Origin of the sequence: Clostridium aquiflavi, from assembly GCF_031344075.1 — a bacterium.
GTDB classification, from domain to species: domain Bacteria; phylum Bacillota; class Clostridia; order Clostridiales; family Clostridiaceae; genus Clostridium; species Clostridium aquiflavi.
On the sequence record NZ_JAVJAN010000027.1, the window covers coordinates 1 to 55,632 of the forward strand.

At 26.8% G+C, this 55,632-nt stretch carries 41 protein-coding genes, 1 riboswitch and 1 other annotated feature; of the genes, 32 read left to right on the forward strand and 9 right to left on the reverse strand.

Annotated elements, in window-relative coordinates:
* Positions 1–225 precede the first annotated feature (225 nt).
* The gene (locus RGC78_RS10670; protein ID WP_252211795.1) at positions 226–1,233 is read right to left on the reverse strand and encodes a glycosyltransferase family 2 protein; all 1,008 of its coding nucleotides are present in this window, start codon (positions 1,231–1,233) and stop codon (positions 226–228) included.
* Between the two features lie 271 nt (positions 1,234–1,504).
* Here RGC78_RS10670 and RGC78_RS10675 point away from each other — a divergent pair, with 271 nt between their 5' ends.
* From RGC78_RS10675 to RGC78_RS10690, 4 genes are all read left to right on the forward strand, one after another.
* Positions 1,505–2,383, forward strand: a complete 879-nt coding sequence (locus RGC78_RS10675) for a LicD family protein (protein WP_309556621.1) — start codon at positions 1,505–1,507, stop codon at positions 2,381–2,383.
* Positions 2,384–2,604: 221 nt separating this feature from the next.
* On the forward strand, positions 2,605–3,588 hold the full coding sequence (locus RGC78_RS10680; RefSeq protein ID WP_309556622.1) for a glycosyltransferase family 2 protein: 984 nt from the start codon (positions 2,605–2,607) through the stop codon (positions 3,586–3,588).
* Between the two features lie 64 nt (positions 3,589–3,652).
* On the forward strand, positions 3,653–5,515 hold the full coding sequence (locus tag RGC78_RS10685; protein WP_252211798.1) for a nucleoside-diphosphate sugar epimerase/dehydratase: 1,863 nt from the start codon (positions 3,653–3,655) through the stop codon (positions 5,513–5,515).
* A 2-nt stretch (positions 5,516–5,517) separates the two neighbouring features.
* Entirely contained in the window at positions 5,518–7,008 is a 1,491-nt protein-coding gene (locus RGC78_RS10690; RefSeq protein WP_309556623.1) for an O-antigen ligase family protein, read from the forward strand.
* Between the two features lie 264 nt (positions 7,009–7,272).
* Here RGC78_RS10690 and wecB read toward each other — a convergent pair whose 3' ends face one another.
* The gene (wecB, locus tag RGC78_RS10695; RefSeq protein ID WP_309556624.1) at positions 7,273–8,337 is read right to left on the reverse strand and encodes a non-hydrolyzing UDP-N-acetylglucosamine 2-epimerase; all 1,065 of its coding nucleotides are present in this window, start codon (positions 8,335–8,337) and stop codon (positions 7,273–7,275) included.
* 212 nt (positions 8,338–8,549) lie between these two features.
* Between wecB and RGC78_RS10700 the strand changes: the two genes are divergently transcribed.
* The 8 genes from RGC78_RS10700 (at position 8,550) to RGC78_RS10735 (ending at position 17,796) form a co-directional block, all read left to right on the forward strand.
* Positions 8,550–9,803 carry a glycosyltransferase gene (locus RGC78_RS10700; RefSeq protein ID WP_309556625.1) on the forward strand — a complete coding sequence of 418 codons (1,254 nt, stop codon included), beginning with the start codon at positions 8,550–8,552 and terminating at the stop codon, positions 9,801–9,803.
* 173 nt (positions 9,804–9,976) lie between these two features.
* Positions 9,977–10,408, forward strand: a complete 432-nt coding sequence (locus tag RGC78_RS10705) for an Rrf2 family transcriptional regulator (RefSeq protein WP_252211802.1) — start codon at positions 9,977–9,979, stop codon at positions 10,406–10,408.
* Between the two features lie 151 nt (positions 10,409–10,559).
* Positions 10,560–11,165 (forward strand): DsbA family oxidoreductase, encoded by a 606-nt coding sequence (locus RGC78_RS10710; RefSeq protein ID WP_309556626.1) that lies wholly within the window; start codon positions 10,560–10,562, stop codon positions 11,163–11,165.
* Positions 11,166–11,191: 26 nt separating this feature from the next.
* Entirely contained in the window at positions 11,192–11,830 is a 639-nt protein-coding gene (locus RGC78_RS10715; protein ID WP_309556627.1) for an NAD(P)-dependent oxidoreductase, read from the forward strand.
* A gap of 344 nt (positions 11,831–12,174) precedes the next feature.
* Positions 12,175–14,181, forward strand: coding sequence for a methyl-accepting chemotaxis protein (locus RGC78_RS10720; protein ID WP_309556640.1), 2,007 nt, complete (start codon positions 12,175–12,177; stop codon positions 14,179–14,181).
* A gap of 383 nt (positions 14,182–14,564) precedes the next feature.
* Complete coding sequence (locus tag RGC78_RS10725; protein ID WP_309556628.1) at positions 14,565–15,785, forward strand: glycosyltransferase family 4 protein; 1,221 nt, start codon at positions 14,565–14,567, stop codon at positions 15,783–15,785.
* 150 nt (positions 15,786–15,935) lie between these two features.
* Positions 15,936–16,541 (forward strand): sugar transferase, encoded by a 606-nt coding sequence (locus RGC78_RS10730; protein ID WP_309556629.1) that lies wholly within the window; start codon positions 15,936–15,938, stop codon positions 16,539–16,541.
* 151 nt (positions 16,542–16,692) lie between these two features.
* A complete protein-coding gene (locus RGC78_RS10735) occupies positions 16,693–17,796 on the forward strand; it encodes a Gfo/Idh/MocA family protein (protein WP_309556630.1) in 1,104 nt (367 codons plus the stop codon).
* Positions 17,797–17,855: 59 nt separating this feature from the next.
* Here RGC78_RS10735 and brnQ read toward each other — a convergent pair whose 3' ends face one another.
* Positions 17,856–19,127 (reverse strand): branched-chain amino acid transport system II carrier protein, encoded by a 1,272-nt coding sequence (gene brnQ, locus RGC78_RS10740; protein ID WP_252211808.1) that lies wholly within the window; start codon positions 19,125–19,127, stop codon positions 17,856–17,858.
* A gap of 345 nt (positions 19,128–19,472) precedes the next feature.
* Here brnQ and galU point away from each other — a divergent pair, with 345 nt between their 5' ends.
* The 3 genes from galU (at position 19,473) to RGC78_RS10755 (ending at position 24,881) form a co-directional block, all read left to right on the forward strand.
* Complete coding sequence (gene galU / locus RGC78_RS10745) at positions 19,473–20,345, forward strand: UTP--glucose-1-phosphate uridylyltransferase GalU (protein ID WP_252211809.1); 873 nt, start codon at positions 19,473–19,475, stop codon at positions 20,343–20,345.
* A gap of 242 nt (positions 20,346–20,587) precedes the next feature.
* A complete protein-coding gene (locus RGC78_RS10750; RefSeq protein ID WP_252226621.1) occupies positions 20,588–22,597 on the forward strand; it encodes a methyl-accepting chemotaxis protein in 2,010 nt (669 codons plus the stop codon).
* Positions 22,598–22,859: 262 nt separating this feature from the next.
* Positions 22,860–24,881: a methyl-accepting chemotaxis protein gene (locus tag RGC78_RS10755; protein WP_252226619.1), complete on the forward strand. Its 2,022-nt coding sequence runs from the start codon at positions 22,860–22,862 to the stop codon at positions 24,879–24,881.
* A gap of 203 nt (positions 24,882–25,084) precedes the next feature.
* Here the strand turns inward: RGC78_RS10755 and trpS are convergent, their stop codons facing one another.
* Entirely contained in the window at positions 25,085–26,095 is a 1,011-nt protein-coding gene (trpS, locus tag RGC78_RS10760) for a tryptophan--tRNA ligase (protein ID WP_252226617.1), read from the reverse strand.
* A 280-nt stretch (positions 26,096–26,375) separates the two neighbouring features.
* Between trpS and RGC78_RS10765 the strand changes: the two genes are divergently transcribed.
* Positions 26,376–26,924 carry an ECF transporter S component gene (locus RGC78_RS10765; protein WP_252226615.1) on the forward strand — a complete coding sequence of 183 codons (549 nt, stop codon included), beginning with the start codon at positions 26,376–26,378 and terminating at the stop codon, positions 26,922–26,924.
* Positions 26,925–27,190: 266 nt separating this feature from the next.
* On the opposite strand, the gene RGC78_RS10770 is transcribed toward RGC78_RS10765, so the two are convergent.
* On the reverse strand, positions 27,191–28,282 hold the full coding sequence (locus RGC78_RS10770; RefSeq protein WP_252211814.1) for a GerAB/ArcD/ProY family transporter: 1,092 nt from the start codon (positions 28,280–28,282) through the stop codon (positions 27,191–27,193).
* A gap of 179 nt (positions 28,283–28,461) precedes the next feature.
* Between RGC78_RS10770 and RGC78_RS10775 the strand changes: the two genes are divergently transcribed.
* From RGC78_RS10775 to RGC78_RS10805, 7 genes are all read left to right on the forward strand, one after another.
* Positions 28,462–29,868, forward strand: a complete 1,407-nt coding sequence (locus RGC78_RS10775; RefSeq protein WP_252211815.1) for a spore germination protein — start codon at positions 28,462–28,464, stop codon at positions 29,866–29,868.
* Positions 29,858–30,976, forward strand: coding sequence for a Ger(x)C family spore germination protein (locus tag RGC78_RS10780; protein ID WP_252226613.1), 1,119 nt, complete (start codon positions 29,858–29,860; stop codon positions 30,974–30,976). The genes RGC78_RS10775 and RGC78_RS10780 overlap by 11 nt, the downstream gene beginning before the upstream one ends.
* Positions 30,977–31,312: 336 nt before the next feature.
* Complete coding sequence (gene tyrS, locus RGC78_RS10785; RefSeq protein ID WP_252211817.1) at positions 31,313–32,533, forward strand: tyrosine--tRNA ligase; 1,221 nt, start codon at positions 31,313–31,315, stop codon at positions 32,531–32,533.
* 272 nt (positions 32,534–32,805) lie between these two features.
* The gene (locus RGC78_RS10790) at positions 32,806–34,704 is read left to right on the forward strand and encodes a flagellar hook-length control protein FliK (protein ID WP_252211818.1); all 1,899 of its coding nucleotides are present in this window, start codon (positions 32,806–32,808) and stop codon (positions 34,702–34,704) included.
* A 47-nt stretch (positions 34,705–34,751) separates the two neighbouring features.
* Positions 34,752–35,012, forward strand: a complete 261-nt coding sequence (locus RGC78_RS10795) for an EscU/YscU/HrcU family type III secretion system export apparatus switch protein (protein WP_252211819.1) — start codon at positions 34,752–34,754, stop codon at positions 35,010–35,012.
* 30 nt (positions 35,013–35,042) lie between these two features.
* Positions 35,043–35,735, forward strand: coding sequence for a metallophosphoesterase (locus tag RGC78_RS10800; protein WP_252211820.1), 693 nt, complete (start codon positions 35,043–35,045; stop codon positions 35,733–35,735).
* 297 nt (positions 35,736–36,032) lie between these two features.
* A complete protein-coding gene (locus RGC78_RS10805) occupies positions 36,033–38,417 on the forward strand; it encodes a peptidoglycan-binding protein (RefSeq protein ID WP_309556631.1) in 2,385 nt (794 codons plus the stop codon).
* A 158-nt stretch (positions 38,418–38,575) separates the two neighbouring features.
* Here RGC78_RS10805 and RGC78_RS10810 read toward each other — a convergent pair whose 3' ends face one another.
* Positions 38,576–39,541, reverse strand: a complete 966-nt coding sequence (locus tag RGC78_RS10810; protein WP_309556632.1) for a methyl-accepting chemotaxis protein — start codon at positions 39,539–39,541, stop codon at positions 38,576–38,578.
* Between the two features lie 46 nt (positions 39,542–39,587).
* A complete protein-coding gene (locus RGC78_RS10815) occupies positions 39,588–40,268 on the reverse strand; it encodes a DUF2225 domain-containing protein (protein ID WP_252211823.1) in 681 nt (226 codons plus the stop codon).
* Between the two features lie 186 nt (positions 40,269–40,454).
* Between RGC78_RS10815 and yjbM the strand changes: the two genes are divergently transcribed.
* The 5 genes from yjbM (at position 40,455) to RGC78_RS10840 (ending at position 45,496) form a co-directional block, all read left to right on the forward strand.
* Positions 40,455–41,246, forward strand: a complete 792-nt coding sequence (gene yjbM / locus RGC78_RS10820; RefSeq protein WP_003373100.1) for a GTP diphosphokinase — start codon at positions 40,455–40,457, stop codon at positions 41,244–41,246.
* A 78-nt stretch (positions 41,247–41,324) separates the two neighbouring features.
* Positions 41,325–42,104 (forward strand): hypothetical protein, encoded by a 780-nt coding sequence (locus tag RGC78_RS10825; RefSeq protein ID WP_309556633.1) that lies wholly within the window; start codon positions 41,325–41,327, stop codon positions 42,102–42,104.
* A gap of 83 nt (positions 42,105–42,187) precedes the next feature.
* Positions 42,188–43,276 carry an AAA family ATPase gene (locus RGC78_RS10830; RefSeq protein WP_309556634.1) on the forward strand — a complete coding sequence of 363 codons (1,089 nt, stop codon included), beginning with the start codon at positions 42,188–42,190 and terminating at the stop codon, positions 43,274–43,276.
* Between the two features lie 117 nt (positions 43,277–43,393).
* Positions 43,394–44,725, forward strand: coding sequence for a vWA domain-containing protein (locus tag RGC78_RS10835; RefSeq protein ID WP_309556635.1), 1,332 nt, complete (start codon positions 43,394–43,396; stop codon positions 44,723–44,725).
* Between the two features lie 75 nt (positions 44,726–44,800).
* On the forward strand, positions 44,801–45,496 hold the full coding sequence (locus RGC78_RS10840) for a hypothetical protein (RefSeq protein ID WP_309556636.1): 696 nt from the start codon (positions 44,801–44,803) through the stop codon (positions 45,494–45,496).
* Positions 45,497–45,537: 41 nt separating this feature from the next.
* Here RGC78_RS10840 and RGC78_RS10845 read toward each other — a convergent pair whose 3' ends face one another.
* Positions 45,538–45,867, reverse strand: a complete 330-nt coding sequence (locus tag RGC78_RS10845; RefSeq protein WP_252211828.1) for a HesB-like protein — start codon at positions 45,865–45,867, stop codon at positions 45,538–45,540.
* Between the two features lie 255 nt (positions 45,868–46,122).
* Here RGC78_RS10845 and RGC78_RS10850 point away from each other — a divergent pair, with 255 nt between their 5' ends.
* The 3 genes from RGC78_RS10850 (at position 46,123) to RGC78_RS10860 (ending at position 50,454) form a co-directional block, all read left to right on the forward strand.
* Entirely contained in the window at positions 46,123–46,878 is a 756-nt protein-coding gene (locus tag RGC78_RS10850; protein WP_252211829.1) for a methyltransferase domain-containing protein, read from the forward strand.
* Between the two features lie 209 nt (positions 46,879–47,087).
* Positions 47,088–47,177, forward strand: a riboswitch (cyclic di-GMP riboswitch).
* A 381-nt stretch (positions 47,178–47,558) separates the two neighbouring features.
* The gene (locus tag RGC78_RS10855; protein WP_309556637.1) at positions 47,559–48,293 is read left to right on the forward strand and encodes an acyltransferase; all 735 of its coding nucleotides are present in this window, start codon (positions 47,559–47,561) and stop codon (positions 48,291–48,293) included.
* A 58-nt stretch (positions 48,294–48,351) separates the two neighbouring features.
* Positions 48,352–50,454 (forward strand): methyl-accepting chemotaxis protein, encoded by a 2,103-nt coding sequence (locus RGC78_RS10860; RefSeq protein WP_309556638.1) that lies wholly within the window; start codon positions 48,352–48,354, stop codon positions 50,452–50,454.
* A 456-nt stretch (positions 50,455–50,910) separates the two neighbouring features.
* Here the strand turns inward: RGC78_RS10860 and leuS are convergent, their stop codons facing one another.
* Positions 50,911–53,361, reverse strand: a complete 2,451-nt coding sequence (leuS, locus tag RGC78_RS10865; RefSeq protein ID WP_309556639.1) for a leucine--tRNA ligase — start codon at positions 53,359–53,361, stop codon at positions 50,911–50,913.
* 180 nt (positions 53,362–53,541) lie between these two features.
* Positions 53,542–53,759: a binding site (T-box leader), on the reverse strand.
* Between the two features lie 172 nt (positions 53,760–53,931).
* Here leuS and putP point away from each other — a divergent pair.
* Positions 53,932–55,404, forward strand: coding sequence for a sodium/proline symporter PutP (gene putP, locus RGC78_RS10870; RefSeq protein WP_252211833.1), 1,473 nt, complete (start codon positions 53,932–53,934; stop codon positions 55,402–55,404).
* The last annotated feature ends 228 nt before the right edge of the window (positions 55,405–55,632 follow it).

The window sequence follows — 55,632 nt, forward strand, 5'->3', positions numbered from 1 at the left end:
AATACTAAAATGAGTATAGTCCCATTTTAGCTTGCTCCCAATATAAAATTGAGACAAGCAGTAAATGTGACAATACTCATTAAGTATTCTCAAAATCCAATTACAATGCCACCTTACCTGTTGCATATATCAACATATACTAAAGTAGATCCTTATAAAAAATTATTTAAAATATCTTAATAATCACCCAGTTCAACTTTAATTATGCATATATCAACACATGCTTTAATTTAATATATTCATTATAGTTTTATAAAGTTTTGGTGTTTTGTTGAATAGTGAGAATAGGATAATCCATTTAAATTCGTGGCTAGGGCTATTGTAGTATTTTTTTGATATATTCATAGCTTTATTTTTGATTAAGTTTATTGTTTCATGATCATCTGAAATATTATTTATACATCCAAAGTAAAGATCGATGATTGACCACATATACCATTTTAAAGTTTTAGCATATAAGTTTTCATCATTTAATTTATTCATGAATTTTACTTTTTCATCAAAAACATCTAGCATACATAATCTTTTTTTATCAAATTTAGCGTTCATTATACTGTCAGGAGTATTTCTATAGTAGTATAATTTTTTATTTGTATATACTAATTTGTTAGATTCAAATAATAATTTATACATTATAGCCTCATCTTCAAATATTCTCATATTAGGAAATCTTATTTCATTAAATAGTGATTTTTTATAAATTTTATTCCAAAGTACTACTGTTGAAACATACATTTCATTATATAAATTATTTAATGATTCTATATTATTGAAAGATATTATTATTTCTTTATTATCATTTGTAATTTTTTCATCTTCATTTTCTACTTTTATATAATTGCATTGTGAAATATCTGCATTATGTTCTTTTGCTAAATTAAATAGTGTTTCAAACATATTGGGTTCAATCCAATCATCACTATCAACAAAAGCTATAAATTCACCTTGAGCTATATCTAAACCAGCGTTTCTAGCAGTACTAGCACCACCATTTTCTTTATGAATAACTTTTATTCTATTATCATTTAGAGCTAGCTCATCACAAATTTTTCCACTGTTGTCAGGGGAACCATCATCTACTAATATTAATTCAAAGTTTTCTAAAGTTTGATTTAATATACTTGTGATAGAGTTATTTAAGTAATCTTCAGCTTTATATATTGGCATAATAATACTTATTAAAACTTCAGAGTTTTTAATATTGTCATTTAAGTTTTTATAATTTTTAATCATATTTTATTATCTCCATTATTTCTTAAGTATTGATTCTTAAACTATTTTATCATTATATACATTATTATGTTAGTACAAAATTCACTTTTTATTGTTCTTATGTTCTCATTTTGTTGACATAAGTCAATTTTGATAATAACATTAAAATGTATGCTGAAATAGGCAATATATTTCCTGCACTGCGTTTGGAAAGGGTGCATGGCTAAAAAATTAATGGCTCTAAAGTCGCCTTGGCGATTTTGTTCTTAAGTACATAGAGAAGGTGGCAAAAATGAGTAATATAGATGATACATCAAAAAAAAATTATCAAAATAAAGATACCGATGAAGAATATGAAAATTTAAGTTTAAAAGATGCTCAAATGTTGATGGTTAGTATTTTAAAGGATGTTGATAAGATATGTGAAAAACATGGATTAAAATACTTTTTAGATGCAGGAACTTTATTAGGAGCAGTTAGACATAAGGGATTTATTCCATGGGATGATGATATGGATATTGGAATGCTTAGAGATGACTATGAAAAGTTTCTTAAAATAGCTAAGGAAGATTTACCTAGCCATTTATTTTTACAAACTTTTGAAAGTGATAAATATTATGATATTTACCAAGTACCTTGTAAGGTTAGATATAATGGTACTGTACTTATTGAAAAAGCAATTGGAGAAAATGAAAAAATGCATAATGGTGTATATATAGATGTATTCCCTTATGATAGTTTACCAAAGCATAATTTTATTTATAAAATTCAAAGATCAATAAGTGGAAACATATTAAAAAGTTTCGTTAGATTGAGGGATATCCCAGAAAAATTAACTTTCAAAAATAAAATTACATTTTCTTTTTATAAGATAATAACAAAAATATTTACAGCTAAAAGAAGAAGAAAGTTTTTTGGAGCTTTAGTTAAATGGAATGATAAAAATTCAAAGTACATGGGATATGGCGTTGATACTGCATGGAGCGAATATATCTATAAAAAAGACGATTACTTTGATTTGATTAAATTAGAATTTGAAGGTGAACATTTTTATGGACCTAAAAATGCGGATGCAATTTTGACTGGGCTTTATGGTGATTATATGACATTACCAAAAGAAGAAGAAAGAGTATGGCATGCAAAAGAAATAAAAAAGATTAAAAGTATTTAAACTTGTAATTTGAATTATACTATTATTATGAAGTACATGGGTGCATTTTAGCTAAAGGCACTAATATAGTAAACATTGCATATAATGATCAATATTAGTATAATTCAAATAGTAAAAAAATAATAATATTTAAAATGTAAGAAAAAAGTAAGAAATTTTAAATAAAAGATTCTAAAAAGTCATGTAGAATCTATTATAATAAATAAAGGGAGAGAATAATTTTGTTTAAAGTATCTATAATTACTCCTGTTTATAATGTAGAAGAGTGTATTGAAAAAAGTGTAAATTCTGTTATAAATCAAACTTGTAAAGAGTTTGAATTTTTGCTTATAGATGATGGTTCAAAAGATAGAAGTATTGAAATAGCAAAATCATTATTAGAAGGCTCAGATATAAACTTTAAGATTATAACTCAAGAAAATGCAGGAGTCAGTTGTGCTAGAAATAGAGGAATAAACATAGCCAGTGGAGAGTATATAACATTTTTAGATAGCGATGATTATATTGATTCTAGGTTTGTTGAACTTATGTATGAAAAAGCAAAGAAAACTGAATGCGATGTTGTATTTTGTGACTATAGTGAAGTTGATAACAACGGGAATGTATTAGTTAAGAATAGAACTAATTACTTAAATGATTTCATATCAGGAAAAGAAGCAGCACTTTTACAGTTAAAGGATGAAATAACTATAGGCATGAGAAGTGCTATATATAAAAATTCTGTTATTCAAAATAATAATTTATTATTTGACACTAATAGAAAATATGGAGAAGATATGGTTTTTGTTGTAAAGGCATTACTATATTCAAATAAAGTTATAAGTGTAAATGAAATACTAGCTTTTTATGTAATATGGGGAAATTCTGTAACTCAAAATGTATCTTTAAAGCATCTTGATTGCTATTATTCATATATAGATTTATTAAATTATGTAAAGAAAGATAGCAATTTAAAAGAAATAGAAAATTTCTTATCAGAATTTAAAATACAATACTCGATATCACATGTTTTTTCAATTTTAGGTAAAGATCCTAATTTCCATAAGGATTTATTTAAATTTTTAAGTCAAGAGGATGTTAAGTCATATCTAAAAAATTATAAAATTCAAAAGTTTGATAAAAATAATATAAGATACTTAATTCAATGTAGTGGCATGAGATTTTGTCCAAAGCTACTAATAAATGTTTTAAATAAAATGAGATAATTAAAATAGAGTCTTACTTGCTGTAAGTTATGGCAAGAATCTCTCCAGACGGGAGGAAACTATAATGAAAAAATGGAAGACACTGATAATTATGATAATTGATATATTTATGGTAAATATGGCATACCTTTTTGCTATAAATATAACTTTAAGTGGAAGGTTCACAGAAATTGCAAAAATATATACAGAAGACGTTATAGCTGTAAGTTTAATATATTTAGTGTGTTTTTATTTATTTAAAATGTATGAAAGCTTGTGGCATTTAACTGGAACCGATGAATTTCTATTAGGTGTTGGAGGATCAATTTTAGCAGGGATAGTATCAATTGGATATACTAGATTTTGGGGTTCTGTCATACCATTAAATGTTTCGGTTGTAGGTATTCTTTTAAGTATTTTCTTTGTATTAGGTTATAGAATTTTATATAGAGTATATAGAAGAACACTTTTATACATACCATTTAAATATTCATCAGATCAAAGAAGAGTAATGATTGTTGGTGCTGGTTCAGCAGGAACTATGATTATTAATGAAATGATGGCAAGAAGAGAATTAAAATATAACCCTATAGTTCTTATTGATGATGATAAAGAAAAGCTTGGAAGAAGAATTTCAGGTGTAAAGATAGTAGGAAATAGATATGATATACCATGTGTAGTAGGAGAACAAGAAATTGATTTAATATTAATAGCAATTCCTTCTCTTGATTCAAAGAATAAAGCGGAAATTATTGATATCTGTAAAAAAACTAATTGTAAGCTTCAAATAATTCCTGGTATGTATGAAATATTAAGTGGAGAAGCAAATGTTAGTAGAATTAAAGATGTAGATTTAGAGGATTTACTAGGAAGAGATCCTATTGTATTAGATAACAAAGGTATTTCAGATTATATACAAGGAAAAACAATATTAGTTACTGGAGCAGGTGGATCAATAGGTTCTGAGCTTTGTAGGCAAATAGCAGTATATAATCCTAAAAGACTTATATTATTTGATATATATGAAAATAATATATATGATATTCAAAATGAATTAAAAGAAGAGTTCCCAGATATGAATCTTACTGTTTTAATTGGTTCAATAAGAGACAGACAAAGATTACATGAGGTATTTAATAAACATAAAATAAATGTTGTATTCCATGCAGCAGCGCACAAACATGTGCCATTAATGGAGGACAGTCCTAAAGAAGCTGTTAAGAATAATGTTTTTGGAACATTAAATTTAGCTACTGAAGCAAGCAAAGCTAATATTGATAGATTTGTAATGATTTCTACTGATAAAGCTGTTAATCCAACTAATATAATGGGAGCAACTAAAAGATTATGTGAAATGATTGTTCAAGCTATGGATAAACAATCAAAAACTGAGTTTGTTGCCGTTAGATTTGGAAATGTTCTTGGTAGTAATGGATCAGTAATTCCATTATTTAAAAAGCAAATAGCTAATGGTGGTCCAGTTACCCTTACTCATAAAAAAATAGTTAGATACTTTATGTTGATTCCAGAAGCAGCTCAACTAGTACTTCAAGCGGGTGCATTTGCTAAAGGCGGAGAAATATTTGTACTAGATATGGGAAAACCAGTTAAAATTTATGATTTAGCTTGCGATCTTATAAGACTTTCAGGTTTCGAACCTAATAGAGATATTAAAATAGTTGTTACTGGACTTAGACCAGGGGAAAAATTATACGAAGAACTTTTAATGAGCGAAGAAGGTTTAAAAGATACTGCACATCAAAAGATATATGTTGGAAAACCAACTTTTGAAGATATGGATACATTAAATTATAAACTTGAACAATTACGCAGATTATTAGAATTAAACGACATAAATGAAATTAAACATCAAATGCAAACTATTGTTCCAACATATCATTATAAAAATGAGGATGAAGTTGCAGCAGAAAATGCTGATAAGGAGTAATTATGAGTAGAGAAGATAAGACTAGAATTATATTTATAACACTGATATCGATAATTGCTATGATTTTTGGAGTAACTAATGGAAATTATGTAATACCTATTATGTATATAATAACCTTAGTTATATCATCATACATAGTGCAAGAAAAAGATATATATAATCAAATGTATGCAGTACTTTTAGTGTCGGCATTCTATGATTATACACTTTATGCACCAGGCATTCAAAGTGTATATATGTTTCATATAGTATTAGGCGTGTTTACCCTAATGTCACTATATAAACTAATAAAAGATAGAGATGTTATAAGACATATAGATAAGAAAGTTTTAATCATATATGTTATATGGTTTGTTTATATGTGTGCAAGTGTTTTTTGGGCAATGAGTAAAAGCCTATCTATTAAATATATAGCAATATATTTAATGATGTTTGCATTTATATTTAATATGATGGTTTATAATGTGAGCAAAGATAGACTTAAGAAAACAGTGAATTTATTATTATTTCTAATATCACTTATTACTTTAATTGCATTTATAGAGGTATTGTTAGGAAAGCAATTACCGATAAAACATTATGCTGATGCATTTATGGACGGATTACCTCAAAAGGATCAAAATCAAATAAATGCAAGACCAATGGCATTTTCGTTTAATCCTAACAATTTAGCGGCTACACTTGCTATATTATCGCCACTTTTCTTTTATGCTATTTATAGATGTAAAAATATTTTTGGGAAAGTATGGTATGTAGTAATATCAACTATAGTATTTATATTAATAGGTACAACAACATCAAGAACTGGATTTGCTTCAGCGGCATTTGGAGTAGGAGTTTTCTTAATTTTTTCAATATTTAATATTAAGAAAATTGGAGTTAAAAATATAATTTATCCACTTATATTATGTATTACTCTTTCAGTATCTTATAAGTATAGTTACCTTGTTATGAATATAAAACCTGTTGAAGGACAAGAAATAGTAGAAAATGGGCTTAATAATAAGATGCATAGTTTAGAAAATATAGAATTTCAAGAAGGCGGAGAAGGTTCTGTTAATGTGAGATTTACTATAATAAATGATGTATTAAAAGGAACTATAACAGATAAAAATTATCTTGGATATGGTGTTGGAAATGTAGAAAATTTCATTAAAGAGCAAGGTAATACTGGAAACATATATAGTCCACATTGTTATGCAATAGAGATTTTAGGTGATTTTGGGTTACCAGGAGTAGCTCTATATGGAATATATTATTTATACCTTCTTATAGGAAATATAATTATTGGAATAAAAAAGAAGAGTATAGCATGTTTTGCAGCAGCAACCGGTCTTATTGCTTTTGCACCAGCAAGCTTTGGACCAAGTTCAATAACTTATGTATTTTCATATTGGATACTTATAGGTTTTGCAGTATCATGCATGCAAGTTTATAAAAGAAGTGATAATCAATATAATTCTAAATTATCAATGAAAGAATTTCATCTTTAAAATATAATAATAAGGCTATGTTTTAGCAGAGTGTTGATATATGCATAAGTAAAGTGGACTGAGTAATTGAACTTAGGAATGCTAAAATGAGTATGGTCCCATTTTAGCTTGTTCCCAATATAAAATTGTGACAAGCAATAAATGTGACAATACTCATTAAGAATTCTCAAAGTCCAATTACAATGCCACTTTACCTATTGCATATATCAACACACATTTAAAACAGAGCCAATAATAAAAACGTGGCTTTATGCCACGTTTTTATTATTTCTTATAATTTTGAATTATATCTGTTATTTTTGAAGAAGTATCTCCATCACCAAATGCAGAGGCAGGAGTACCAGTTGGATTAAAGCTTTCAATAGCATTTAAAATTTTGTTAGAATCACTTCCAACAATAACATTCCAACCATTTTCTACGGTTTCAATCCATTCAGTTTCGTCTCTCATTGTAATACATGGTTTCTTTAAGAAATAAGCTTCTTTTTGAACTCCACCACTATCTGTTACAATCTTAGCAGAATTTTCTTGAAGAGAAATCATTTCTAAATATCCTACTGGATCAATTATTTTAATATTGTCTCCTACATGTAGATTGTATTCATTAATGAATTTCTTTGTTCTTGGATGAAGAGGTAATATTATTTTTTTGTTGCATTCACTTAATGCTTTTATTATTGAAGTAAGTCTTTCTAAACTATTTGTATTTTCAGCACGATGTATTGTTGAAAGTATGTAGCTATTTGGTGTTAAGTCTAAAGTTTCAGTAATATTAGATATTTCTTTAGCTTTTTCTTTAAATAAGTTTATAGCATCATACATTACATCACCAGCATTATAAACACCTTTTGTAATATTTTCTGTAGCTAAATTTTTAACTGCAGTTAATGTAGGTGCAAATAATAAATCAGAGATATGATCTGTTAAGATTCTATTTTGCTCTTCTGGCATTGCTTTATTAAAACTTCTAAGTCCAGCTTCAACATGTGCTACTGGAATTAATAATTTACTAGCACATAATGAACCAGCAAGAGTTGAATTAGTATCTCCATATACTAAAACCATATCAGGCTTTTCTTTTAGGTATATATCTTCAAGTGCACATAACATGCTTCCAGTTTGATTTCCATGATTTGAAGAACCAATATTTAAATTATAATCAGGTTTTGGAATACCTAATTCTTCAAAAAATATATCAGACATATTATTATCATAATGTTGACCAGTATGTACTAATATTTCACTATTTCCATTTTTTCTAATTTTATTTGAGACTGTTGCGGCTTTTATAAACTGTGGTCTAGCTCCGATTACAGTTAGTACTTTCATATAGTACGCCTCCTTAAGATTTAAATAATTGTTTTCATGAGTATTATTTTAGCATATCGGCACTATTAATCAAACTTAAATTATAATTAATTACATTAATTATATACTAATTGCTCAGTATTAATTGTAAACTATCAATGTGGACAAGCGTGAGTTGAAATGGATAATTTGCTATGTTATTCTTAAACTATTACAACAATGGAGGGAAAATAATGAAAAACTGTTTAGTTCTTTTAACTAAAGTCTTTCCTTTTGATAAAGGAGAGGAATTTATTGAAGATGAAATACCAATGCTTTCAAAAGCTTTTGATAAAATAATTCTTATAGCTACTAGTACTGCAGATAATGCAATACAAACTAGAGAGGTTCCTGAAAATTTTGAAGTACATAGAATTAAAGCATCAGGAATAAAGCGTAAGTTACCTGTGAATGCAATGAAATTTTTCCCATTTTCAAAGTATAAAGGATATGTTTTAAAAGAGGAAAGCAACGAAGTTAAGGGATCATTAAAAAGAAGAGGTTACTTAACATACTTTTTAGCTAAGGCAGAGAGTGTATACAAAGAATGTGAGAATATTCTTATGAGTTCTGATATAAAGAGTTATGATAAAAAGACATTTTATAGTTACTGGTTATATGATATAGCATATGCAGTTATAAAATTAAAAGAAAAGTTTGGAGATAAAACTAGTAAAGTAGTAAGTCGTACACATAGATATGATCTTTATGCTGATAAAAATTCATTAAATTATTTACCACTTAGATATTATTTGCTTGAAAATTTAGATAAAGTATATCCATGTTCTGATGATGGTAGTAATTATTTAAAAGGTTTATACCCAGCTTATAAAGAGAAAATAAAAACAGCTTATCTTGGAACTAGAAACTATGGTATATCTAATTCATCAAATGATGGTGTGTATAGAATAGTTAGTTGTTGTCATGTGTCACCAGTTAAAAGAATTGATTTATTAGCAAAATCATTAGCAACATTAAAAGATTCTGGATTAAAATTAAAATGGATACATTTTGGTGCAGGGGATGGACTAGAGGAAGTAAAAGAGTACTCAAAAGAAAACTTAAGCTTTATGGATGTGGATTTTAAAGGATCAGTAAAGAATGAAGAATTGATGAATTATTATTCAAATAATCCAGTTGACTTATTTGTAAATACAAGTAGTTCAGAGGGTTTACCTGTAAGTATTATGGAAGCTTGTTCATTTGGAATTCCAACTATAGCTACTGATGTTGGAGGAACTAGCGAGATAGTAAGAAATGAAGAAACAGGATTTTTGTTAGATGTTAATTTTAAACTAGAGGAATGTGGAAATAAGATTAGAGGAATGGCAGAACTTTCTGATGAAGAAAAGCAAAAATTTAGAGAGAAATGTCGTGAAATATGGTTAGAAAATTTCTGTGGTGAGAATAATTTCCAAGGCTTTTCGAAAGAAATACAACCATATTAAGATAAGTAGATTTATTAAAATATATAGGTTAGAACATGGTTGTTTTATATTTTGGTAAGATAAAAATATGAATAACCATGTTTCGTTTTTTATTCTTTAACTTAAAAAGTTTATAAAAACTATTGACTTTAGCATTCGATAGAACTACAATGGTTACAACAGGAGTGATAAAAATGAAAATAAGCAGTAGATTTTCTGTAGCAGTTCATATTTTATCTATACTATCTATGGAAGATAGCAATTTATGTACTTCTGAATGGATAGCAGGTAGTGTAAATACTAATCCAGTTGTTATACGAAGAGTAATGGGAATGTTAAAGAGAGCTGGTTTAGTTAATGTCATAGCAGGTGCTGGTGGAGCTTATTTATTAAAGGAGTTAGATCAAATAACATTGCTAGATGTATACAGAGCTGTAGAGGTTGTCAAAGAAGGAGAATTATTTCAATTTCATGAATCACCAAATATAAATTGTCCTATTGGTGCAAATATTCAAGGTGTGCTTGAAGGTGTACTATTAAGTGCTCAAGAAGCTATGGAACAAGTATTAGGAAATGTAACAATGGAATATATAGTTAAAGGCATAAGAAAAAAAATTGAGAAGTAAATCAATTTTTTTTAAAATAGATGTAACTTACATAGTTACAACTGTTAATAATTTTATAAATTGTTGCAAATTAATACTTACTATAGAAAACAAATTTTTTTGAAAATGTTGTAACTATATCAATTACAACAAAAGTAAGGAGGTTATTGAAATGACATTAAATATTAAGGTATATTCTGATTTTGCTTGTCCATTTTGTTTTTTAGGAAAGGAGACTTTAAGTCAGGCTGTAAAAGGAAAGGATGTAAATATTCAATGGATGCCATTTGAATTAAGACCAGAGCCATCGCCTAGAATTGATCCTTGGAAGGATTCTTCAAAATTAAATTCATGGAATAATTTTATTGAACCAATGGCAAAAAAATTAGGTATAGATATGAAATTACCCAAGCTTTCACCTCATCCATATACTAATTTAGCTTTTGAAGGATATCATTATGCAGTTGAGTTTGGAAAAGGAAATGAATATGTTGAAAGAGTTTTTAGAGGGTTCTTTGAAGAAGAATTAGATATTGGAAAAGTTGAAATATTATCTAAGTTAGCGGAAGAAATAGGTTTAAATAAAGAAAAATTTAGTGAGGTTTTAAATACTAGAAAATATAAAGATAAGCAAGAAGAAGTATTGAAGCAGGCTTATGAAGAGAGTAACATTACAGCCGTGCCTACAATATTTATAGGTGACGAAGTAGTACAAGGTATTACATCAAAAGAAAATTTAGAAGAAATAATAAAAAGACAATTGTTAAAAAATAATTAATTTTATAAATGGAAGGAAGATATATTATGAAAATTGCTTTAATTGGTTCAACAGGAAATGCGGGAAAGATGATCTTAAAAGAGGCTCTAAATAGGGGATATGAGGTTATTGCTATTGCAAGAGACAAATCAAAGGTAAAAGATACTAATGAAAAATTAACTGTTTTACAAGGGGATATTTTAAAATTAGATACATTAGAAAATAAATTAGAGGGAGTAGATGTTTTAGTTAGTGCTTTTGGGCCTAAATTTGGACAAGAGAATACACTAATAGATGCAACTAATAATTTAATAAGCTTGGTTAAAAAGTCAGGTGTTAATAGACTTGTAGCAATGGGTGGAGCTGGAAGTTTAAAAGTTGAAAGTGGTATTGAATTAGTTCAGACAGAAGGATTCCCTGAAGATTGGAAACCAATAGCATTAGCTCATTCAAAGTCTTTAGATATATATAGAAATGAAAAGGAAATAAATTGGACATATCTAAGTCCAGCAGCATTAATAGCACCAGGAGTAAGAATAGGAAAATATTCAGTTGGAGATGAATATTTAGTTGTAGATGAAAAGGGAAAAAGTGAAATTTCTTTTGAAGATTTTGCAGTGGCTATTATTGATGAAATTGAAACTCCTAAACATACAAAAAGTAGATTTACAGTAGCATATAAGTAAAATACAAATACTATAAGCAGAAATTTATATAAAAAAATTTTATGTATATTATTCGAAAAACATATTATTAATAACAGATACTTTTTACTATAAAAAATTATAAATGTGTTAACTTGATTAAAAAATATATTATATGTTGCAATTTAAAATATACAATAATAGAGTAAACATCTATTTGATTTATTTAAGATCTCTTATTGCAACATATAATATATAATTTTTTATTTTATACTTAAGTGCAAATAGTGTAATTCGATAATTTATATAAATGGGTTTGTTAATTTTAGGGGAGTTTTGCGGAGAATATATATATTACAAATAGAATTACGGGAGTGATAAAAATGTTGAAAAAGCTATCTTTTAAAATGAAATTATTAATTACGATTTTACCTGTTGTGATAATTGGAATGTCAATTTTGAGTTTTACAACATTTTATCAATTTAGAAAAAATATTGAGAATGAACTTATTAATAATAAATTAGAGGAAGGAAAAAAACTAACTGAGAATATAAACACTTGGCTAGAAGGAAAACTATTAGAAGTAAGAAGTTCTGCTAATACACCTACAGCAAAACTAATAGAAACAGATATTTCTGCTGTAGATAATTTTAATGCAGAAAGAATTAAATTTTTAGAAAAAAATTATCCAGGAGAATATGATAATGCAGCAGCAACTTTATTTAATAATGATGGTAAATCTAGAGCTCAATATTCAAATGGAAATTTTGTAAATGGTGATGTGTCAGAAAAAGCATGGTACAAAAATTTAATGAGTGGAGTGCCATATAATATATCTAATCCAGTAGTATCAAAGGGAACTGGTAAAACTTTGGTTGTAATAGGTGTCCCAATTAATAATGAATCAGAGCAAACAATAGGAACAATGATATCTGCTGTAAATCTTTTACATATTCAGGAAAAGGTTAAGGAATTTAAATATGGTGATAAAGGATATAGTTTATTAATAGGAAATGATGGAACTATTCTTGAACATCCAGATGAGTCATTAGTAATGAAAACAAAAATATCAGAAATACAAGATGAAAATATACAATCATTAGGAAAAGAAATGATGGAAAAAGAATCTGGTGTATTTAGATTTGGAAATGGAGATAATAAATCCATTGTATTTTACAATAAAGTTCCATTATCAGGTTGGAGTGTAGCAAGTGTTGTATCTGAAAAAGAATTATTTGCTTCTTCAAATAGGTTAATGACAATTTTACTTTTCATAACAATAGCAATTGTATTTATTATAGCACTTGTAATAGCATTTGTAGCAAAACAAATGACATTGCCATTAACTAAGTTGTCTGATTTCGCAGAAGAAATTGCATTGGGGAATCTTACAAATGAATTAGAAATTGACGGACAAGATGAAATTTCCAAAGTAACAAAAGGATTAAATAATACAGTTTTAAAACTTAAGGAAATGATAGGTGACATAAGTAGTTCAGCTGATGAGGTTATGGTAGTATCTAATAGTTTAGCGTCAGCAACAAGTGAATCATTAAAGGGAAGTGAAGATGTTTCACGAAGTATGCAAGAAATAGCAACAGGTGCTGTATCTCAAGCAGAAGGAGCAAGTAAAGCATCTACTGTAACAGGAGAATTAGTTGAAGATATAAATGAAGTATTTAAAAAGTGTAACTATATGATAAACATAGTAGAAAAATCAAGTGATATAAGTATCACAGTTTCACAAGGAGTTAAAGAAGCTGTAGATAGTATAAAGAATATAGCTGCAACTAATAAACATAATGTTGAAGAAATACAAAATTTATTAGAGCAATCTAGAGAAATTGGACAAATTGTAGATGTAATAAGTGGTATAGCTGAACAAACTAATCTTTTATCACTTAATGCAGCCATTGAAGCAGCTAGAGCCGGTGAACAAGGTATAGTTGCAGATGAAGTAAGAAAACTAGCAGAACAATCAAGTAATTCTTCAAAAAGGATATCAGAACTTATTAGCGGGGTTCAAAAACAAATTGAAATCATATCAAATAAAATGGATGCTGGAACAAGTGAAGTTATGCATGGAGTTAAAATGGCAACATTAGTTGGTAATGATTTTGAAGAAATAGAAAAAGCATTTAATGAAGTTAATAGTGTTGTATCAGATGTATCAAAGGCCACTAATAGAATGGAAAAGAAAGTGAATGTAACAGCTGATATTATAAATAATGTTGCAGCCGTAACAGAAGAGAATGCAGCATCTACAGAAGAGGTTACTGCATCAAATGAAGAGCAAACTGCTTTTATGCATCAAATTGTAGAATCAACTTATACATTAGAAGAATTAGTTGAAAAACTTAACAATACAGTAGAGAAGTTTAAATTATCATAGACTTAAAAGTAAATTATATGTTAAAAGCTTATAATCTTATAAAATAAAGATTGTAAGCTTTTTATTTATTTAATTCTTATGGATTTAAATAAAATTTTTTTTATGTTATAATCTACTAGAATTATAAACAAAAATTTTATCTTAGATGGGATTTTTACTCTATTTGAGACTTAGAAATTGTTATATCCATAGGGAATTAGCATTCATAATACTCCTACTTTTACAGGTAGGAGTATTATGAATGCTAGCTATGAGATAAAAAATATTAGTATAATGTAAATATGAAAAGTATAACAAATGGAATTGAAAAAACAATATAGTTTCTATTTATAAGTATGTAAATATTAAGTTATATATTACATAATTTAAGGAGAGAATTTTAAATGAATATTTTACTTATAAACCACTATGCTGGTTCTGATTATCATGGAATGGAATTTAGACCATATTATATGGCTAGAGAATGGAAAAACATGGGGCACAATGTTACTATATTAGGTGCTGATTTTTCTCATTTAAGAAAAAACAATCCTAAGATTACAAAGGATTTTGAAGAAGAAATAATAGATGGAATTACATATGTATGGGTGAAAACACCAGAATACAGTGGAAATGGAATTGGAAGAATAAAAAACATATCAACTTTTATGTATAAATTAAGAATGAATTATAAAAAAATTGCAGATAAGTATAAACCAGATGCAGTTATAGCATCATCTACATATCCTTTAGATATATATCCAGCTCATAGAATAGCTAAGAGATGTGATGCAAAACTTTGTTTTGAAATACATGATTTATGGCCACTTAGTCCTATGGAAATTGGAGGATTTTCTGAGAAAAATCCAGCAATAGTAGTACTTCAAAGAGCTGAAGACTTTGCTTATAAAAATTCAGATGTTATCGTATCAATTTTACCTAATGCAGATAAGCATATAAGAGAAAGAGGATTTTCAACTGATAAATATGTGTATGTTCCAAATGGAATAATACTTGGTGAAAAGAAAAATCCACCAACAGAAAAGACTATTGAAAGACTTAAAGAATTAAAAGAGCAAGGTTATTTCTTAGTTGGATATACAGGAAATCATTCACCAGCAAATGTATTAGATACAATGATAGATGCAGCAAAGAAAACTAAAGATGAAAAAGTCAAGTATGTTTTAGTTGGAAAAGGTAATGTCAAAGATGAGTTAATTAATTATGCAAAAGCCAATGATGTAAAAAATGTAGAGTTTTTAGATCCAGTATTAAAAGATAATATGGATAATGCATTACAATTATTAGATATTTGTTATATAAGTTTAAAGAAACAAAACTTATTTAATTACGGGGTTAGTCCAAATAAATTATTTGATTATATGATGGCAGCAAGACCTGTAATTTATGCAATAGAAGCTTCAAATGATCCAGTTAAGGATTCTAACTGTGGAATAACAGTACCAGCAGAAGATTCTGAAGCAGTAGTTGAAGCAGTATTAAAAATTAAGGAATTAAGTGATGATGAAAAGAATAAAATGGGTCAAAACGGAAATGACTATGTATTAAAAAATCATACTTATCATGGTTTAGCAATGAAATTTTTAAATGCTTTAAAGAAATAAGTTAAGAATTTATGAAGAATTAATATATTTACAACTTAAGTTATTTAAAAATGATAAAATATCTATTAAATATATTGTTGATAAATTATGCAATAATATAGAAAAAGTTTATAACAGTAAATTTAGAATTGATTTTGTAGGAGTGTATTCATGAACAATTTTAATAAGATAGTTAAGAGAGTATTTGATTTTATATGCTCTACTTTAGGAATAATAATTTTAAGTCCAATATTTATTTTAATATCTATTATGATAAAAACAGGATCTGATGGTCCAGTATTTTTCAAACAGATAAGAGTCGGAAGAGATGGAAAGGACTTTGAAATATTAAAGTTTAGAACTATGGTAGTTGATGCTGAAAAATTAGGAAAGCAAATAACTGTAGGAAATGATAATAGAATTACTAAGATAGGTTCATTTTTAAGAAAATATAAATTAGATGAATTACCACAATTAATAAATGTATTTAAAGGCGATATGAGCTTAGTTGGACCAAGACCTGAAGTGCCGAGGTATGTTAAGATGTATAATGATGAGCAAAGAAAGGTACTTGAAGTAAAACCAGGAATAACTGATTTAGCGTCTATAAGATATAAGGATGAAAATGCGCTGCTTGGAAAAGCTGAAAATCCAGAAGAATTTTACATAAATACAATTATGCCTGATAAATTAGCATTAAATTTAGAATACATAAATAAAAGTAATGTATTTTTTGATATTTATATAATAGTAAAAACTATATTAAAATGTATATAGTTTTTACTATGTAATTAAAATAAAGTTGATATTGTAGTATAAACAATATTCTTAAGCTTAAGAGTAATTTACAGTAAGCTTATGGGTCAAGTGTTATAATTTATAATAAAATTTAAGCATATTAAATATATAGAAAAGGTCGTGTAGTATTATGAAAAAATTAAAATTTGCGATTATTGGTTGTGGAAGAATTTCTTATAAACATGTTGAAGCTTTATCAAAGAATATTGAAGAAGCAGAATTAGTTGCAACATGTGACGTTATGTTAGAAAAAGCAGAAGCGAAAAAAGCTGAATACATAGAAAAATGTGGAGTAGCACAAGATACTGTTCATGCATATTCAGACTACAAAGAAATGGTTGAAAAAGAAGATATAGATGTTGTTACAATAGCCACTGAAAGTGGATATCATGCAGAAATAGCTATTTACTGTATGAAAAAAGGAATAAATACATTAATAGAAAAGCCAATGGCTATGTCAATTGAAGATGCTAATGAAATGATTAAAGTAGCAGAAGAAAATAATGTTAAGCTTGCAGTTTGTCATCAAAATAGATTTAATAAGCCAATTAAGAAGTTAAGAGAAGCTATTGAACAAAATAAATTTGGTAGATTAGTTAATGGTACAGCAAGAATCCTTTGGAATAGAAATATGGGATACTATGAACAAGCACCTTGGAGAGGAACTTGGGAATTAGATGGTGGAACATTAATGAATCAATGTATACATAATATAGATTTACTTCAATGGATGATGGGTGGAGAAATCGAAAGAGTATACGCTGAATGTGATACTTATTTAAGAGACATTGAAGCAGAAGACTTTGGAGCAATAATTATAAGATTTAAAAATGGAGCTATTGGTATTGTTGAGGGTTCAGCTTGTGTTTATCCAAAGAATTTAGAAGAGACTTTAAGTATTTTTGGAGAAACTGGAGCAGTTTGCATTGGAGGTCTTGCAAATAATGAACTTGAAACTTGGAGATTTGATGGCGAAAATGAAGAAGCTGTTAAAGAAGAAGTTAATGTTAAAATAGACAATGTATATGGCGAAGGACACACACCATTATTTAAGGATGTAATAGATGCTATAAATAACAATAGAAAGCCTTTAATAGCCGGTGAAGAGGGAAGAAATGCTATGTCTATAATTCTTGCAGCATATAAATCAAGAAAGACTGGTATGCCAGTGCAATTTCCATTAGAAAACTTTAGTACTTTAGATATGAAAGATGAGTTTAAAGGAAGAAAGTAATTAAAACAAAATGCAGAAGGAATTTTTCCTTCTGCATTTTGTTTTAATAAAGATATTTATTATATTAATGAACTTGCATCTTGTTTTCTTAGTGGAAATATAATATATCCTATTAAGATAGAAATTATAGTTGGAATAAGCCATGCAAATCCTAACTTTCCAAGAGGAATAAAGTTTAAATTAATAGATGGTATTATTTCTAATATTCCAAATACTAATGAGGTATAAACACCTATTCTAACTGCTTTTATGTTTGTTATATAATTATTAGCTAGTGTAGTAACTATTAAAGTTATAGTTACTGGATATAAGATAGTTAAAATAGGACCAGATATTTTAACTATTTTATCAACACCAAGAGAACCTATTATAATACTTATTAATGAAATTACTAATGCATTCATTTTATAAGATAGTTTTCCATTAGATGCTTTTTCAAAAAATGAAGAACCAGCAGTTAATAATCCTATAGAAGTTGTTAAACAAGCAAGGCCAATAGCAATTCCTATTATAGTAGTACCAATATTACCTAATATATCATTTGAAATTAATAATAGTAAGCTTGTTTTAGATAAATCTGGAATTTCAACTCCACTTGTTTGAGCACCTAAAAACATTAAACCACCATAAATGAATGCTAAACCAATTACAGCAACACCGCTTGATTTTAAGGTCATAGGAAGTAATTCTTTGTTCGAATATTTTTTTTCTTTAAGTGTATTTGTAATAACTGTAGCAAATAATAACCCAGCTAATGCATCCATTGTTTGATAGCCTTCTATAAATGAAGATGACAATACAGCGGTTACATTAGTAGAAACAACATGTCCTATAGGGGATATTATACCTTTCACAATTATAAATGTTAATATAAGTATTAACATGGGAGTAAGGTATTTACCAATAGTATCAATTATAGAAGATCTCTTTAGTACAAAAATTAAATTTATTCCAAAATATATTATCATTGAAACAAGAGGACTAAGACTAGGTACTAAAGGACTTATTGTTAATTCATATGTAGTTGCAGCAGTTCTAGGAATTGCAAGCATAGGACCAATTGCTATAAATAATATTGTCGCAAAAATTATAGCGAATTTTGGACCTATTTTAGAAGCCATAGTTTCAAATGTACCATCACCTTTTGTTGCAGCTATTATAGCAAGAAGCGGTAATCCAACTCCAGTGCAGACAAATCCTATGATACCTAAAATATATTGATCACCAACCATGTGACCTAAAAATGGTGGGAATATTAAATTACCAGCACCAAAAAACATAGCAAATAAAGCAAATCCTATTATAATTATATCTTTTGTGTTTTTTTTCATAATAGTTTCCTCCTAAAATTATTGAGAATATTATATGTAATACTAATTATTATTAATAAGTGATACTTTTAGATATTAACATAACATTAGTATATCCTCAATACAAAATAACAATATATGACCAGTAATTTAAATTAAAACAATAATAAAAATATTATAATTTTATAAAAATATTAAAAAAACATTTAAATATTTAAAAATTAAGCAAGTATATATTAAGAGTTTCTATTACATATTAACACTTTAGTAAATATGTGATAACATAAGAATAGTTAAAATTATAAGTAAAAACTTTATTTAGGGCACAATCAAAAAAATATAACCTTATGAGAGGAAGATATAAAGATGAAAGTTAAAAAAGCGATTATTCCAGCAGCTGGACTTGGAACAAGATTTTTACCAGCTACTAAAGCACAACCTAAAGAAATGTTACCAATAGTTGATAAACCAACAATTCAATACATAATTGAAGAAGCCGTTGCATCGGGCATTGAAGAAATACTTATTATAACAGGGAGAAATAAAAAGTGTATAGAAGATCACTTTGATAAATCTATAGAATTAGAATTTGAATTAGAAAAGTCAGGTAAAGAAGAACTTTTAGAATTAGTAAGAAATATTTCAGATATGGTTGATATACATTATATTAGACAAAAAGAACCTAAAGGATTAGGTCATGCAATTCATTGTGCAAAAACATTTGTAGGTAATGAACCTTTTGCAGTTTTATTAGGTGATGATGTTGTTGATAGTGAAGAACCATGTTTAAAACAATTAATAGATTGTTTCAGTGAATATAATACTACTATTTTAGGTGTTCAAACTGTAGCGGAAGAAAACGTATCAAAATACGGAATAGTTGATGGAATCCATATAGAAGATAGAGTCTATAAAGTAAAGGATTTAGTTGAAAAGCCATCAACAGAAGAAGCACCTAGCAATGTAGCAATTTTAGGAAGATATATAATAACTCCTGAAATATTCAATATATTAGAAAATACAAAGCCAGGAAAAGGTGGGGAAATTCAATTAACTGATGCATTAAAAACTTTAATCAGTAAAGAAGCTATGTATGCGTATAATTTTGAAGGAAGAAGATATGATGTAGGAGATAAACTTGGGTTCTTACAAGCAACAGTAGAATTTGCGTTAAAAAGAGAAGAACTAAGAGAACCTTTTATAGAATATCTAAAAAGTAATCCATGGGATGAAAAATAAAATAAATAATTATATAGTATAAATATAATTAAGTAATTAAGCATAAAAATCATTTAAAACAGAGTCTTATATTATTAAGTTTTAAATAGTTTTTATGCTTTTTATTGTTAAATTAAGTTGTATATTTTTAAATTTAATTAAAAATTTAAAAATAAATTTCATATATAAGGATAATAAATGCTTAAGTGGATAATAAAATTGTCGATATTTATATTATAAAACAATAAAAGGGGATAGTTATAATGAAGGCTAATAAAAAAGTAGATATTAAGTTAAAGTTTAGATCTATTAAAAATAAATTGGTTGCAATAATGATAAGTATTGCAGCAATTCCTATATTAGTATTAGGTATTTCATCACTTACTGGATTTACGATTTCAAGTAATAATGAATTTAAGAAAAGTGGGATTAGTTTAGGACAATCTGTTAAAGAAAATGTAAATTCAAAATTTAATACTGTAGAAGAGGTTATGGATTACATAATAAATAATAATACCTTTGATGATACGGAAGAATCAAACAGAAAGATAAATGAAGATTTTGAATTATTTAAAGAAGGAAATAAAGATATAGTTACAGCGTATTATTACAGTGAAAATAGTAAAAATTTTGTAATGTATCCTTATGAGGATATGCCTAAGAGTGATTATACAACTAGAGATTGGTATATAAAAGCAAAGGAAGCAAAGGATAAATTTGGTATAACAGATGTATATGAAGATATAAGTAATAAAGAGTATGTGGTTACTATTTCTAAAACTGTTGTTAAGGACGATAAATTTCTAGGGGTTTTATGCGCAGATTTTAATTTAAGCAGTATTGCAAAATCAATATCTAATATTAAATATGGTGAAAATGGGATTTTAGCAATATTTGATCAAAACGGTACAGTAATTGCACATACAAATAGTGAATACATAGGAAATAATAATATAACCAATAATTCACAGTGGAATAACATACTAAATGTAAATGAAGATTTTATAGATATGAATATTGAGGGGTCTGAATATAAAGTTAATTTTACAACATTAGATAAAATTGGATGGAAAATATTGCTGGAAATTCCTGAATCAGAATTTAAAGAAGCTCAAAAAAGCTATAAAATAGTTTTATTTATAACAGCAATTATATTGTTAACACTTGCAATAATTTTAGGAAGAGTATTTTCTATTAAATTAGCTAAAAATATAATTAAGATTAAAAAAGCAATAGGAAAGACAGCAACTGGAGATTTTAGTGAAAAAATCAGCATTTTAACTGGTGATGAATTAGAAGAATTAGCTGTGAGTTTTAATGACATGCAAGAAAATGTTTCAGGATTAATTTATAATATTGATAATTCTATTAAAGAGGTTAATGATACTTCGGTTAATTTATCTAGTATGAGTGAAGAGGTATCATCAGCAATTTCTCAAGTAGCAGATACTATTGGTGAAATTTCTAAGGGAAGTATGGAATCGGCACAAAATCTTGAGATTTTATCAAGTAATTTAGAAGATGTATCAACTGAAATAAATACAATTAATACTGCAAGTAAAAATATAAATAATTTAGCAATAGATACTAATAATTTAAGTAAAGAAGGACTTGATATGATAAAGACTATTATGGATAAATCAAGTCAAACTAAAGAAAGTACAATTGATGTTAGCAATGTAGTTTCTATCGTTGCAGAAAGTGTACAAAGTATTGCATTTATGAATGAAGCAATAGCTAAAATTACTGAACAAACTAATCTATTAGCATTAAATGCTGCAATAGAAGCAGCAAGAGCAGGCGAAGCTGGAAAAGGATTTGCAGTTGTAGCAGATGAAATAAGAAAATTAGCAGAGCAAACAGCACAATCAGCTAAAGAGATAGATAAAACAATAAAAACAGTTTCTACAAATGTTGATAGAGCAGTTTACCAAGTAAAAGAAACTAGTAAAGCAGTGCAAAGTCAAGAAGAATCAGTTTTAAATGCAGAAAATATTTTCAATAATATATTATTATCAATAGATGATTTAACAAATAAATTAGAAGAAATTACATCTGGAGTTGAGGAGGTTACTTTAAAGAAAGATAATATTGTAAATCAAGTTCAAAATTTATCAGCTATAGGAGAAGAAACAGCAGCAGGAACAGAAGAAGTATCAGCATCATCAGAAGAAGTATCAGCATCTACTGATGAATTTGTTAAATATGCAGGTGAATTAAAAGAGTTATCAAATAGCTTAAATGATGAAATACAACAATTTAAGCTTAAATAAAAGGATTCGTTGACATATATAAAAAGATATGATTAATCCAGTAATAAATTAATGATTTTGTACTGAGTTTTAAATCATATCTTTTTATTTTTACTAATTTTTAAAATGTTAATATTTTTTTATTAAGATTTATATCTAAAATTAAAAAAACTAAAAACGACAAAAAATTCAAGAAAATATATATATTTACGAAAATATTAATATAAATTAACTAAAGAACATAATATATTATTCTAATAAAAAATAATAAAGGGGGATTTTGATGCGCTATAATAAAATAAGATCTAAAAATAAAGTTTCATTATTAAATTTTAAAACTCTTAAGAGTAAATTAATAGCAATTATGATAACTGTTGCAGCAATTCCGATTTTTGTATTAGGAATAACATCTATAGTAGGATTTTCAATTTCTAGTGATAGAGATTTTAAGAAAAGTGGAGTGAGTTTAGGACAAGCAGTAGACGAAACTATAAATACAAAAATTAATAGTATTGAAACAATGTTAAATCATATTATTACTAGACATAATTTTGATGATAGTGAAATTGACAATAATGCTTTATATGAAGACTTGAAATTATTTAAAAATGGAAATGTAGATATTGAAAATGCATATTATTATAGTGGAAATAGTAAAAAGTTTGTTATATATCCTGATGCAGACTTTGATGATAAAGATTATACAAAAAATGAATGGTATGTAAAAGCTAAAAATGCGAATGGCAAGTTTGCTTTTACAGATGTTTTTGTAGATATGGCAACAAAACAATATGTAGCAACAATTTCTAAGGCTATTATAAAAGATGGTAAAGTACAAGGTGCTTTATGTATAGATTTTAAATTAACAAGTCTTGCAGATGCAATAGAGAATATTAAATATGGCAATAATGGTGAATTAGCAATTGTTGATAATAATGGTATTGTAATAGCACATACAAATAAAGAGCTAATAGGAAATTCTGATATATCTAAGAAACAAGAATGGAATTACATACTAAATTCAGATAGTGGTTTTACTAAAGTTAGTGAAAAAGATAAGAAAGATAGTATAAATTTTACGACTTCACATTTAACTGGATGGAAAATATTACTCAAAATACCTGAAGCTGAACTTATGAAATCACAACAAAGTTATAAAAGAATTTTAATAATAACAGCGATTATATTATTAATATTTGTAATAATTTTAGGAAGAAATTTTGCTGTTAAATTATCTAAAAATATAAATAAAATTAAAGAAGTAATTAAAAATGCAGCAAATGGAGATTTTACAGATAATATTAATATTTCAACGGGAGATGAACTTGAAGAACTTGGAAAGAGTTTTAATGAAATGCTTGAAAATATTTCTTATTTAATTGGGAAGGTGGATACATCAGTTCATAGAGTTAACGATACTTCATCAGGATTAGCAAATATGAGTGAAGAAGTATCATTAGCTATTAGTCAGGTTGCTAATACTATTGGAGAAATATCAAATGGAAGTATGGAGTCAGCGGAAAATCTTCAAAGTTTATCAGAAAATTTAGATGGTGTATCTAATGAAATAAATGTAATAAATGATGCGGTTAAAAATATAAGTAAATTAGCAATAGATACAGATGGTTTAAGTAAAAAAGGACTTGATATGATAAAAGACATAATGGACAAGTCCAGTCAAACTAAAACAAGCACTTTAGATGTGAGCAATGTTGTTAAAGTAGTTTCAGGAAGTGTACAAAATATAGCTTTAATGAATGAAGCAATAGCTAAAATAACAGAACAAACAAATCTTTTAGCATTAAATGCAGCCATAGAAGCAGCAAGAGCAGGGGAATCTGGTAAAGGATTTGCAGTTGTTGCTGAAGAGATAAGAAAACTTGCAGAGCAAACATCTGAATCAGCAAAAGAAATTGATTCAATAATAAGAGAAGTTGCTACAAATGTTAATAAAGCAGTAAATGAGGTTGATAAGACTAATGATGCTGTTAATAGTCAGGAAAAATCTGTATTAAATGCAGAAAGTATATTTAACAATATAATTTCTTCAATAAACAACTTAACAAATAGAGTTGAAGAAATAGCTGAAGGAATTAATGAAGTTACTTTAAAGAAAGATAATGTTGTAAATCAAGTTCAAAATTTATCTGCTATAGGAGAAGAGACAGCAGCGTCATCACAAGAGGTATCAGCGTCAACTGAAGAAGTGTCTGCATCTACTGATGAATTTGTTAAATATGCAGGTGAATTAAAAGAATTATCAAATAACTTAAATGATGAAATACAACAATTTAAGCTTAAATAAAAGGTTATGTTGATATATTCATAAGCAAAGCTGGGCGGAGTAATTAAATTTAGGGATATAAAATTAATATAGTCCAATTTAGCTTGCTTCTAATATAAAAATAAGACAAGTAATAAATGTAATCTTACACTAAGATATCAACATTTCTTTAAAACAAAAAGCTATGATTTAAAAATCATAGCTTTTTGTAATTCTTAAAACTTTTATCTTGGAATGAATCCAACTTTCTTTTGCATTTTTCTTAAAGTTTTATTTGCTATATAAGATGCTTTTTTAGCACCTTCTGAATAAATTTCTTCAAGTTTTTTCTTATCTTTTAAGAATTCTTTAACTTTTTCTTGGACTGGAACTAATTCTTCAATTACAGCATCAGCTACATCATTTTTAAGTTCGGCATAGCCTTTGCCTTCATAGTTTGCAACTAAAGATGTAGGATCAACACTTTTAATAGTGCCTAATATATTTAATAAATTTTTAACTCCAGGTTGATCATCAGTATAGTTTACTATACCAAGACTATCAGTTACAGATTTACTGATTTTTCTTTTAATAACATCTGGTGGATCCATAATTAATATAAAGCCATTAGGATTGTCATCTGATTTTGACATTTTCTTTAATGGATCTTGAAGACTCATAATTTTTGCACCAGCTTTTGGAATATAAGGATCAGGAATTTTAAAAGTATCACTATAAGTATTATTAAATCTTGCAGCAATATCTCTTGTTAATTCTAAATGTTGCTTTTGATCAGCACCAACTGGAACTAAATCTGTATTATATAAAAGTATGTCTGCAGCCATTAATACTGGATAATTAAATAAACCAGATGCTATTGAATCACCATACTTTTGAGATTTATCTTTATATTGAGTCATTCTACCAAGTTCACCCATATAAGTATTACAAGTAAGTATCCATGCAGCTTCAGTATGAGCTGGTACATGAGATTGTATAAATAATGTATTTTTATTTGGATCTATTCCTGCAGCAAGATATATAGATAATAATTCTAAAGTTCTTCTTCTTAAATCGGCAGGTTTTTGACGTACTGTTATAGCATGTAAATCAACCACACAATAATAAGTTTCAAATTCATCTTGCAATTTCACCCAATTTTTTAACGCTCCAAGGTAATTCCCTAAAGTTAAATCACCAGAAGGTTGAATACCACTAAATATTACTTTTTTACTTTCAACTATATTTTCTGACATAAAAACCCCTCTTTCTAAGGTAAATAATAATACTTATATTATAGGTATTGCATAGATGTAAGTCAATTATTACAATAATTAGTATTTTAAAATATGGCTCTGTTTTAGCAGAGTGTTGATATATGCATAAGCAAAGTGAGTGAAATTCTCAACTCTCCATTTTAACTAACAAAGTTTAAATAGTCATTTATTTATTTTATGAATTGTATGGGTACATTTGCTATGAATCGAGTTGGAATATATAATAAGCTCATTAAATTTATTTTAGGGGGAAAAAATTATGCAAAGTGAAAGTAAAACTTTAAATGTTAAAGAATTGGTGCTAATGGGGCTTATGATAGCATTAGTATATCTGGCAGGTAGTATAATAAAAATTCCATCACTTGGAGGTTTTGTTCACATTGGGGATTGCATGGTGTTTTTATCTGTAGTATTACTAGGAAAGAAAAAAGGTGCTATAACAAGTGCATTAGGAATGTTTCTTGTTGATGTATTAGGTGGTTATTATTTATGGGCTCCATTTACATTAATTATTAAAGGAATGATGGCATATATTGCTGGATGTATTTTGGAGAAAATGAAAAGTAATAATTCTTTTATAAAGAATACAACAGCATTTGCTATTAGTGGAGTATTTATGATTGTAGGTTATTTTGTTGCTGGGACAATTATGGCAGGATTTTTAACTGAAAAAGCAGGAGTAGTTCAAGGATTAATATATGCTTCAAAAGATATAGTAGGTAATATAATTCAAGTTACAACTGGAGTAGTTATAGCATTACCGTTAAGTGGGGTATTGCTTAAAGCTAAAAAAGCAGTATTGAATTAATCTTTATTTTAGGTATTAGTGATATGTGCATAAGCAAAGTGGGCTGAGTAATTGAACTTAGGAATACTAAAAATGAGAATAGTCCCATTTTAGCTTGCTCTTAATATAAAATTAAGACAAGCAGTAAATGTGACAATACTCATTGAGTATTCTCAAAGTCCAATTACAATGCCACTTTGCCTATTGCAAATATCACAATATATTTTAAATATAAAGATTAATTTAATTAACTGTATGTTCAAAATGACATTGTACTATGTGAAAGTTTATAATGTTTTTTTATTTGAATTAATTCTTAATTTTATTGAAATTATGAAACAAGAGAATAGTGGGATTAATAGTAGTAAAACTATTGATGCTAATTGAAAATATTTTAAAAAGTGAAATAGTATATAGTTATTGTTTGAAACTAAGTAAGATAATATAAAAATGATAATCAAAAATATACTGAAGAATACTTTTTTACTTTTTATTTTATCATGATAAATTAAAAATATTGCATATCCAGATAATATATATTTAATAAAAAAACCTGTAACAATTCTAAAAATATAAAAGAACTCACCAAATTCTATAAATTCTAATATTTGAATTATATCTGATTGAATAAATCCAGGATAAAATATATTAGCTACTCTTTCAGCTCCTAATGTAGCGATGACTCCAACAGTAGAAAATATTGTTATGATTGAAACAAGTAGTAGTGAAATAAGGGTATTCTTTTTTAAATCTTTTTTACTATTTAGTAGTTTTAAATAAGGAAGAACAATGCAAATTGATGATAAAGATCCTAATAAAAATAAGATACATTTTATTGAATCTATATTTAAATTATTATGTAAAATTGGGAAAATATATCTGTAATTTTTATAAGGTTCAATTAAAATAGCAAGAATTCCATCACTTAATAATAAAAGTGAGAAGGATACTATAACAAAAATTAATATTGAAGAAAATTTTCTTGTTAACAAATAAATACTAGGAATTAAAAATAACAACAAATAATATCCAATAGAAGATTCTAAAAATAAATTTGTATATATAAAATTAGATTCTATTGAGGTGCTTTCTATAGCATTTAATAAAAGTCCAATTGAAAATAAAAATAAAAAGATATTTGCTATGGGTTTAGGTAAATATTTTTTTATTGATTTTACTAAATCTGGACTATCTAATTTATTTAATGTCGTTATTATAAAATAAAAAAATAATATCAAAATTAATAATGATATTAATAAATATATCCAAGTATCTTGTTTACCGTATTTTATAAAGAATGAACTATAAGTTCTAATGCTAATTAATGTAGTTGCTAATATTAAAATTATGCAATGTTTAGTTGATAAATAATTTTTCATTCGAGATTCTCCCCTTTTAAGTACTATATATAATAATTTATAAATTTACCATTATGATTAAATAATTACTCAAATTATATTTTGATTATTTTTATCAAAATAATACCTTGATTTTAGTATTAACAAAAAAATGAATATTAAACCACTTAAGAGAGATAATATTTTTAGGTGATGTATTTATGAATGAAAATTTAAATTACTTTAAAAAAAGATTTGAGAAAGCATTTGATGTAAAATATAGGGATGTTGATACTAAGCTTGGAAAAGCAACTTTGATATTTATTGATACATTGTGTAATTCACAATTTATAAGTGATTATATTGTAAGTCCACTGAAAAATTATAGTTATGAATGTAATACATTAGATGATATTGTTACTAAAGTATTAGAAATAAATATAGTAGGTAATGTTAAAGATTTGGACGATGCAGTATTGCATATATTATCAGGAGATATAGTATTAACATTTGAAAATGAACAAAGAATGATTTTCTGTGAGGTAAAGGGGTTTCCAACTAGAGGTATAAGCATTCCTGTTACAGAGTCAGTAGTAAAGGGACCAAGAGAAGGATTTAATGAATTATTTGTTAATAGTATTTCATTAATAAGAAGAAAAATTAAAAACTCTGATTTGAAATTTGAACCATTATATGTTGGAGAAAAATCTCAAACAGTTGTATGCTTATGCTATATAGAAGGAGTAGCGCCAGATTATTTAATAAATGAAGTAAAAGAAACTATTAATAATTTGCATTTAGATTTTATACTAGATACTAATTATATAGAAGCTAAGCTGAGAAAAAAAGATTCATTATTTGATACTGTTGGATATACTGAAAAGCCAGATGAAGTAGCAGCTAAAATAATGGAAGGAAGGGTAGCTGTATTAGTAGATGGAACTCCATTTGTTCTAACAATTCCATATTTCTTTTTAGAAAATTTTCAAACTCCAGATGATTATTATTTAAATAGAATTTTTGTGAATTTTTTAAGAATATTAAGGTGGCTTGCTTTTTTCTTAGCTACATTTATGCCAGGCTTATATATAGCTGTTGTTACACATCATTTTTCATTGCTGACCCCTATGTTTACATTTAGATTAGCTGTTGCAAGGGCTGGAGTGCCATTTCCAACATTTTTTGAGGTTATAATTATGATGCTAGCTTTTCAGCTTATTAAAGAAGCAGGATTAAGATTGCCACAACCAATTGGTGGAGCTATGAGTATAGTTTCAGCATTAATACTTGGAGATGCAGCAGTAGGAGCAGGTATAGCATCGAGAATAACAATAATTATAGTTGCATTAAGTACATTAAGTTACTTCTTGATTCCTAAAGTATATGGAGCAATTTCTATTTGGTCAATAGGTGTCGTAACACTTAGTGCATTATTTGGATTACCAGGATTTTTTATGTCATTTATAATTATATTAAGTAATATATCAGATTTAGAAACAGGAGGATATTCATATTTATTTCCTATTGCAACAGATACAACTTATAAATTTAGAGATACAATATTTAGAGGCAGATTAAGTAAAATTTCTAAGACAATAATAGGAAAGGAGAAACATAATGAAAATTAAAAGAGCTTTTATAATTTTATTAGTAATTTTAATATCCTTTTCTATGATTTCATGTTTTAACTATCATGATATAAATAAGGTTACTTTTGTAACAAGTATTATATTTGATGAAGATGAAAATTCTAATGTTGTTTTGTATTTAGACTGTGTTAAAGCGTTTAGAAATGCTAATGAGAGTATTGAAAAAGGAAAAAGATTAATATATAAAGGTCAAGGCAAAACTGCTTTAGAAGCAATTAGAGATGTCAATATGGCAGCTAGCTTTAAATTAAATTTTACGCAAAATAGAGCATATATTTTTACAGGTAATGCTGTTAAAAATGGAATAAAGAAATATATAGATTTAATAAATAATGATCCTGAGTTTCCAATAACCCCTAATATGTTTACTTATTTTGATGATGTTGATAAACTTTTAGAACTGTCAAGTAGTGATGAAGAGTATTTAGGATTATTTTTAGATGATTTAGTAGAAAAAAATGAAAATTCTTCAAAAGTAATAAAATTGGATACAAATGCTTATATGCTTCAAAGGCTATTACCTAATAATTTATCTATTATGAGTACATTAAAATTAAAGGAAGATGCACGTGATAAAAAGATAGAATTAGGTGGCGGAACAATAATTCAAAATGATAGAATGATTGGAAAAATAGATACGCTAAATACATTAAGTTATAATTTGTTAACAAATAATATTAAAAGTGGAATATTAGAAGTTGTAAACCCAGATTCTAAAAATAATTTTATAACATTAAAAATACTAAATTCTAAAATAAAAACATCTGTAGATTATTCTAATGATAAGATAATATTAAATAAAAAACTTAAATTAAAAACTAATATTGCTGAATCACAAAGTAAATTTATAGTGGATAAGGAATTTTTAAATAGTATTTGCGAACTAGAGGAAGAAAGTATAAAAACACATCTAAAAGATACATTTAATGAGTATAGAGAAAAAAATGTAGATATATTGCAAGTAGTGAATTTATTAAATCAAAAATATGGATATGAAAAAGAAGAAGACTATTTATCTAAAGTAGAACTTAATGTTGAGGTAGATATAGATATAAAAGGAAGTGGTAGAATTAAAAATAGTTTATAGATAAATATTTATTGACTATTTCAAGAACATGTTTATACTATAATATCAACATTTATTTAAAATATTACCAATAATCAAACCATGCTTTAAGTTAAAACTTGATTTTGTAGTAGGTATGAAATTATAAGTTATTTCTCTTTAAGCATGGTTTTGTTTTAATTACTCAGACCACTTTGTTTATGCATATATCAATACTAACATAAAACAAAGTCTAATTATTAACTTTTGAATTGTTGCCAAAATATAAGGATAACGATATACTATAAATATTGTAAGTTAAATGTATATAATAGTAGATAATTGAACTTAGTTCAATAATTTAGGAGGTTTATAGTAATGGCAAATATATTAGATGAGTTACTTGATCGTGGGTACATAAAACAATTTACTCATGAAGAGGAAACAAGAAAATTATTAGAAAATGAGAAAGTAACTTTTTATATAGGATTTGATCCAACAGCAGATAGTTTACATGTAGGTCACTTTATAGCGATGATGTTTATGGCTCATATGCAAAGAGCAGGACATAGACCAATAGCTTTATTAGGCGGCGGAACAGCAATGGTTGGAGATCCAAGTGGTAAGACTGACATGAGAAAAATGCTTACTAAGGAACAAATACAACATAATGTTGATTCTATAAAAAAACAAATGGAAAGATTTATAGACTTTTCTGATGATAAAGCCTTAATAGTAAACAATGCAGATTGGTTACTAGATCTTAATTATGTTGACTTTTTAAGAGAAGTAGGAGTTCATTTCTCAGTTAATAGAATGTTAAGTGCAGAATGTTTTAAACAAAGATTAGAAAAAGGATTATCATTCCTAGAATTTAACTATATGTTAATGCAAGGATATGATTTTTATGTTTTAAATCAAAAATATGGATGTAAGATGGAACTTGGTGGAGATGATCAATGGTCTAACATGATTGCTGGTGTTGAACTTGTAAGAAGAAAAGCACAAGGTGATGCAATGGCTATGACTTGTACATTATTAACTAATAGCCAAGGACAAAAAATGGGTAAAACTGTTGGTGGAGCATTATGGCTTGATGCTGATAAAGTATCTCCATTTGACTTCTATCAATATTGGAGAAATGTTGATGATGCAGATGTAGAAAAATGTTTAGCATTATTAACTTTCTTACCAATGGATGAAGTAAGAAGATTAGGTGCCTTAGAAGGTGCTGAAATTAATGGAGCTAAGAAAATTCTTGCTTATGAAGTTACAAAACTTGTTCATGGAGATGAAGAAGCTAAGAAAGCAGAAGAAGCAGCTAATGCTTTATTCTCAGGTGGTGCTGACATGTCAAATGTACCAACAGTAACTATAGCTAAAGAAGATTTAGGTTCAACAGTTTTAGATGTAATAGCTAAGGCTAAAATAGTTCCATCTAAAAAAGAAGGAAGAAGATTAATAGAACAAGGTGGTTTATCTATTAATGGAGAAAAGATCACTGAATTAACAAGAACGTTAAACGAAGATGATTTTAAAGATGGATCTGCCTTAATAAAAAGAGGTAAGAAAAATTATAATAAAATAGAAATACAATAGTAAAGCTATAATGCCAATGTGCACTTATACTAAAATATCAATATTTGTTTTAAAAATAACATATTGCAATTAAAAAATAGGATTTGAAAAATTATTTCAAATCCTATTTTTTTAGGTAATTTAATGGTTATTAAGATTTTGATATATTATAATTATATTTCTTATATGTTAATTTATTCATTATTATAACGATAAATAAATAGGATAGTTAGAAAAAATAATTTTACGGTTTGTTTAATATATAATTTATGATTAAAGGGGGGAATAAATAAATGCCAGGTATTTGGAATGTAAATAATGTCTATAATAATAGTAATACGAGAAAATTTTCTAGTAAATTAACTTTTTCAGTAGGGGAAAAATTTAGTGGAAGAATTGTATCTAAGGGAGAAGGTAAAGATGTTACTATAAGATTATCAGATGGATGGCAGTTCATTGCAGAACTTGATGGAAATGTTAACTTAGATGATCTTAAACTAGTAAATTTTCAAGTAGAAGATTTTAAAGATGGAAAATTAAAATTAAAATTAGTATCCAGTGAACAAAAAGGTGAAGAGGTCTCTAATGAAGTATTTAAAGATATAATTGATAAAGAAGGTTTATCTAAAGAAGATATAAATATATTAGAAAAAATGATTAAACATAATATACCCTTAACTAAGGATAATATAAATAAAATTAAAGGATTAATTCAATTCAATGAAAATATAAACTTAAGCTCAGACAATATAGATGATTTTATACAAAATTATCTTCAAAGTAAAGGGATTGATATAAATACTCCTAAGGGAGAATTTATAAAACAAAATCTTGTGGAATTTTTCAGTAATTTTAAAAATATGTCAAGTGATGAAATATTATTATTTTTAGAAAACAATATGGAATTTTCAACAGAAAATATAAAAAGCTTTAATGAGCTTTTTAAGGGTGATTTATCAATAGAAAAATTATTATATAAATTATCTCAGGAGTTAGATAATTCACAATCAAATTTAAAAGATATACAAAATAAAGAGATAATAACTAATAAAGAATATTTAAATAAAGAAAATATAAATAAAGAAAATATAAATAATGAATTTTTAAAAAATAATAATAAAAATTCTTTAATATCTAAAATATATGATTCAAATGATGTTTCAAAGAATAAAGTTAGTGTTGTATCATTACTAAAGAGTATTACTGGTGACAATGAGAGAATTTTAAATGATTATTTAAAGGATATAATTAATTCTAGAGCTGAGAATTTAACAACGAAAGAATTTAATAGATTAATTTCATTAACATCAAAATTTGAAGACAGTGATATAGTAAATTTAATCAAAAATGAATTATCAGCTAAAGGATTATCTGATGAAACTATAAAATCTAACGGTCTAGAGAGTAAAGTTATAGATGGTAAAAATTTATTAGAGAATACTTTAGGAAAAATTTTAAATAAAGAAGTAAATTTAACTGATGAAGAATTTAAAAGATTTAATGATCTTATTAAATATAAATTACAAACTAACATAAATGAACAGGATATAAAACAAGAAGCAGTTAAGTTTGATAAAAGTCAAATTTCTCAATTAAAACCTGATCTTAATAATTTATATTCAAAAGATATTGAAAACTTCTCAAATAAAGATTTGATAAAACAAGAAATGGTAAACAAATTTAATGAGGTAAAAAATATTGTAAAAGATATAATAAACAATATTGATAATAAAGCAGTAGGTTATGAGAAGGTTATGGAAATGATAAAAGGTAATATTGGAGAATTTAAAGTATTTAATTCTATAAGTGAACAGTATTATTATTTAAATTTTCAAGTTCCTGTTAATGCAGAAGAATATCCTTGCAAACTAATTATAAAAGACAACAGAAAAGATGGAAAGAAAATAGATAAAACTAATGTAAAAATGGTTGTTAATGTTAAAACTATACATTTAGGTGATGTTGATGGATATTTAACGTTAAAAGATAATAGGATAGATATAAATTTAAAGTGTGATAATAAGTATGTAGATATAATAAGTAAAAATAAGAGTAAATTAAAATCCGGATTAGAAACACTAGGACTAGTTACAGAAGTTAGTGTTTCATTAAGAGAAGAACCTATTAACTTAGTAACTTGTGGCAAATTTTTTAATGATTTAAGTATCTCAAATATTGATATTAAGGTATAATAAAGTAGATATATTTTGAGTGTAAATTGTTTATGGAGTGAGTATATATGACTGAAAGAAAAAAAGCAGCAGCTCTTAAATATGAATTAAATAATACTGAAGCTCCAATTATAGCAGCATCAGGAATGGGACATATTGCAGATAAAATAATAGAAAAGGCACAAGAAAATGAAGTTCCCATAGTTTATAATAAAGAGTTAGCAAATTTGTTATGTAACGTTGATGTTGGAGATGAAATACCAACAGAGTTGTATGAGGCAGTAGCTCATGTAATAGCATTTGTAACTGATATAGATAAAACACTATAATTGTGTAAAAAACGGAAAGGTGATAAATTAATGGCACTTTATACTATTTCAGATTTGCATTTAGCAATGAATGTTGAAAAGCCAATGGATATATTTGGGGAAAATTGGGTTGGGCATTGTGAAAAAATAAAGAAAAATTGGCTAGAAAAAGTTAACGATGATGATATGGTATTAATAGCAGGAGATATTTCATGGTCACTTAAGGAAAGCGATAGCAAGTTTGATTTAGACTGGATAGATTCTTTACCAGGTAAAAAAATTATAAGCAAAGGAAATCATGATTATTGGTGGGGAAGTATATCTAAATTAAATAAACTATATGAAAATACCAAATTTCTTCAAAATAATTTTTATACTTATAAAAATTATGCCATTTGTGGTACAAGAGGTTGGATCTGTCCTGGGGGAGATAAGTATTCATCTAAGGATGAAAAAATTTATAGTAGAGAACAAATAAGATTGAAATTATCTTTAGAGTCAGCAAAAAGTAATGGATATGAAGATATTATAGTTATGATTCATTATCCTCCAACTAATGATAAGTTTGAAAAATCAGCCTTTTTAGAAATATTTAAAGAATATGGTGTAAAGAAAGTTATATATGGACACCTACACGGCCCATCATTAAAAGGTAATTTATTAGATGGTGATTTAGATGGAATAGAATATATATTATCATCAGCAGATTATCTTGATTTTAATCCAAAGCTGATTATAGAATAAAGATGTTGAAAAAATATTTTTTCAACATCTTTTTTTATGTCTAGGAAAGTATTAAATGTTTTCAATTTAAAATCTAGTTATATTAATGGAGTGAGAGATGTGAAGTGTATGAAATATCATCAACTAAGTGGACGTGGCACAGCTATTTTTTATGTTAAGTAGTTGTAAGATTTTCTATATAAGTTGTAATTTAATTAATAACCTTTAGAGTTATTTTAAATTATAGTCATTAAGAACTATTTATATATACGGTGTATAACTTAATATAAGTAGTAATAATTTTATAGGGAGAACATTTTGGGAAAGGGATATATATTAGTAAGAATATTTAAGGTTAAGGAAGCTTTACCTAAAACTGAGGGAAAACTCATAATTACTAATGCTGAAAATGGAAATGTAGTTTATGAGAAAGATAATGCATTTGATGTTAGTGGTAGAAGTGAATTAATAGAAGTAACTACGCCTGAAAAAAGTTTGTCTCAGCAGCCATATGAAGAAGGTACTATCCCATATTCTGTATATAATATAGATGTGCTATCTGAAAATTTTAAAGAAGTTATTGTTGAGGGAGTAAGTGCTTTTGAAGAAATAACTTCTATACAGAATATTGAGCTAATTGAAGAAGATAAAGAGAGTACTTTTAATGCTTCAGCAGAAAAAATTATTATTTCGCCGGAACAGCTTGTACTTAATGCAAAAAGGGATAGACAAGTAGGTTCTATGGCTGAGCCTTTAGTTTTAGACAAGCCATATATACCTGAATTTATTGTTGTACACTTAGGAACGCCAAGTTCAGCTGCTGAAAATGTGACGGTAGGGTTTATTGATTATATTAAAAATGTTGCTTCAAGTGAAATATATCCAACATGGCCGGAAGAATCATTAAAAGCAAATATATATTGTCAAATATCATTTGCATTAAATAGAATTTATACAGAATGGTATAGAAGCAAGGGATATTCATTTCAAATCACTAATTCAACTGCGTATGATCAATATTTTATAAAAGGTAGAAATATATTTGATAACATAAGCAAAATAGTAGATGAAATTTTTAGTGAATATATTATAACTATTGGGAACAAAACCCCATTCTTTGCACAGTATTGCAATGGTACAACAGTTAAGTGTGATGGGTTATCTCAATGGGGAACTGTAGATTTAGCAAATGCTGGTATGAAAGCTTTAGGTATTCTTCAATATTATTTTGGCTATGATAAAACTTTAGTTAGAGCAACTATGATTGAAGGAATACCAGAATCTTATCCAGGAACACCTCTTAGACTTAATGATGAAAATAATAATGTTAAGGTTATACAAAAACAATTAAATAGAATATCTAAAAATTTTCCTGCAATACCTAAAATACCATATGAAAATGGGAAGTTTGATAAAATAACTGAAGATGCAGTAAAAGTATTTCAGAAAGTTTTTAATCTTACTCAAGATGGTATTGTAGGAAGAGCTACTTGGTATAGAATATCATCTATTTATGTTGGTGTAAAAAGATTAGCAGAGCTTGATCAAGAGCCAGAAATTGATGGAGAAAATCCACCTCCAGATTCAGGGGGAGAGTATCCAGGATATTTATTAAAGTATGGTTCAAGGGGAGAAAAAGTTAAAGAAGTTCAGAGTTATCTTTCAGTTATATCTAAATCGTATAATATACCAAGTATTAAGGCAGATGGAATATTTGGTCAAATGACAAAAGATGCTGTTATAGCTTTTCAAAGGTTATTTGGACTAGTTCCAGATGGAATAATAGGGATAAATACATGGAATAAAATATATTATGTATATAAAGATTTGATTAAAGGAACTGGACAACAAGGCCTTAATGAAGAATTTGATGGAAAATATCCGGGTTATTTATTAAGTTATGGCTCAAGAGGAGAAAAAGTTAGAGAAATGCAGACATATCTTTCAGTTATATCTAAATCATACAATATACCAAGTATTAATGCAGATGGAATATTTGGAGATATGACAAGAAATGCTGTGTTATCTTTTCAAAGATTATTTGGATTAGCTCAAGATGGGGTAGTAGGATTAAATACTTGGAATAAGATATATGAAATTTATAGAGGTTCAGAAAAGTCTAATGTAGAAGAAAAGATTTATTCAGCTGATTATCCAGGTTATGTGTTAAAAGAAAATTTATATGGCGATGATGTTAGATGGGTACAAACTTATTTAAATGCCATATCTGAGTTTTATAAAGAGATACCTAAGATAAAAGTAGATGGAATATTTAAGAAAAAAACTAAAAATGCCGTAATAGCCTTTCAAAAAAATTTTGGATTGAATGTAGATGGAAAAATTGGCGTAAATGATTGGAAAAAATTAATATCAGTATACAATAGTTTAGATGGTGGACAAAATATTAATAAATCTGATATATTATATGATTATCCAGGTTTTGATTTAGAATTAGGAGATCGAGACGGGTATGTCACAGTTTTTCAAAAGTATATAAATATTCTTGCTAAAAATAATTATTTATCAAATCAAATTATAGAAAATGGTGTATTTGATAAAAGAACGGAAAATGCTGTTAAAGAACTACAGGAGAAGTTTGGATTAAAAGTAACAGGAATAGTTGATAAATTTACTTGGGATAAAACATCATCGTTATATGAAATTTTATATACTGGCAAGGGAATTAAAAGAAGTAGAAAATAAAAATTAAATATTTAATTTATAGTATTCATATTTTGCAAATAAAAGTATTCTCATTTTTAAAATATACTTTTTGTAATTTAAATTTATTTTAATAATAAAAAGAAAAGATGTAGAGGTAGTCTACATCTTTTCTTTTTTGTTAGCTTTAATTTAATATATTATTTAGTAATACTTTTACTTAGGTTGTTTAATGTATTGTTAAAGTTATCTAAAGAATCTGATTGAACATCTAATTTAGACGCAATTTCTTGAGTTAATTCAGAATTTTTTCTTGCAATATCATTTACTTTTTCAACACAATTAATAACATCATCTTTTTTATTTGAAGCAGTTGTAAGATTTCCTATACAAGTTGTAATTTCATCAATAGTTTCTTCTATAGAAGATTTAATATTACTAAAACTACCTTTTGTAGCATTTAATGAAGTATGTTGAACAGCTAAAGCGGAATTTCCAGAATTCATAGCTTCTGATGCTTGAATTATATCTGTTTTAATTTCTTCTAATATATCTGTTATACTTTGAACCGCTAATTTTGAGTTTTCTGCAAGTTTTCTTACTTCACCAGCAACAACTGAGAATCCCTTACCAGCTTCACCAGCTCTTGCAGCTTCTATTGCAGCATTTAATGATAAAAGATTTGTTTGACTAGCTATTTGACTGATAGAATCAGTTATCATATTTACAGATTCTAATTTACTAACTAAAGCATTTATAGTTTTAGTTGAAACTGTAAACATATGTTGTAATTCATTTAATGATGTATCTAAATTTTCAATTGATACAATTCCATTATCAGCGACTTTATCTGTATCTAATACTTGTCCATGAACATTAGCAACATTTAATGCTAATTCTTCCATATTAGATCTAAAATCATGTAATAAATCTGTTGCATGGTTTGCTTCATGATTTTCAGACATTGATAAGTTTGCTAAATGTGATACAGATGAATTAATATCGTTAATAGAGTTATGAATTTTAGAACTTTCAATTTTTAATTCAGAAAGACCTGTACCTATTTTACTAATTTCTGAATTATCATTAGTCTGTGGTAAAGTGATATTTTGTGTATTTTCTAAAGTCTTATCTTCTGTATATCTTTTGTTTTGAAAAAATCCCATAAGATTTTATCCCCCTTTATTTATAGTTCTAAAGTCTTTAATTATATTAATTATCGTTTGCTTTTATTAAATCTCGACCATTTCTAGCTAATTCTTTTATTTTATATGAAGCCCCAATAGTTGTTATAGCTTTAGAATACCATATAAGGGCCTCTGAATCGTTACCAAGTCGTCTATTTAGTTCTCCTAAAATATACATTGTAGAATCACGTTGAAGACCATACATGGGAAATGATTCTACAATGTATGCTTCATTAAAACCTTTTAATGCTTTTTCTAAAAAATGCAATTCATTTTGTATATCACCTAAAAGTCTATACATCCAAGCAATTTTTAAAGAAATCATAGCTTTGTTGCTATAATTAGAGTTTAATATTACAGAAGTCACTAATGCAAGTTTATAACGCTCAACAGCAATACTTGCAGTAATTATATCTGGATAATCTCTAGGTTTCCATAAAGGTTTTATCTTTTCTAAAACAATTTCTTTCTGATGTTTTTTTATCTTAAAAAAATCTATTTTCATAGAAGCATATCCGCAATTGTTACAAATCCATATATCATAAAAATAAGGATTTGGTGAAGAATATCTTATGAAAAAATCAGAATCTTTAGATAGTATCCTTGGCGAATTAACTTTCACAGCATTAACTTTAAATTTAAATTCACATATAGGACAATGCACTTGCTTTAGAAATAAATGTTTTCTTATTTCTGCCTCACACACTTTATTTCACCTCAATATAAATTACATGTCAAATTATAATTTACTTTTATTAAATTTATAATTTTAACCATTAAATTATACCACAATATACTATTAAAAAAAATAATTCTAATTAGATAAATAATTACACATAATCTAAAGTTTTTGATATAATAAATATGAATGATATTTAAAAGGATGGTATTTATGGCAATAAACGATTGGAAAAGTTTTTTAATGCCGTATGAGCAAGCAGTAGAGGAACTTAAGGTAAAATTAAAGTCTATAAGAAAAGAATATAGAAGAAAAAATGAATATTCACCGATAGAGTTTGTTACTGGCAGAGTAAAAGAAGTTTCTAGTATATTAGAAAAAGCTAATAAATTTGAAATACCTATAGATCAAGTTAGATATGAATTAGAAGACATAGCTGGAATAAGAATAATGTGTCAATTTGTAGATGATATAACTAAAGTTGTAGAATTATTGCGTGGAAGAAAGGACATGCAAATTCTTTATGAAAAAGACTATGTTAGAAATGTAAAAGAAAGTGGTTATAGAAGCTACCACATGATAATAAAATATCAAGTAAATATGGCAGAAGGACCAGTAGATATTCTTGCAGAGTTCCAAATTAGAACTTTGGCTATGAATTTTTGGGCTACTATTGAACATTCGCTTAATTATAAATATAAACAAAACATACCTACTCAGTTGAAAGAAAAACTTAAAAGTTCAGCTGATGCAGCTTTTAAATTAGATGAAGAAATGCTACAAATAAAAGATGAAATAAAAGATGCCCAAAAGCTTTTTGAAGTGAAATCTAGCATAATTTCAAATATTATGAACTCTTTATTGACTTTAAGCTCATTAGGTAAAGAAGCAGAAGCAGCAAGACATGAAAAGACTTTAAATAAACTTATTCAATACGGAGAAATTTGGGAATTGGATAACTTATTATTTTATGTTAAAAAAGATGTTGAAAAATATAGAGAATAATATTAAAGCTATGTTTGATAGTATATCAAACATAGCTTTAATAATAGGTAAAATTTCAAAAGAAAGGATTATATAATCATGATAGGAAAAGAATTAATGAAAAAGTTAAAAGAAAATCCAGAATATATTAAAGAAATTAGATATATAGATGATGAGCTTAATTTATTTATAGTTAAAAATAATGCAAATAATATAAAATATATTGAAAATCCAAGTAAAGAAGTGCAGTTAGAAGCAATAAAAGGTAGTCCATTATCAATACAATATATTGATAATGTCTATGAAGATGTTGGAGCTATATGTGTAAAAGCATTATGGAATTCATTAAAATATATAAAAAATCCAACAGAAAAAATAATAAGAGAAGCTATTAATACTAAGGGATGGGCAATTCAATTTATAAAAAATCCATCTGAAGAATTGCAAATTTTAGCTGTTGAAAGAGATTTTGATGCTATTAAATATATAGAAAATCCGTCAGAAGAAGTACAATTAACAGCTATTAAAAATTATTATTCGGCAATTAGGTATATAAAAAACCCAACTTTAAATGCAAAATTAGCAGCTATTGCATCACATGAGGAAGGAATAAATTATATTTCTAATTATGATTTAGATGAAGTAAAATTATTTATTTATAAAAATATAAATGTTGTTAAATATATTTATGAAAATATAGATATAGATTTAGTTATAGAAGTTTTAATGGATAAGATAAAAAATGAAAATATAGAAGAAAAATACATGAGAGATTTTTTAGAATTAGAAATCTTAGAAATGGATAAAGTTAATTTTGTCTGGGAATATGGATCTAAAAATGCAAAGAAAATATTAGTTGATTATAAATTATCTATGTAATGTTAAGCTATATAAATGAGATGAGAATTATAATTAATTTTAAGTAATAAAAAATATTACATGCAATAAAGGGGGAAGATATTTTGAATTATACAGAAACTTTAAAAACAGCTGATTTAGTTATGAATTCAAAGGATGTACCATTAATAATTGGAGAAAGTGGAATAGGAAAAACATCATTAGTTAGAGAGATAGCTAAAAATGATAATTATTCATTAGTTACTATAGACGCAAATCTTTTAAAAGAGGGAGAAATAGGGGGGTTGCCTGTAGTAGAAAATAGAGAGGTAGTGTATGCAACACATAATAAGTTGATAGAGGTAAAAAATTTATTATGTAAAGATGATATAAATGGGGTTATATTATTTATTGATGAATTAAATAGATGTGATCACGCAGTTTCACAGGAGCTTATGAACCTTATATTAAACAGAGAGATAAATGGTTATGTTTTAGATGAAAGAGTGAAAGTTATTGCAGCTATGAATCCATCAAATAAATATGATGGATTTTCAGACAGTCAATATGAAGTAGTAGATATGGATCCAGCTCAAGAAGATAGATTTGTATGGTTAGAAATGCAATCTGACGTAAAGGAATGGATAAAATGGGGAATGAGTACAGATGGGAATATTCATGAACACATAATAGAATTTATATCTACATTTCCTCAATACTTACATACGCCAAACTCAATGGAAAGCATAAAAGCAACTCCAAGAAGCTGGCATAGAATATCTAAAGCTTATGAGGTGTATTTAAATAACAAGGATAAATATGATTTTAATATATTTTTAAATACAGTGAGAGGAAATGTTGGACCTAATATATGTAATGATTTTGCTGATTTTATACTTCATATAAGAAAACCACTGATCAAAGTTGAAGAGTTATTTGAAAATGAAATTTTAAGTTTTGATTTAAAGGAAAAGTTAGAAAATGAAAATCACTCAAGATTATATATATTAGCTAAAAATGCAATCTTATTTGTAGAAAGAAATTCTTCAGAAAAGAATTTAATATTATTTTCAAAGGTGTTAGATTTATATCCTAGAGATTTAAGACTTGGAATAATGAAAGAAATTAAGAAAGACCATAAAGATGGGTTATATGAATTGTTATTAAATCAAGATGAATTTATAGAAAGCTTTTTTAACATATTTATCAAATAGCATATTTTCAGTAAAATGTTAATATGTATATAGGTAAAGCTTAGAAGAGTCGTTAAGTTTAAATATTAAGTATAGTTGCATTAAATAGACATGAATACAATCGAAAGGAGGAGTTAGGTGGATTTTAATAATAAAAAAGAAGAACTTTTAAAAAAAGCGTATAATATAAAAAGTATTGATGAATTTGATAATATGTATATAAGGAGTTTCTTTGAACTAGTTGAAGAGGTTATTCTTGATTTATTAGAAAGTGAAGATTCATTTTTTGGTCAATTTATGTTAAGAGTAAAAAGGCAAATAAGAATTGAGTTGAAATCACCTATAGCTACTATTCCTAAAAGAAGTGGATTTAACATGTACTTTAACCCTATATTATTTTTACAGTGTGAAAAAAAAGAAATGTCAGCATTATTTAAGCATGAGATTTATCATATAATGTATTCACATTTTTCTAGAGAGAGAAAAATGAAAGAAAGATTAAGTAAAGAAGCTATAAATACTGCACTAGATATTTCGATAAATCAATATATAAAAAATCTTCCACCTTGGAGTAAAAAGATTAATTCTATAAATATGGAATATAATTTAAATTTAAAAGAAGATAGAAGTGCAGAAGAATATGCAGAGGAAATTTATAAATCAATTAAGTCAAGAATAAAGGACCCTAAAATTGACAAAGAAGAGTCATTAGATGAAATTAATTTAGAGAATGCTCATGATATATGGGAAGAAATAGATGTATCTCAAGAAGACATTGAAAGTTTAACGAAGAAAACAGCAGTTAGCATATGTGATAAAAATATGCCAAGTGATATTGAAGAGATAATTTTAGCTTATAGTGAAAACGCAGAGATATCTTGGCAAAGAATATTAAAAAATTTATTACCATCTGTAAAAAATGGATATAAAAAAACTACAACTAGAAGAAATAGGAGGCAACCTAATAGATTAGATTTGAGAGGAAGGTTACCAAAAAACAACTCAGAATTAATAGTTGCAATTGATATAAGTGCAAGTATGAGTGATGATACTTTACATAAAATTTTGGTTGAAATATTAGAGATTAGTAAAACTATAAATAATGATATAATAATAATAGAATGTGATGATACCATTAAAAGAGTATACAAATTACGAAGTCCAAAAGATATAAAAAAGAGAAGTGAAAATAATGGATCAACTGCCTTTACTCCGGTATTTAGATATATATTAGAAAATAATTTAAGAAATGCTGTATTAATTTATTTTACAGATGGTGTAGGAGAAAAGGAATTAGATATAAAGCCGTTGAATAAAAGAATAATATGGGTGTTAATTGGTTCAGAAGAATTTTCATTAAAAAATCATTATGGAACAGTAAAGAGAATAAGCAGTGATAAGAAAGAAAAAGTTGAAGGAAATATTGGGTTACGTATGGTTAATTCAGTAATACATGATTGGGCTAGATAACAAGTAAGTAATTAATTAAAATGACCTGTTTAAGCAGATTATTGATATGTGCATAAGCAATTAAGGAGGGGAAGTGTGAGTAAAAAATTTAAAGTAAGAGATTATGCCATTATTATAACTGTATTATTTGCTATTAGTTTAATAATAAATATTTTTAGCTATGTTAATATAAGAGATTATAAATATAGAATTAGTAGGGAATCTCAACTTAATATCGAAGATATAAGACAAAGAAATGAAAGCAACATGGACATTCTTAATATGAGCATAGATCAAGGGTGCATAAAAAATGAAGAATTATTAAAGCTCTATAAGAATTATGAAATTATTGCAAATGATACAATAGAATTATGGGAACAGTATGGGGAATATAAAGCAAACAGTTTTTCAATATTTTCTAAAAAAATAGAAACTAAAAAAATAATACAAAATGATGTACATGGCAGAATAAAAGAATATATGTTTATTGTATTAAATGAAGCTATGAAAAATAGAGAATCTGGTTTAATATTAAATGAAAATTATTTGGATGATTTTGTTGTTATGAATGAGTTAGCAGAAAAAATATATCATTATTTTGAAGAGTTTAATTCTACAAAATTATCAAATTTTACTGGAGTAGATAGAGAAAAGAAAAGTATTAGAAATAATTATTGGATTGATATGTTACAAGGGATATATGACATTAGTGATGAGTATTCGAATATTCAATTGAGTGTAAGTAATATTGAAAATGTTAATAATATAGATATTATTAACGAAGGTAAATAAAAAAATACAACTACTTAATTTAAGTAGTTGTATTGTATATATTAGTGACATCCACTACATGAACCACCACAGCCTCCAGCAGGAGCTATAACTGGTTTTAAGGTAAGACCTCTACCTTCATTTTCATTAGTAGAAAGTATTATAAAGCCACCAAATTCTTCTATTAAAGTTTTTTCCATGATGAAAGATACATCATTTACTTTTTCTACAACATCAGTATCAGTAGCTTGAGATACTGAGATATTAAATATTGGACCGCTACAAGCAGCACCAGCAAAATTTATTCTAATATTAAAATCAGATATGTTATTATCATCTAAAAAACCTTTGAATTCATTATAAGCTTCTTCGCTTATAGTAATGTTTTTCATATAAATCACCTACTTAAATTAAAATGATTAACAAAAATGTTAATGAATTAAGTATATCATACAAGATACAAAATAAAAAGATTATAAATCATATAAAATATAGTTTGGAGGTATAAAGTATGATATAATTTATCAGTAATTTATCTCTTTAAAGTATTAAGGTTAAAATTTATAATTTTAAGTATTAAAAGGGTTTATATTATTAATAATAATTTATATAATAAGTTTTATATTAGTTTTAGAAGGGAAAAATTTATGAAACCGTATAATAAAGATTTTATAGTAAAAGAAGTACAAGAATATAATTCTCTTATAAATGAGTATAGCCTTGGACGTTATTGTATAAAAAAGAAAAGTAGTAAGGGAATAAAACTTCAAGGATATATGTATGAAAATACAGAAGAATATGATTTACCTATAATACAATTATTAAAAGATGATAAAAGCCTTATGCGTATTACGCCAAAAGAAATAGAAAGTTCTTATCAAGCAATAAAATTTGCTAAAGGTAAAGTAGGAATTGTAGGTCTTGGTCTTGGATACGTAGTAGATAAGATTGCAAAAAAAACTAAGGTAAATCAAGTTATAGTATATGAAATTAGTGAAGAAGTAATAGAAATGTATAAGAAAAACTTTGGAGAAAATAAAAAAGTTAAAATTATACATGGAGATGCATTTAAAGCAAAACCAGAAAAATTCGATTTTTTCTATGTTGATATATATGAATATAAATTGGAATTAAAAGTAGTAGAAGACTATAATACATTTAATAAATTACATGAAATAGAAGAGTATTCATTTTGGGGAATGGAACATTTTCTTTTAAGTTGTAATTATGAAGAAGTTTTATGGGTATATATTCCAGAAAATTGGATTGAAATGAGTAAAAATTTATATGTATCTCTTGATACATCAGGATATATAAAGAACTATAAACAATTAGAGGAAGATAAAGTAAGAGATGTACTTAAAGAATTTAAAAAAATTTTAAATAACGATATAGAAATATAATTATTATAAAAATATATTTTAATATCACAAAAAAATCTATGTATACTTCATTATTAAAAAGATATGAATTATACATAGGTTTTTTTATTACTTTTATTTTTAAAAGTAAAGATAAAGTAAGATTTATTTCTATAATTATCTTTATAATGAAATATTTTGTTGAATTATAAGGAATATAATGTTATCATATTTAGTGTTTAACAAAATATGAATGATAATAGCACACTTATTGAAAAATAAGGTCGCAAAGCTTATGAGTCTAAGGAAAATTTATTTTCTATGATCGTCAGGTTGCCAAAATACAGTTAATTTACAATTGTATAATTTAAAATTTTGGTGTCTATGAATTCATAGATACTTTTTTATTATTTAGGAATTCATATTATGCACCATTATTTCTGCACTACGTTTGAAAAGAGTACATAGCTAAAAAGTCGGCGTTCCACAGTCTCTTAGCGACTTTTTTGTTTTAGTAGATTAAAGTGTTAGCAACTTAAAATTAATATACATTGAAAGGTAATTTAATGAATGCAAAAGAAAAAATGGATGATTAACTTTTAAGAATACGTTTTATATAAAAATACAAAAGAAAACTAATAATTTTACAGGGGGGGTGTATTTAAAGAGTTTTTTGTTATTACAAATAAGAAAATCATTTTAAGGGTAAGGAGAAAATACTTATGAAGAAAATAGATGAACTATTACAACAGATAGAAGATATTATTCAATATGGAATAGATAAAGATGGAATGATAAAAATTTTTAAAATTTTAAATTGTTCTATTCCATTTGAAATATTAGATGAAATTAAATTATATGGAGATTATTTACCTAAAGTTGCGGAAAATGGAATATCGGAGGAGAAAAGATATTTACATTTTTTATGGGATGTATTGGACAAGTCACCCATGTGTCTTATAGCTAATTTTGCAATTCCTTATAGAAGGATTTTAGCTAAAAAATTATTTAAATCTTGTGGAGAAAATTTTATAGCTGAAGAAAATGTTAGATTTAATGTACCAGATAATATTGAATTTGGTGATGATGTATTTATTAATAGAGGAACTTTTATAGATTCAAAAGGAGGAATTAAAGTTGGAAATTTTGTTGGCATAGGTGAGGGGGTAACTATACTTACTCATTCTCATAAAGAAGATAATCATTCTTTTAGAGAATATAGCGAGGTAGTAATAGAAGATTATGCAAAAATATATTCTAATTCAACAATACTTCCAGGAGTAAAAATAAAAACAAAAGGAATAGTTGCAGCGTGTTCTTTAGTTAATAAAGATGTAGGAGAAAATGTGTTAGTTGCAGGAGTTCCAGCAAAAGAATTTAGAAAAAGAAATACTTTTAATAAAGATAAAAATGAATTAAATCATGTATGGCTTCACAATAAAAGCTTTCAAAAATAAATAGTGATTTTTGAATCAAATGCTACATTTTAAAATAGATATTATTAGGAGGGTAATCATGAAGAAAAATATTAATCTTGATTTTAAGAAAACATCTGTAAAATCTAAATTAATGTTAATAATCATACCAATAGTTGCTGTTGGATTATTATTACTAACATCAATAACATATGGTTCTGCAAAAAATATGATAGAAAAAGAATTAGTTAATCTTATGTCAGAAAGGGAAGCAGAGGCTGTAAATAATATTGACACTTGGTTGAATTCAAGACTTTCAGAAGTAAAGGAAGTAGCTCAAAGTCCTATATTAGAGCGTGTTTTAGAGATTAATCCAGACTTGAACTTAGAAAATAATGATGAATCTATAGCTCTTATAGACCAGTTGAATTTATCACGTTGGACTTTTGTTAATAATACATATCCTAATGAATATGCAGCCTTACATATTTTAAATGGAATTTCAGTGAATGAATGGAAAAGTATAGAGAATTCAAATAAGCTTTTTGCAAGATATTATAATGTAAATGCAGATGAGTGTAAAACTTCTCCGTGGGCTAAAGCGGCTTTAGAAGAAAGTTTTAAAAAGTTTTCTGATAATAATGGTCCTTATGATATAATTTTAAATCCTACATATTCTGAAGCATATAAGAGAAATGTTGTTATGATGATTGCTTGGAAGAAGGATGAAATGGGAGAGGCTAAAATAGGGGCAGCATCTAGCTTAGCTATAGAAGTAGTAGAAAATAAAGTAAAAGAATTAAAATATGGGAAAAAAGGATATGGAATGTTAATAGCAGATAATGGGACATTTATATCACATCCAAATCAAGAATACGTTATGAAAGAAAATATAAATACACTAGAAGATAAGGAAATGCTAAAGTTATCATCTGCTATAAAATCACAAGATAAAGGTATAATTAAATTGGGTATGGGTACTGGAAAGAAGCTAGCATTTTATCATAAAGTACCTGTAACTAATTGGATGGTAGTGAATGTAGTATATGAAAGTGAACTTTTCTCAATTTGTACTAAACTATTAATATTAATGCTAATAATAGCAATATTAATTATAATAGCAGTTATTTTAACAATATATAAGTTTTCAACTAATATGCTTAAACCATTAACAAATATAAGTATATTTGCTGATGAAGTAGCAGCTGGTAATTTAAGTGCAAATATAAATATTAATTCAGATGATGAATTTGGAAAAGTTGCTAAAGCATTAAATAATACAGCTCAATATTTAAAAATTTATATTTCTGAAATAGATGAAGTACTAGGAAGTATTTCTAATGGAAACATTAATGTAAATGTAGAAGGTGAATATAAAGGTGATTTTGTAGGTATAAAAGAATCTTTAATAAAAATAGTATCATCATTAAATAATACATTTACTCAAATAAGAGAAGCAACACAACAAGTTTCTAGTGGATCTCAGGAGGTAGCTTCAGTAGCTCAAGTATTAGCACAAGGAGCATCTGATCAAGCAAGTTCAATAGATGAATTAACAGCATCAATTGGGGATATTAATGAACAATTAAAAGGTACAGCTAAGCATGCAAATGGAACTAATGAAATTGTAAATCAATTAGTTACATATATTGAAGATAGTAACAAACAAATGGAAGATATGTTAAGTGCTATGAGCAATATTGATGTTTCATCTAAAAATATACAAAATATAATAAAAACAATAGCTGATATAGCTGAACAAACTAATCTATTAGCTTTAAATGCAGCAATAGAAGCAGCAAGAGCAGGGGAAGCTGGTAAAGGATTTGCAGTTGTTGCAGATGAAGTAAGAATGCTAGCAGAACAAAGCTCACAAGCAGTTAAGAGAACAACAGAACTTATTAAGAACTCAATAGAATCTGTAAATGAAGGTAAAGTAATAGCAGATAATACAGCAAGCTCATTAAAAGAAGTTGTAGAACACACTAAAGGAGCAACTGAATTAGTTGTTAATATAGTTAATTTAGCAGAAGAACAATCAGAATCTCTTAATAAGATAAATGAAAGAATAGAAGATATAGCTAATGTAATTCAATCTAATTCATCAATAGCAGAAGAAAGTACGGCTGCTAGTGAAGAATTAACAGCACAAGCAGAAAGCTTAGATTACATGGTTGCACAATTTGAATTAAAAGAAGATTAGTATATTCTGTGTTTTAAGATAATGAGTTGATATTATAGTATAAAGCTCGTGGACTAAGGAATTTACTTTAAGAACTCTAAAAATAAAGCTTAGTCTAATTAATGCATGTTCCCAATGAAACATTGGGACAAGCAATTAATTCAACAAATCTTTATTAAGAATTCTAAAAAGCAAATTCCAATGCCACTACGCTAATATACTATAATATTACCTCTGTTAAAACACAGAATATTTTTGTTTATGAAATTAGCAAAGTATAGTCCAATTTTAGCTTGCTCTCAATATAAAATTGAGACAAGAGGTAAATGTGGTTATTAACAAAGAAATTCAACGTTGCTGAGTAAGTTGGAAAAGGCAAATATAAAAAAATAGTATCCAGAAGAAGTTATATTCTCAGGATACTATTTTTTTTATTGAAATTATATAATTCTAAAAAGAAGGATATAATTAAATTTTCTATTTTACAACTATATTAACAAGTCTGCCTTTTATAACAATTACTTTTATTATATTTTTACCTTCAGTAGTTGCTTTTATAGTTTCGTTTTCTAATGAAGCTTTCTTTATGCCTTCTTCATCTAAGTTTGATGGTATCATAATTTTAGCTTTTATTTTACCATTAACTTGAATAGCTATTTCAACTTCATCTTTAATTAAAGCAGCTGGATTAAATTCAGGCCATTTTTCATTAAATATAGTTGAGTTATGACCTAATAAGTTCCAATGTTCTTCAGTAAAGTGAGGGGCAAATGGTGCTAATAATTTTAAGAAATCTACTACAGTTTCTTTTAAGAATGTAGGATTTTTAGTATCAGCTTGAATATATTTATGAAGAGCATTTGTAAATTCCATAAGTCTTGCTATTGCAGTATTAAATTGCATTTTTTCTGCATCTTCACTAACACCTTTAATAGCTGTATGTCTCCAGAAGTTTAAGTCTTTTTCTTCAGAATCCATAGTAGTCTTAATATTTTCTGAAGCATTAATGATATCTCTGCATGATTCTAAAGTTCTTTCAATTCTATCTACAAATCTAGCAACAGATTTAACTCCATCATCACTCCATGCGCCACCTTCAACATATGCGAAACCGAACATTAAATACATTCTAAATACATCAGCACCAAATTCTTTAATATAGTCATCTGGAGAGATTGTATTTCCTTTTGATTTACTCATTTTTAATCCGTCTGGTCCTAAGATTAATCCTTGGTGAGTTAAGCTTAAGAATGGTTCATCAAATTTTAAGTATCCCATATCTCTCAATGCTTTAGTTATAAATCTTGCATATAATAAATGCATACAAGCATGCTCTGGTCCACCAACATATTTATCTACAGGTAACATTTTATTTATTAATTCAGGATCAAAAGGTGCATCAGTATTTTTGTTATCAGGGTATCTTAAATAATACCAAGAAGAACATACAAATGTATCTAAAGTATCCGCTTCTCTTTTTGCAGGTTTACCACAGTGAGGACAAGTAGTATTTATAAATTCTTCACATTTTCCAAGTGGTGATTTACCATCTGGAGTAAACTCAACATTATAAGGAAGTTCTACTGGTAAGTCTTTTTCAGGAACTGGAACTATTCCGCATTCATCACAGTATATAACTGGAATAGGAGCTCCCCAGTATCTTTGTCTTGAAACTAACCAATCTCTTAATCTGAAGTTAACCTTCATTTGTCCTAATTCATCTTTTTCAAGTTCACTAACAATAGCTTTTTTAGCTTCATCTGTAGTTAAACCATCAAATTTTCCTGAATTAACAAGTATTCCATGCTCACAGAATGGAAGTTCTGGTTCATCACCTTGTTTATTAGTAATAACTCTTTCTATTGGTAAATTAAATTTACTTGCAAATGCGAAATCTCTTTCGTCATGTGCTGGAACTGCCATAACACAACCAGTACCATATGTAGCTAATACATAGTCAGCAATCCATACAGGAACTTCTTTTCCATTTATAGGGTTTATGGCGTATGAACCAGTAAATACACCAGTTTTTTCTTTTGATGATGATTGTCTTTCTATATCAGATTGTTTACTTGCATCTTCTTTATATGCTTCAACAGCGTCCTTATATTCTGGAAGAGTTAATTCGTTAACTAATTTATTTTCAGGTGCTAATACAACATAAGTTACACCATTTAAAGTATCAACTCTTGTAGTAAATACATCAAACTTTAAGTCAGAATCCTTAACTTTAAATGTAACTTGTGCACCATATGATCTTCCAACCCAATGTTTTTGCATAGATTTAGTTTTTTCTGGCCAATCTAATCCATCTAATTTGTCTAATAATTCATCAGCATAATCAGTTATTTTGAAGAACCATTGAGTTAAATCTTTCTTTTTAACTTCAGAATCACATCTTTCACATAAGCCATCAACTACTTGCTCATTAGCTAAAACTGTATTACAAGATGGACACCAATTAACAGGTGCTTTTTTTCTGTAAGCTAATCCTTTTTCATAAAGTTTTAAGAATAACCATTGAGTCCATTTATAGTAATCAGGTGAACAAGTAACAACTTCATTTTCCCAATTAAACATAGCACCCATAGATTTTAATTGTTTTTCCATAGTTTCAATATTTTTAAATGTAGAATCTTTAGGATGTATACCTGTTTTTATTGCATAATTTTCAGCAGGTAACCCAAAAGCATCGAAACCCATTGGTTGGAATACGTTATAACCTTGCATTCTTTTTAGTCTTGCCCATGAATCAGTTGGCCCATAGTTAAACCAGTGACCAGCATGTAATTGAGCTCCTGAGGGATAAGAGAACATTTCAAGTGTATAAAGTTTCTTATCTAAATTTTCTGGGTTAAATTTGTAAGTTTCATTTTCTTCCCAAATCTTTTGCCATTTTTCATCGATTTTAGTACTATAATTTTCCATAATTAACCTCCAAAATAACAATGGACAATGGACAATGGACAATAGACAATGAAGGATTATATTTCTTAAGAAATATGTACAATTAAAAAATTGTAAGCTTTCTCTTTCAATGTCAATTGTAGATTGTAAATTATCAATTGAATTAATTTATTGTATAAAAAAAAGCTCTCATCTCTAAAATTAAGAGACGAAAGCAAAATTCCGCGGTACCACTCTTATTAGAAGAAAAAATATAATTTAATCTTCTCGCTTGATATTTTTAACGGATAGTTACCCGTACTTGTTTTTAACAAGTAAGCTCGTAGACAAGTTCATAATAATGTAACACTATTTCACACCATACAATAGCTCTCTAAAAGATACATTTTATTATTACTACTTCTATTCACAGCAAAATATAAAATTTAGCAATATTATATATTAAAATTTGTAAAAAAGCAAGGAGACATATTAATTATAAATATAAATACTAATCCTATTTTGACTAAGAAAATTGAATTCACATGAATTTTCTGTTAAAATCGTTACATTCGTACAAAATTGTTACTTATATTTAGGAGGTTTATATAAATGAATGAAAAAATAATAATTGGGGGTACATTTGCATTATATTTGGTAGTAATGTTATGTATAGGCCTACATTTTTATCGTCGAACTAATAATTTATCAGATTATACATTAGGTGGAAGAAAACTTGGATATTGGGGAAGTTCTATAAGTGCACAAGCTTCGGACATGAGTGGCTGGTTATTACTTGGACTTCCAGGAGCAGCTTTTTTAACAGGTTTATCAGGATCTGTATGGATGGCTTTAGGACTAGCTATTGGAACATATTTGAATTGGAAAATAGTTGCTAAAAGGCTTAGAGTAGATACTCAAAAATATTCAGATTCAATAACAGTACCATCTTATTTAGAAAATAGATTTAATGATAAATCAAGAACATTAAAATTAATTTCTTCGTTATTCATACTTGTATTTTTTATACCATATACTGCCTCAGGATTTGTGTCAGGAGGAAAATTATTTACAACAGTTTTTGGAACCCCGTATATAGTTTCTGTTATAATATGTGGATTAGTTGTTGTAAGTTATACTTTTTTAGGTGGATTTATGGCTGTATGTTATACAGATATAATTCAAGGGTTATTAATGTTTTTTACATTACTTGTATTGCCTATAATAGTTATAGTAGAAGCTGGTGGAGTAGGAAATATATTATCAACTTTTGATCCATCACTTTTAAATCCATTAGATATTGGTTTTATAACTGGATCAAGTAGTGGAACTATAGGAATGGCAGTTGTAGGAATTATTTCATCTCTTGCGTGGGGGCTTGGATATTTTGGGCAACCTCATATTATTACAAAGTTTATGGCTATAGAAAATCCAGAAGAAATTAAAATTTCAAGAAGAATAGCTACAGTTTGGGTTATAATAACACTTTTAGCTTCAACTGGTATAGGTCTTGTTGGACATTATTATTTCCCTAACTTAACAGGTGCGGATTCTGAAACTATATTTATTTTATTAGTTCACAAATGTGTTCCATTAATATTTATTGGAGTATTATTATCAGCAATATTAGCTGCAATTATGAGTACAGCTGATTCTCAACTTTTAATTATATCTTCTACAATTTCAGAGGATATTTACAGATCTATTATTAAGCCAAAAGCTTCAGATAAAGAGCTTATAGGAATTAGTAGATTGTCGGTATTAGTTGTAGCTCTTATAGCATTTTGTATTTCACTTAATCCAGATAGTTCAGTTTTAAAACTGGTATCATATGCATGGGCAGGGTTTGGATGTGCCTTTGGCCCCGTAATTTTATTATCACTATTCTGGAAAAATATCACTAGAAATGGTGCGGTAGCAGGTATGTTAATTGGTGGGATTACATCAGCAATTTGGCCAATATTTAAAAACTATTTTTCAGCACCAATATTTAATCTTTATGAAATTGTACCGGGATTTTTATTAGCTTTAATTGCTATATATGTTGTTAGTAATTTAGATATGAAAAAGCACAAAGTAAAATAGTACATATTTTTAATGTCAACTCACCTATTGCATATATTAATACATATTTAAAATATAGCTTAATAAAATCATAGTGTTTGCTTAACCTATGTTTTTATTGAAAGATATTAAGAAAATTCTCGGAATTAATATATTGATTTTGAGAATTTTTTTATTCTTTAGGAATTTATATTATTAAAAAATTTGTGGATAACTTTTAAAATAATGTGTTTTAAAGGTATTATGAGT

What these genes read in the sequence shown, in the direction of transcription:
- RGC78_RS10670 (WP_252211795.1), bottom strand. Translation starts at nt 1,233, where the DNA reads ATGATTAAAAATTATAAAAACTTAAATGACAATATTAAAAACTCTGAA.
- RGC78_RS10675 (WP_309556621.1), top strand. Translation starts at nt 1,505, where the DNA reads ATGAGTAATATAGATGATACATCAAAAAAAAATTATCAAAATAAAGAT.
- RGC78_RS10685 (WP_252211798.1), top strand. Translation starts at nt 3,653, where the DNA reads ATGAAAAAATGGAAGACACTGATAATTATGATAATTGATATATTTATG.
- RGC78_RS10690 (WP_309556623.1), top strand. Translation starts at nt 5,518, where the DNA reads ATGAGTAGAGAAGATAAGACTAGAATTATATTTATAACACTGATATCG.
- wecB (WP_309556624.1), bottom strand. Translation starts at nt 8,337, where the DNA reads ATGAAAGTACTAACTGTAATCGGAGCTAGACCACAGTTTATAAAAGCC.
- RGC78_RS10700 (WP_309556625.1), top strand. Translation starts at nt 8,550, where the DNA reads ATGAAAAACTGTTTAGTTCTTTTAACTAAAGTCTTTCCTTTTGATAAA.
- RGC78_RS10705 (WP_252211802.1), top strand. Translation starts at nt 9,977, where the DNA reads ATGAAAATAAGCAGTAGATTTTCTGTAGCAGTTCATATTTTATCTATA.
- RGC78_RS10710 (WP_309556626.1), top strand. Translation starts at nt 10,560, where the DNA reads ATGACATTAAATATTAAGGTATATTCTGATTTTGCTTGTCCATTTTGT.
- RGC78_RS10715 (WP_309556627.1), top strand. Translation starts at nt 11,192, where the DNA reads ATGAAAATTGCTTTAATTGGTTCAACAGGAAATGCGGGAAAGATGATC.
- RGC78_RS10725 (WP_309556628.1), top strand. Translation starts at nt 14,565, where the DNA reads ATGAATATTTTACTTATAAACCACTATGCTGGTTCTGATTATCATGGA.
- RGC78_RS10730 (WP_309556629.1), top strand. Translation starts at nt 15,936, where the DNA reads ATGAACAATTTTAATAAGATAGTTAAGAGAGTATTTGATTTTATATGC.
- RGC78_RS10735 (WP_309556630.1), top strand. Translation starts at nt 16,693, where the DNA reads ATGAAAAAATTAAAATTTGCGATTATTGGTTGTGGAAGAATTTCTTAT.
- brnQ (WP_252211808.1), bottom strand. Translation starts at nt 19,127, where the DNA reads ATGAAAAAAAACACAAAAGATATAATTATAATAGGATTTGCTTTATTT.
- galU (WP_252211809.1), top strand. Translation starts at nt 19,473, where the DNA reads ATGAAAGTTAAAAAAGCGATTATTCCAGCAGCTGGACTTGGAACAAGA.
- RGC78_RS10750 (WP_252226621.1), top strand. Translation starts at nt 20,588, where the DNA reads ATGAAGGCTAATAAAAAAGTAGATATTAAGTTAAAGTTTAGATCTATT.
- RGC78_RS10755 (WP_252226619.1), top strand. Translation starts at nt 22,860, where the DNA reads ATGCGCTATAATAAAATAAGATCTAAAAATAAAGTTTCATTATTAAAT.
- trpS (WP_252226617.1), bottom strand. Translation starts at nt 26,095, where the DNA reads ATGTCAGAAAATATAGTTGAAAGTAAAAAAGTAATATTTAGTGGTATT.
- RGC78_RS10765 (WP_252226615.1), top strand. Translation starts at nt 26,376, where the DNA reads ATGCAAAGTGAAAGTAAAACTTTAAATGTTAAAGAATTGGTGCTAATG.
- RGC78_RS10770 (WP_252211814.1), bottom strand. Translation starts at nt 28,282, where the DNA reads ATGAAAAATTATTTATCAACTAAACATTGCATAATTTTAATATTAGCA.
- RGC78_RS10775 (WP_252211815.1), top strand. Translation starts at nt 28,462, where the DNA reads ATGAATGAAAATTTAAATTACTTTAAAAAAAGATTTGAGAAAGCATTT.
- RGC78_RS10780 (WP_252226613.1), top strand. Translation starts at nt 29,858, where the DNA reads ATGAAAATTAAAAGAGCTTTTATAATTTTATTAGTAATTTTAATATCC.
- tyrS (WP_252211817.1), top strand. Translation starts at nt 31,313, where the DNA reads ATGGCAAATATATTAGATGAGTTACTTGATCGTGGGTACATAAAACAA.
- RGC78_RS10790 (WP_252211818.1), top strand. Translation starts at nt 32,806, where the DNA reads ATGCCAGGTATTTGGAATGTAAATAATGTCTATAATAATAGTAATACG.
- RGC78_RS10795 (WP_252211819.1), top strand. Translation starts at nt 34,752, where the DNA reads ATGACTGAAAGAAAAAAAGCAGCAGCTCTTAAATATGAATTAAATAAT.
- RGC78_RS10800 (WP_252211820.1), top strand. Translation starts at nt 35,043, where the DNA reads ATGGCACTTTATACTATTTCAGATTTGCATTTAGCAATGAATGTTGAA.
- RGC78_RS10810 (WP_309556632.1), bottom strand. Translation starts at nt 39,541, where the DNA reads ATGGGATTTTTTCAAAACAAAAGATATACAGAAGATAAGACTTTAGAA.
- yjbM (WP_003373100.1), top strand. Translation starts at nt 40,455, where the DNA reads ATGGCAATAAACGATTGGAAAAGTTTTTTAATGCCGTATGAGCAAGCA.
- RGC78_RS10825 (WP_309556633.1), top strand. Translation starts at nt 41,325, where the DNA reads ATGATAGGAAAAGAATTAATGAAAAAGTTAAAAGAAAATCCAGAATAT.
- RGC78_RS10845 (WP_252211828.1), bottom strand. Translation starts at nt 45,867, where the DNA reads ATGAAAAACATTACTATAAGCGAAGAAGCTTATAATGAATTCAAAGGT.
- RGC78_RS10850 (WP_252211829.1), top strand. Translation starts at nt 46,123, where the DNA reads ATGAAACCGTATAATAAAGATTTTATAGTAAAAGAAGTACAAGAATAT.
- RGC78_RS10855 (WP_309556637.1), top strand. Translation starts at nt 47,559, where the DNA reads ATGAAGAAAATAGATGAACTATTACAACAGATAGAAGATATTATTCAA.
- RGC78_RS10860 (WP_309556638.1), top strand. Translation starts at nt 48,352, where the DNA reads ATGAAGAAAAATATTAATCTTGATTTTAAGAAAACATCTGTAAAATCT.
- leuS (WP_309556639.1), bottom strand. Translation starts at nt 53,361, where the DNA reads ATGGAAAATTATAGTACTAAAATCGATGAAAAATGGCAAAAGATTTGG.
- putP (WP_252211833.1), top strand. Translation starts at nt 53,932, where the DNA reads ATGAATGAAAAAATAATAATTGGGGGTACATTTGCATTATATTTGGTA.